This is a genomic window from Phytohabitans maris (genome assembly GCF_031085175.1).
GTDB classification, from domain to species: Bacteria; Actinomycetota; Actinomycetes; order Mycobacteriales; family Micromonosporaceae; genus Phytohabitans; species Phytohabitans maris.
Genome location: NZ_JAVHUY010000001.1, coordinates 287,659 through 344,199, shown reverse-complemented (window position 1 = coordinate 344,199; position 56,541 = coordinate 287,659). Strand labels below are relative to the sequence as shown.

55 protein-coding genes, 1 tRNA gene and 1 other RNA gene (2 of these 57 cut by a window edge) are annotated in these 56,541 nt (G+C 72.0%); 29 read left to right on the top strand and 28 right to left on the bottom strand.

The window, feature by feature from the left end; all coding sequences use genetic code 11:
• On the top strand, window positions 1-196 hold the end of the coding sequence (panB, locus tag RB614_RS01565) for a 3-methyl-2-oxobutanoate hydroxymethyltransferase (protein ID WP_308710475.1). Its footprint begins 635 nt before the window's first position; only the last 196 of its 831 coding nucleotides appear in the window; the start codon falls outside the window, past its left edge; it ends in the stop codon at window positions 194-196.
• A 99-nt stretch (window positions 197-295) separates the two neighbouring features.
• On the opposite strand, the gene RB614_RS01560 is transcribed toward panB, so the two are convergent.
• Entirely contained in the window at window positions 296-1,294 is a 999-nt protein-coding gene (locus RB614_RS01560) for an aldo/keto reductase (RefSeq protein ID WP_308710474.1), read from the bottom strand.
• 101 nt (window positions 1,295-1,395) lie between these two features.
• Between RB614_RS01560 and RB614_RS01555 the strand changes: the two genes are divergently transcribed.
• Window positions 1,396-2,274, top strand: coding sequence for a helix-turn-helix transcriptional regulator (locus RB614_RS01555; protein WP_308710473.1), 879 nt, complete (start codon window positions 1,396-1,398; stop codon window positions 2,272-2,274).
• On the opposite strand, the gene RB614_RS01550 is transcribed toward RB614_RS01555, so the two are convergent.
• The 4 genes from RB614_RS01550 to rnpB all read right to left on the bottom strand — a co-directional run bounded on the left by RB614_RS01550 (window position 2,256) and on the right by rnpB (window position 6,093).
• Entirely contained in the window at window positions 2,256-3,008 is a 753-nt protein-coding gene (locus RB614_RS01550) for a helical backbone metal receptor (protein ID WP_308710472.1), read from the bottom strand. The genes RB614_RS01555 and RB614_RS01550 overlap by 19 nt on opposite strands.
• Complete coding sequence (locus tag RB614_RS01545) at window positions 3,005-4,420, bottom strand: RNB domain-containing ribonuclease (RefSeq protein WP_308710471.1); 1,416 nt, start codon at window positions 4,418-4,420, stop codon at window positions 3,005-3,007. Before RB614_RS01545 ends, RB614_RS01550 begins: the two co-directional genes overlap by 4 nt.
• Window positions 4,421-4,457: 37 nt before the next feature.
• Window positions 4,458-5,267 (bottom strand): hypothetical protein, encoded by an 810-nt coding sequence (locus tag RB614_RS01540; RefSeq protein ID WP_308710470.1) that lies wholly within the window; start codon window positions 5,265-5,267, stop codon window positions 4,458-4,460.
• Between the two features lie 420 nt (window positions 5,268-5,687).
• An RNA gene (rnpB, locus tag RB614_RS01535) (RNase P RNA component class A) lies at window positions 5,688-6,093 on the bottom strand.
• A gap of 36 nt (window positions 6,094-6,129) precedes the next feature.
• Here rnpB and RB614_RS01530 point away from each other — a divergent pair.
• A complete protein-coding gene (locus RB614_RS01530) occupies window positions 6,130-6,888 on the top strand; it encodes a sulfite exporter TauE/SafE family protein (RefSeq protein ID WP_308710469.1) in 759 nt (252 codons plus the stop codon).
• A gap of 9 nt (window positions 6,889-6,897) precedes the next feature.
• Here RB614_RS01530 and RB614_RS01525 read toward each other — a convergent pair whose 3' ends face one another.
• The 5 genes from RB614_RS01525 to RB614_RS01505 form a co-directional block, all read right to left on the bottom strand.
• Complete coding sequence (locus RB614_RS01525; protein WP_308710468.1) at window positions 6,898-8,097, bottom strand: bifunctional RNase H/acid phosphatase; 1,200 nt, start codon at window positions 8,095-8,097, stop codon at window positions 6,898-6,900.
• Complete coding sequence (locus RB614_RS01520; protein WP_308710467.1) at window positions 8,094-8,834, bottom strand: zinc ribbon domain-containing protein; 741 nt, start codon at window positions 8,832-8,834, stop codon at window positions 8,094-8,096. Before RB614_RS01520 ends, RB614_RS01525 begins: the two co-directional genes overlap by 4 nt.
• Window positions 8,831-9,688, bottom strand: coding sequence for a Nif3-like dinuclear metal center hexameric protein (locus RB614_RS01515; protein WP_308710466.1), 858 nt, complete (start codon window positions 9,686-9,688; stop codon window positions 8,831-8,833). Before RB614_RS01515 ends, RB614_RS01520 begins: the two co-directional genes overlap by 4 nt.
• A gap of 228 nt (window positions 9,689-9,916) precedes the next feature.
• Window positions 9,917-10,504, bottom strand: a complete 588-nt coding sequence (locus tag RB614_RS01510) for a flavoprotein (protein WP_308710524.1) — start codon at window positions 10,502-10,504, stop codon at window positions 9,917-9,919.
• Window positions 10,485-11,714, bottom strand: coding sequence for a helix-turn-helix domain-containing protein (locus RB614_RS01505; RefSeq protein ID WP_308710465.1), 1,230 nt, complete (start codon window positions 11,712-11,714; stop codon window positions 10,485-10,487). Before RB614_RS01505 ends, RB614_RS01510 begins: the two co-directional genes overlap by 20 nt.
• A gap of 232 nt (window positions 11,715-11,946) precedes the next feature.
• On the opposite strand from RB614_RS01505, the gene RB614_RS01500 reads away from it, so the two are divergent.
• Complete coding sequence (locus tag RB614_RS01500; RefSeq protein ID WP_308710464.1) at window positions 11,947-12,624, top strand: bifunctional DNA primase/polymerase; 678 nt, start codon at window positions 11,947-11,949, stop codon at window positions 12,622-12,624.
• 101 nt (window positions 12,625-12,725) lie between these two features.
• Here RB614_RS01500 and RB614_RS01495 read toward each other — a convergent pair whose 3' ends face one another.
• Both RB614_RS01495 and RB614_RS01490 read right to left on the bottom strand, forming a co-directional pair.
• Window positions 12,726-13,931, bottom strand: a complete 1,206-nt coding sequence (locus RB614_RS01495; RefSeq protein ID WP_308710463.1) for a DUF1501 domain-containing protein — start codon at window positions 13,929-13,931, stop codon at window positions 12,726-12,728.
• A 3-nt stretch (window positions 13,932-13,934) separates the two neighbouring features.
• Window positions 13,935-15,920: a DUF1800 domain-containing protein gene (locus RB614_RS01490; RefSeq protein ID WP_308710462.1), complete on the bottom strand. Its 1,986-nt coding sequence runs from the start codon at window positions 15,918-15,920 to the stop codon at window positions 13,935-13,937.
• Window positions 15,921-16,255: 335 nt separating this feature from the next.
• On the opposite strand from RB614_RS01490, the gene RB614_RS01485 reads away from it, so the two are divergent.
• The gene (locus RB614_RS01485; protein ID WP_308710461.1) at window positions 16,256-16,507 is read left to right on the top strand and encodes a DUF3040 domain-containing protein; all 252 of its coding nucleotides are present in this window, start codon (window positions 16,256-16,258) and stop codon (window positions 16,505-16,507) included.
• A 7-nt stretch (window positions 16,508-16,514) separates the two neighbouring features.
• Here the strand turns inward: RB614_RS01485 and RB614_RS01480 are convergent, their stop codons facing one another.
• Together RB614_RS01480 and RB614_RS01475 are read right to left on the bottom strand one after the other, a co-directional pair.
• On the bottom strand, window positions 16,515-17,840 hold the full coding sequence (locus tag RB614_RS01480) for a glutamate-cysteine ligase family protein (RefSeq protein ID WP_308710460.1): 1,326 nt from the start codon (window positions 17,838-17,840) through the stop codon (window positions 16,515-16,517).
• Between the two features lie 84 nt (window positions 17,841-17,924).
• Window positions 17,925-18,593, bottom strand: coding sequence for an SDR family NAD(P)-dependent oxidoreductase (locus RB614_RS01475; RefSeq protein ID WP_308710458.1), 669 nt, complete (start codon window positions 18,591-18,593; stop codon window positions 17,925-17,927).
• A 29-nt stretch (window positions 18,594-18,622) separates the two neighbouring features.
• Between RB614_RS01475 and RB614_RS44205 the strand changes: the two genes are divergently transcribed.
• A complete protein-coding gene (locus RB614_RS44205) occupies window positions 18,623-18,823 on the top strand; it encodes a hypothetical protein (protein WP_428982898.1) in 201 nt (66 codons plus the stop codon).
• Here RB614_RS44205 and RB614_RS01470 read toward each other — a convergent pair.
• Complete coding sequence (locus RB614_RS01470; RefSeq protein WP_308710457.1) at window positions 18,783-19,667, bottom strand: AfsR/SARP family transcriptional regulator; 885 nt, start codon at window positions 19,665-19,667, stop codon at window positions 18,783-18,785. The two genes, RB614_RS44205 and RB614_RS01470, sit on opposite strands and share 41 nt — an antisense overlap.
• A gap of 121 nt (window positions 19,668-19,788) precedes the next feature.
• On the opposite strand from RB614_RS01470, the gene RB614_RS01465 reads away from it, so the two are divergent.
• The 7 genes from RB614_RS01465 to RB614_RS01435 all read left to right on the top strand — a co-directional run bounded on the left by RB614_RS01465 (window position 19,789) and on the right by RB614_RS01435 (window position 27,914).
• The gene (locus RB614_RS01465; RefSeq protein WP_308710456.1) at window positions 19,789-20,904 is read left to right on the top strand and encodes a hypothetical protein; all 1,116 of its coding nucleotides are present in this window, start codon (window positions 19,789-19,791) and stop codon (window positions 20,902-20,904) included.
• Window positions 20,905-21,028: 124 nt separating this feature from the next.
• Window positions 21,029-23,677, top strand: coding sequence for a tetratricopeptide repeat protein (locus RB614_RS01460; RefSeq protein WP_308710455.1), 2,649 nt, complete (start codon window positions 21,029-21,031; stop codon window positions 23,675-23,677).
• A gap of 198 nt (window positions 23,678-23,875) precedes the next feature.
• Complete coding sequence (locus RB614_RS01455; protein WP_308710454.1) at window positions 23,876-24,118, top strand: hypothetical protein; 243 nt, start codon at window positions 23,876-23,878, stop codon at window positions 24,116-24,118.
• A 230-nt stretch (window positions 24,119-24,348) separates the two neighbouring features.
• On the top strand, window positions 24,349-26,685 hold the full coding sequence (locus RB614_RS01450) for a thiamine pyrophosphate-dependent enzyme (RefSeq protein ID WP_428982897.1): 2,337 nt from the start codon (window positions 24,349-24,351) through the stop codon (window positions 26,683-26,685).
• A 106-nt stretch (window positions 26,686-26,791) separates the two neighbouring features.
• Window positions 26,792-27,226, top strand: coding sequence for a DUF3052 domain-containing protein (locus RB614_RS01445; protein ID WP_308710452.1), 435 nt, complete (start codon window positions 26,792-26,794; stop codon window positions 27,224-27,226).
• 78 nt (window positions 27,227-27,304) lie between these two features.
• On the top strand, window positions 27,305-27,769 hold the full coding sequence (locus RB614_RS01440; protein WP_308710451.1) for a peroxiredoxin: 465 nt from the start codon (window positions 27,305-27,307) through the stop codon (window positions 27,767-27,769).
• A 73-nt stretch (window positions 27,770-27,842) separates the two neighbouring features.
• Window positions 27,843-27,914, top strand: a tRNA-Val gene (locus tag RB614_RS01435).
• 314 nt (window positions 27,915-28,228) lie between these two features.
• Here the strand turns inward: RB614_RS01435 and RB614_RS01430 are convergent.
• From RB614_RS01430 to RB614_RS01395, 8 genes are all read right to left on the bottom strand, one after another.
• Complete coding sequence (locus tag RB614_RS01430) at window positions 28,229-28,546, bottom strand: helix-turn-helix domain-containing protein (RefSeq protein WP_308710450.1); 318 nt, start codon at window positions 28,544-28,546, stop codon at window positions 28,229-28,231.
• Window positions 28,546-28,707, bottom strand: coding sequence for a hypothetical protein (locus tag RB614_RS01425; RefSeq protein ID WP_308710449.1), 162 nt, complete (start codon window positions 28,705-28,707; stop codon window positions 28,546-28,548). The genes RB614_RS01430 and RB614_RS01425 overlap by 1 nt, the downstream gene beginning before the upstream one ends.
• Before the next feature lie 436 nt (window positions 28,708-29,143).
• Window positions 29,144-29,392 carry a hypothetical protein gene (locus RB614_RS01420; RefSeq protein ID WP_308710448.1) on the bottom strand — a complete coding sequence of 83 codons (249 nt, stop codon included), beginning with the start codon at window positions 29,390-29,392 and terminating at the stop codon, window positions 29,144-29,146.
• A gap of 49 nt (window positions 29,393-29,441) precedes the next feature.
• Window positions 29,442-29,846, bottom strand: a complete 405-nt coding sequence (locus tag RB614_RS01415; protein ID WP_308710447.1) for a four-helix bundle copper-binding protein — start codon at window positions 29,844-29,846, stop codon at window positions 29,442-29,444.
• Window positions 29,847-29,929: 83 nt separating this feature from the next.
• A complete protein-coding gene (locus RB614_RS01410; protein ID WP_308710445.1) occupies window positions 29,930-31,540 on the bottom strand; it encodes an SLC13 family permease in 1,611 nt (536 codons plus the stop codon).
• A gap of 87 nt (window positions 31,541-31,627) precedes the next feature.
• Window positions 31,628-32,866 (bottom strand): RNA polymerase sigma factor, encoded by a 1,239-nt coding sequence (locus RB614_RS01405; RefSeq protein ID WP_308710444.1) that lies wholly within the window; start codon window positions 32,864-32,866, stop codon window positions 31,628-31,630.
• A gap of 8 nt (window positions 32,867-32,874) precedes the next feature.
• Window positions 32,875-33,291 carry a YciI family protein gene (locus RB614_RS01400; protein WP_308710523.1) on the bottom strand — a complete coding sequence of 139 codons (417 nt, stop codon included), beginning with the start codon at window positions 33,289-33,291 and terminating at the stop codon, window positions 32,875-32,877.
• 116 nt (window positions 33,292-33,407) lie between these two features.
• Window positions 33,408-34,067: a DUF6766 family protein gene (locus RB614_RS01395; RefSeq protein WP_308710443.1), complete on the bottom strand. Its 660-nt coding sequence runs from the start codon at window positions 34,065-34,067 to the stop codon at window positions 33,408-33,410.
• A 114-nt stretch (window positions 34,068-34,181) separates the two neighbouring features.
• On the opposite strand from RB614_RS01395, the gene RB614_RS01390 reads away from it, so the two are divergent.
• Window positions 34,182-35,753 carry an alkaline phosphatase D family protein gene (locus tag RB614_RS01390; protein WP_308710442.1) on the top strand — a complete coding sequence of 524 codons (1,572 nt, stop codon included), beginning with the start codon at window positions 34,182-34,184 and terminating at the stop codon, window positions 35,751-35,753.
• A gap of 76 nt (window positions 35,754-35,829) precedes the next feature.
• On the opposite strand, the gene RB614_RS01385 is transcribed toward RB614_RS01390, so the two are convergent.
• The gene (locus RB614_RS01385) at window positions 35,830-37,569 is read right to left on the bottom strand and encodes a DUF4139 domain-containing protein (protein WP_308710441.1); all 1,740 of its coding nucleotides are present in this window, start codon (window positions 37,567-37,569) and stop codon (window positions 35,830-35,832) included.
• 21 nt (window positions 37,570-37,590) lie between these two features.
• Between RB614_RS01385 and RB614_RS01380 the strand changes: the two genes are divergently transcribed.
• The 8 genes from RB614_RS01380 to RB614_RS01345 all read left to right on the top strand — a co-directional run bounded on the left by RB614_RS01380 (window position 37,591) and on the right by RB614_RS01345 (window position 47,467).
• Window positions 37,591-37,995, top strand: a complete 405-nt coding sequence (locus RB614_RS01380) for a secondary thiamine-phosphate synthase enzyme YjbQ (RefSeq protein WP_308710440.1) — start codon at window positions 37,591-37,593, stop codon at window positions 37,993-37,995.
• 138 nt (window positions 37,996-38,133) lie between these two features.
• Window positions 38,134-40,878, top strand: a complete 2,745-nt coding sequence (gene aceE / locus RB614_RS01375; protein WP_308710439.1) for a pyruvate dehydrogenase (acetyl-transferring), homodimeric type — start codon at window positions 38,134-38,136, stop codon at window positions 40,876-40,878.
• A gap of 55 nt (window positions 40,879-40,933) precedes the next feature.
• Window positions 40,934-41,398 (top strand): hypothetical protein, encoded by a 465-nt coding sequence (locus RB614_RS01370; protein ID WP_308710438.1) that lies wholly within the window; start codon window positions 40,934-40,936, stop codon window positions 41,396-41,398.
• 3 nt (window positions 41,399-41,401) lie between these two features.
• Window positions 41,402-42,445 (top strand): winged helix DNA-binding domain-containing protein, encoded by a 1,044-nt coding sequence (locus tag RB614_RS01365; RefSeq protein ID WP_308710437.1) that lies wholly within the window; start codon window positions 41,402-41,404, stop codon window positions 42,443-42,445.
• 34 nt (window positions 42,446-42,479) lie between these two features.
• Complete coding sequence (locus RB614_RS01360) at window positions 42,480-43,757, top strand: GH1 family beta-glucosidase (protein WP_308710436.1); 1,278 nt, start codon at window positions 42,480-42,482, stop codon at window positions 43,755-43,757.
• The gene (locus tag RB614_RS01355) at window positions 43,754-45,013 is read left to right on the top strand and encodes an MFS transporter (protein ID WP_308710435.1); all 1,260 of its coding nucleotides are present in this window, start codon (window positions 43,754-43,756) and stop codon (window positions 45,011-45,013) included. The genes RB614_RS01360 and RB614_RS01355 overlap by 4 nt, the downstream gene beginning before the upstream one ends.
• Window positions 45,010-46,419 carry a glutamate--tRNA ligase gene (gltX, locus tag RB614_RS01350; protein WP_308710434.1) on the top strand — a complete coding sequence of 470 codons (1,410 nt, stop codon included), beginning with the start codon at window positions 45,010-45,012 and terminating at the stop codon, window positions 46,417-46,419. Before RB614_RS01355 ends, gltX begins: the two co-directional genes overlap by 4 nt.
• A gap of 409 nt (window positions 46,420-46,828) precedes the next feature.
• Window positions 46,829-47,467, top strand: coding sequence for a hypothetical protein (locus tag RB614_RS01345; protein ID WP_308710433.1), 639 nt, complete (start codon window positions 46,829-46,831; stop codon window positions 47,465-47,467).
• A 284-nt stretch (window positions 47,468-47,751) separates the two neighbouring features.
• On the opposite strand, the gene RB614_RS01340 is transcribed toward RB614_RS01345, so the two are convergent.
• From RB614_RS01340 to RB614_RS01330, 3 genes are all read right to left on the bottom strand, one after another.
• Window positions 47,752-48,399 (bottom strand): TetR/AcrR family transcriptional regulator, encoded by a 648-nt coding sequence (locus RB614_RS01340; protein WP_308710432.1) that lies wholly within the window; start codon window positions 48,397-48,399, stop codon window positions 47,752-47,754.
• Between the two features lie 22 nt (window positions 48,400-48,421).
• The gene (locus tag RB614_RS01335; RefSeq protein ID WP_308710431.1) at window positions 48,422-48,787 is read right to left on the bottom strand and encodes a hypothetical protein; all 366 of its coding nucleotides are present in this window, start codon (window positions 48,785-48,787) and stop codon (window positions 48,422-48,424) included.
• 62 nt (window positions 48,788-48,849) lie between these two features.
• Window positions 48,850-49,389 (bottom strand): hypothetical protein, encoded by a 540-nt coding sequence (locus tag RB614_RS01330; RefSeq protein ID WP_308710430.1) that lies wholly within the window; start codon window positions 49,387-49,389, stop codon window positions 48,850-48,852.
• A gap of 142 nt (window positions 49,390-49,531) precedes the next feature.
• On the opposite strand from RB614_RS01330, the gene RB614_RS01325 reads away from it, so the two are divergent.
• The 3 genes from RB614_RS01325 to RB614_RS01315 all read left to right on the top strand — a co-directional run bounded on the left by RB614_RS01325 (window position 49,532) and on the right by RB614_RS01315 (window position 52,122).
• A complete protein-coding gene (locus RB614_RS01325) occupies window positions 49,532-50,668 on the top strand; it encodes a sensor histidine kinase (RefSeq protein WP_308710429.1) in 1,137 nt (378 codons plus the stop codon).
• Complete coding sequence (locus RB614_RS01320; protein WP_308710428.1) at window positions 50,665-51,330, top strand: response regulator; 666 nt, start codon at window positions 50,665-50,667, stop codon at window positions 51,328-51,330. The genes RB614_RS01325 and RB614_RS01320 overlap by 4 nt, the downstream gene beginning before the upstream one ends.
• Window positions 51,331-51,504: 174 nt before the next feature.
• Window positions 51,505-52,122: an NYN domain-containing protein gene (locus RB614_RS01315; protein ID WP_308710427.1), complete on the top strand. Its 618-nt coding sequence runs from the start codon at window positions 51,505-51,507 to the stop codon at window positions 52,120-52,122.
• Here RB614_RS01315 and RB614_RS01310 read toward each other — a convergent pair.
• The gene (locus RB614_RS01310; protein ID WP_308710426.1) at window positions 52,107-52,733 is read right to left on the bottom strand and encodes a phosphatase PAP2 family protein; all 627 of its coding nucleotides are present in this window, start codon (window positions 52,731-52,733) and stop codon (window positions 52,107-52,109) included. The genes RB614_RS01315 and RB614_RS01310 overlap by 16 nt on opposite strands.
• A 43-nt stretch (window positions 52,734-52,776) precedes the next feature.
• Between RB614_RS01310 and RB614_RS01305 the strand changes: the two genes are divergently transcribed.
• The 4 genes from RB614_RS01305 to RB614_RS01290 all read left to right on the top strand — a co-directional run.
• Window positions 52,777-53,976, top strand: a complete 1,200-nt coding sequence (locus RB614_RS01305) for a PucR family transcriptional regulator (RefSeq protein ID WP_308710425.1) — start codon at window positions 52,777-52,779, stop codon at window positions 53,974-53,976.
• 113 nt (window positions 53,977-54,089) lie between these two features.
• On the top strand, window positions 54,090-55,259 hold the full coding sequence (locus tag RB614_RS01300) for an acyltransferase domain-containing protein (RefSeq protein WP_308710424.1): 1,170 nt from the start codon (window positions 54,090-54,092) through the stop codon (window positions 55,257-55,259).
• The gene (locus RB614_RS01295) at window positions 55,259-56,203 is read left to right on the top strand and encodes a beta-ketoacyl-ACP synthase III (protein WP_308710422.1); all 945 of its coding nucleotides are present in this window, start codon (window positions 55,259-55,261) and stop codon (window positions 56,201-56,203) included. The genes RB614_RS01300 and RB614_RS01295 overlap by 1 nt, the downstream gene beginning before the upstream one ends.
• Before the next feature lie 122 nt (window positions 56,204-56,325).
• Window positions 56,326-56,541 carry the 5' portion of an acyl carrier protein gene (locus RB614_RS01290; protein ID WP_173038887.1) on the top strand. 24 nt of this gene lie beyond the right edge of the window, so only the first 216 of its 240 coding nucleotides appear in the window; it begins with the start codon at window positions 56,326-56,328; the stop codon falls past the right edge of the window.

The window sequence follows — 56,541 nt, the reverse complement described above, 5'->3', positions numbered from 1 at the left end:
GGGCATCGGGGCCGGCCCGGACACCGACGCCCAGGTGCTGGTCTGGCAGGACATGGCCGGCCTGCGCACCGGCAAGGGGCCCCGCTTCGTCAAGCGCTACGCCGACCTGGCCGGCGCGCTGACCGACGCCACCAAGCGCTTTGCCGACGAGGTCCGCGGCGGCGAGTTCCCCGGGCCCGAGCACGCGTTCCACTAGGCCCTCCCCCACGTTTGTGATCGAAGCTCCCTTCAAGTCGCTAGAACGACTTGAAGGGAGCTTCGATCACAGCCGGACGCGGCCGTCGCGGTGCGCGGCTCAGTTCCCGACGCCGAGGCTGGACATGTACATGGGCGGGTACCGGTCGCCGCGCGCCGCCCCGGCCGGCACCGCCTTCTCGATCTCGGCGAGGTCGTCCGCGGTGAGCTCCACCGCGATCGCGGGCAGCGCCTCGGCCAGCCGTACCCGGGTACGGGAGCCGACCAGCGGCACGATGTCGTCGCCCTGCGCGGCCACCCAGGCGATGGCGAGCTGGGCGACGGTGCAGCCCTTCGCCTCGGCGACCCGGCGCAGCGCCTCGACCAGGGCGAGGTTGTGCTCCACGTTTCCGCTCGCGAACCGCGGGCTGAGGCCGCGCAGGTCGCTCGGGCCGGCGGCGTGGCCGGCGCTCCAGTGCCCGGAGATGAGGCCGCGGCCGAGGACGCCGTACGCGGTCAGGCCGATGCCGAGCTCCCGCAACGTCGGCAGGACGTCCGCCTCCACCGCACGGGACAGCAGCGAGTACTCGATCTGCAGGTCGGCGATCGGGTGTACGGCGTGCGCGCGGCGGATCGTCGTGGCATCGACCTCCGAGAGGCCGACGTGCCGCACGTACCCGGCGTCGATCATCTCCTTGATCGCGCCCACCGTCTCCTCGATCGGCACCGCCGGGTCGAGCCGCGCCGGGCGGTAGATGTCGATGTACTCGGTGCCGAGCCGGGTCAGCGAGTACGCCAGGAAGTTTCGCACCGCCTCGGGACGGCTGTCCTGCCCGCCGAACGCGTGACCCGGCCCGCGCAGCTGCCCGAACTTCACGCTCAGCAGGTAGCTGTCCCGGTCCCGGCCGCGCAGCGCCTCGCCGAGCAGCATCTCGTTGTGGCCCATGGCATAGAAGTCGCCGGTGTCGACCAGCGTGACGCCGGCATCCAGCGCGGCGTGCACCGTGGCGATGCTCTCCCCGCGGTCGGCCGGGCCGTACGCGCCGTCCGACATGCCCATCGCGCCCAGGCCCAGCGCGGAGACGGCCGGCCCGGTGCTTCCCAAGGTTCGTGTCTGCATGGCTCCACCGTGCGCCGGCGCCGGGCCGGGCGGCAGCGGAGCGTTCATCGTGGGAGAGCCGCTCCCTGGATCGCCGCGGGGGCCGGGCGGAGCATGGAGGCATGCAGCGTGACCAGCTCGCCGACTTCCTGCGCCGCCGCCGCGAGGCGATCCGCCCGGCGGAGGTGGGCATCGCCGCCGGCCCGCGCCGCCGCACCACCGGGCTGCGGCGGGAGGAGGTGGCCATGCTCGCCGGCATGTCGGTCGACTACGTCGTCCGCCTCGAGCAGGGGCGCAGCAGCCAGCCCTCGACCCAGCTGCTCGGCGCGCTGGCCCGCGCGCTGCGCCTCTCCGAGGACGAGCGCGACCACCTGTTCCACCTGGCCGGCCACCAGCCTCCGCCGGCCGACGGCGTGGCCCGCCTGGCCCGGGCGGGCCTGCTGCGCGTCCTCGACCTGCTCGGCGACACCCCGGCCATGGTGATCTCCGACCTGGGCGAGGTCCTCGCCCAAAACCGGACGGCCGTCCTGCTGGCCGGCGACCACACCCACTTCTCCGGCGACCGGCGCTACGTCGTGTACCGCTGGTTCACCGAGCCGGAAGCCCGCGCCGTCCACCCGCCGGAGGAGGTGAAGCACCACGCCCGCCGCATCGTTGCCGACCTGCGCGCGGCCGCCGGCCGCCGCTCCGAGGATCCCGCGGTCGCCGGACTTGTCGAGCGGTTGCGGGCGGCGAGCGCCGACTTCCGCCGGCTCTGGGCCGAGCACGAGGTGGCGGTCCGCCGGGCCGACCGCAAGACCTTCGTGCACCCGCGGGTGGGGCGGGTGCTGATGGACTGCGAGACGCTGGTCACGCCCGACCAGGGTCAGCAGCTGCTCGTGCTCACCCCGGCGGACGCCGAGGCCCGCGAGCGGCTGGAGCTGCTGCGCGTGCTCGGCGTCGAGGAGTTCCCCACGGACGCCACGAGCGCGAAGGAACGGGATCAGGCGGCGTCCAGCTGAGCCTCCAGCAGCGCGCGGGCTTCGGCCAGCGACGGGCCGTACCAGGTCAGGTGGCGGCCGGAGACGAGCGCGTACGGCACGCCAGGAAACGACTCCGGCCCGTCGCCGGCCGTGAAGGCGTACGGCTCGTCGGGGAGGACCACGAGGTCGGGTTCGCGGGCGAGGATCTCGGCGAGCGGCGGTCGGGGATAGCGGTCGGGCGCGTCGTCGTACAGGTTGTGGACGCCGAGCCGGCGCAGCAGGTCGCCGGCGAACGTGTCGCCGCCCAGCACCACCCAGGGCCGCCGCCAGACCGGCACCACCGCCCGCCGCGGCGGCCCCTCTGCCGGCCGTTCCCAGGCGGTGCGGGCCTGCCCCAGCCACGCCGGCTCGCCCGCGCCCAGGACGGCCATCAGCCGGGCCAGTGAGGTGAACGCCGCGTCGAGCGTGCGCGGGTAGGTCACCCAGACCGGCACGCCGGCGTCGCGGAGCGCCTCGACGTCCTCGCGGCGGTTCTCCTCCGCGTTCGCGACGACCAGGTCCGGCGCCAGGGCGAGGACGCGCTCCACCGACGGGTACTTGGAGCCGCCGACCCGCGGCACGTCCAGCCCGGCCGGGTGGGTGCAGTAGTCGGTGGCGCCGGCGAGCAGCCCGGGCGTGCTCACCGCGATCGCCTCGGTCAGTGACGGCACCAGCGAGACCACGCGGCTCGGCGGGCGCGGCAGGTGCACCGCCGCGCCCAGGTCGTCGTTCACTCGGCGCGGGTGAAGAGGATGCGGCGCTGCCCGGGGTCGGCCGTCACCAGGCGGGCCCGGATCCGCTCGCCGAGCGGGAGGTCACCTTCGCAGCGGGCGCGGACCGGTGGCTCGTCGAGCGCGATCATCCCGCCCGGTACGCGCTTGGGGCGGTCGTCGAGGTCGAGCACCGCGGCGTCGAACTCCTCGCCCACCCGGCCGGCGAGCAGCACCGCCTCGGTGAGGTCGACGGCGGCGCGCTCGGCGGTGGAGGCGATGCGGTCGGTGCCGGACATCACCTCGGGGAGCTTCGGCAGTGCCGTGCCGGCCCAGTCGGGCACGGGAGCGCCGGCGAAGAGCGCGAGGCACACCTCGGTGGCGTACCGGTCGGCCAGCCGCCGCAGCGGCGCCGTCACGTGCGCGTACGGCGCCGCCACCGCACCGTGGCCCGGGTCGTCCGGCACCTTGCCGTCGAACGCGGTGTAGCCGGCGCCGCGCATCAGCTCCGCCGCGTGGTCGAGGAACGCGGCGGCGTGCGGCCGCGCCGGGTCGACGGCGGCCACCACGCGCCCGACCGGCGTACCGTCCGGCCACTGCACGCCCAGCGCGGCGGCGGCTGCGCGGAGCTTGGCGATCGACTGCTCGCGCGGCGCCGGCATCGTACGCAGCAGGCCGACGCCGCCGTCGAGCATCACGCGCGCGGCGGCCATGCCGGTGAGGAGCGAGATCTGTGCGTTGAACTCCTCGACCGGGTACGGCGCGCGGAGCACCAGGCGCCATCCCGTGCCGTCCGGCTCGATGTCCTGCTCGGGCAGCGGGAGGCTGATCGCGCCGCGGGCGAGGCCCCGCTCGACGAGGAGCGCGCCGAGCGCGGGGAGCGCGGCGATCGGCTCGGGCAGCCGCCCGGCGTCGGCGTCGGACTGCACGCCGGCGTAGTCGAGCTTGGCCCGGCTGCGCACCCGGGCGCGTTCGAGGTGGACGGAGGTGGTCTCGCCCGAGGAGTCCAGGTCGATCGTCCAGACGACAGCGGCCCGCTCCTGGTCGGGCAGGAGGCTGACCGCGTCTTCGCTCAGCGCGACGGGGTGCAGTGGCACCTTGCCGTCAGGGAGGTAGACGGTCTGCCCGCGGCGCCAGGTCTCCGCCTCGAGCTCGCCGCCGGGGCGTACGTACGCCGCGACGTCGGCGATCGCGTAGTGCACCCGATATCCGCCGGCGCGGCGCCCGATCCACATGGCCTGGTCGAGGTCGCGCGAGGTGGGCGGGTCGATCGTGACGAACGGGATGTCTGTGCGGTCGGCGGCCGGAAGTGGGGTCCGGTGTGCCGCCTCGTCGGCTTCGCGCTGCGCCGCGAGCGGGAACTCCTCAGGGAGCTCCAACTCGCGGCGCAGCTTGCCGAAATCGATGCGGGGTGCGACGACGCGTCGAATAACCACGCGGTCATTCTTACTGCACGCGTCCCACCCCGCCCTACTAGCGGGTGGTGCGGGTGGTGGTCTTGCGGGCGGTGGCCTTACGCGCCGGCGCCTTCTTGGCCGCCGTCGTGGTGCGCTTGGCCGCAGTGCTCTTCGCCGCCGTCGTCTTCTTGGCGGCCGCCTTCTTGGCCGGTGTCGCCTTCGCCGTCGTCGTCTTCTTCGCGGCGGTCTTGCGCGCGGTGGTGGTCTTCGCGGCGGTGGTCTTCCGCGCGGTCGTCGACTTCGCGGCCGCCGTCTTCTTCGCGGTGGACTTCGCGGCGGTGGTCTTCTTCGCCGTCGTCTTCTTCGCCGCCGCCTTGCGCGCGGTGGTGCTCTTGGTCGCGGTGGCCCGCTTGGCGGGAGCCTTCTTCGCCGCAGTTCTCGTCGCCGGCGCGGTCTTCTTGGCAGCCGCTTTCTTGGCGGTGGTCGTCTTCTTGGCGGCGGTCGTCTTGCGCGCCGTCGTCGACTTCGTCGCCGACGCCTTCTTCGCCGCGGTGGTGGTCTTCTTGGCGGGAGCCTTCTTCGCGGTCGCCTTGCTCGTGACGGTCTTGCGAGCGGTGGTCGTGGCCGCCGGCACGGCTGCCTTGACCTCTTCGACCGGCGCCGCTGCGGGCTTCGCCGTGCTGTTCTTGGCAGCCGCGCGTTTCGCGGCCGTTGTGCTGGTGGCCTTCTTCGCTACGGCCATCTCTTTCTCCTCCTTGCGTTTGCGATCCTCGCCCGGCTCGACGGCCGGGCGCAGCGGATCGCGCCGATTACTTGTCCCCACCCGACCAGCGGGCGTCTTCCTCGTCCCACTTCTCATTGCGCTCCTGCACACGCTCGAGCGCACGCTCCGCTTCCTGTGCGGATCCGTACGGACCGAGCGTGAACTTGGCCGGGCACGAGTTGGAGTCGTCCTCGACGCGGTGATGGCGCACACACCAGTAGTACCGTGCGCCACTTCCGCCGTTAGTCATGAGATCACTGTGCACCGCAAACCGAACAAGCGCCACCTTTTCCGCAGAAAAATCGGCCGCGCCTCCACAATAGACCAGCCCGACTGACAACGGTGTGCGGCTCGCCGGACGGCACGATTCGCTTAGAAAGCCTTATTCGATAAGGGATTTATCCGCGTAAGCGCAAGGACCTCCACAGCGCGGCGCCCGTGACCGCGTTCCCAAAAAAATCTGGCGGCGAGACACCCGCGTGGCGTACGTCAGCCTCCACTGTGGCCCCTGACGGACCGCGGGCGCGAGTGGGAGAGGCGCGACGGACGAGTCGGCCTGTACGCCGGATTCTGTCCCGGCGGCATGTGCCGCCGGTGGCGGCCATCCATCTCGGCCTACCGTCGCCGGCAGGCTCCAGCGGCCTACCCGCAGGCATCGGGCGGGCCGCCCTCGAACGCCTGCGCGAGCCGCCGCCTCGCGGTGGCGGCTCTATCTTGGCCTTGCTCCGGGTGGGGTTTACCGAGCCGCTCCGGTCACCCGGAGCGCTGGTGGGCTCTTACCCCACCGTTTCACCCTTACCGCGCCGAAGCGCGGCGGTTTGCTTTCTGTGGCACTGTCCCGCGGGTCACCCCGGGTTGCCGTTAGCAACCACCCTGCCCTGTGGAGTCCGGACGTTCCTCGGCAACTGCGTGCTGGGCACGAAGCTGACGCGACCGCCCGGCCGACTCGTCCGTCGCGCGCTCAATCGTACTAGCCTCTGCGGCGATGGATCTCGCAGGAACGGCACTGCTCGCCGCCGCCGGTCTCGCCGCGGGCACGGTCAACGCGATCGCGGGCGGTGGCTCGCTCATCACGTTCCCCGCGCTCATCGCGGCGGGGCTCGCACCCGTGCCGGCCAACGTGACGAACTCCGTGGCGGTCAGTCCCGGGTACGTGGGCAGCGTGGTGGGCAGCCGTGCCGACCTGCCGCGCGAACGCGTACGCGCGCTGGTGCCGATCGCCGTGCTCGGCGGCTTCGCGGGATGCGTACTGCTGCTCGCCACACCGCAGCGCGCGTTCGAAGTCGTGGTGCCGTTCCTCGTGCTCGGCGCGACGGCCGTGCTCGCCTTCCAGGACCGCCTCCGGCGCCTCGTCGGTCACCCCCGTCACATGGCACCGCGCCGGCAGACCACCGCGCTGTACGCGTTGACGGCCGCCGGCGGCGTGTACGGCGGGTACTTCGGCGCCGCGCTCGGTGTGATGCTCGTCGCCGGGCTGGCGCTGCTCCTCGACGAGCGGCTGGCCCGGGTCAACGCGCTCAAGAACCTGCTTTCGGCGGTCATCGGCGCGGCGACCGTCGTCGCGTACGCGCTCTTCGGCCCGGTCGACTGGGTGGGCGTCGCGGTCATCGCACCGGCCACGCTGCTCGGCGGGTACGCCGGCGCGCGGCTCGCCCGGCGCCTGCCCGGGGTGGTGCTGAAGGCGGTCATCGTGACCGCCGGCACAGTGGTGGGGATGGTGCTGCTGTGGCGCGCGTTCAGCTGAGGTGGGCGTTCAGGTGAGGTGGGCGGTCTCGTTGACCATCCGCACCGCCACGCCGCCGTCCGCCCACATGTCCACGATGGACAGGCCGGCGGGGTCCAGGTAGAGCCGGTGCAGGAACGCGTCACCGGCGGCGAGCGCGTCACGCAGCAGGATTTTCAGCGGCGACACGTGCGAGACCACGACGAGTGTGCTCTCCGGGTACGTCTTGTGCAGTGTCGCCACCACACGGCGCACCCGGGTCGCAACAGCACGAAACGACTCACCGCCCGGCGGTGCCTCCTCAGTGGACCCCAGCCAGGCGTCCATCTCGTCCGGCCACTCCGCCCGTACCTCGGTGAAGGTCTTGCCCTCCCACTCGCCGAAGTCGCACTCGACGAGGTCCGGCTCCACCTCCACCTTCACGCCGCCGCCCAGCGTGGCGGCGATGACCTCCGCGGTGCGCGTACACCGCACGAGCGGGGAGGAGACGACCGCGGCGGCGGTGGGCGCGAGCGCCTTCACCCGCGCGGCGGCGGCCTTCGCCTGGGCCAGCCCGGCTTCGGAGAGCGGCACGTCGCCGCGGCCGGAGTAGCGGCGCTGCGCGGTGAGCGCGGTCGCGCCGTGGCGGACGAGCACCAGGCGGGTCGGGGTGGCGACCGGCGGCTCCCAGGACGGTTTGACGCCGGCGCTACCCGCGGCGGGCTCCGCGGGCCGGCCTTTTCCCGCCGCCTCACCGCCGCGCATCCCCGAGGCGCCGCGCGCTCCCGAGGCACCGCCGCGCGTCGCGGTGCCGCCTCGCGCGCCCAGGGTGATGCCGGCCGCCTCGTCCATCGCCTTGTTGGCGAGCGCGTCGGCGTGCTTGTTGCGCTCACGCGGCACCCAGGCGAACGTGACGAGGTCGAAGCGGCGCATGAGCGCGGCCGCCTGCGCGGCGAGCGGGCGCAGGCCCGGGTGCTTGATCTGCCAGCGGCCGGACATCTGCTCCACGACGAGCTTGGAGTCCATCCGCACCTCGACCTCGGCGGCGCCGAGCTCGGCGGCGGCACTCAGCCCGGCGAGGAGCCCGGAGTACTCGGCGACGTTGTTGGTCGCGACGCCGAGCGCCTCGGAACGCTCGGCGAGCACCTCGGCGGAGTTGGCGTCGCGCACCACCGCGCCGTACCCGGCGGGTCCGGGGTTGCCCCGCGCTCCCCCGTCGGCCTCGACGACCACGCGCAGCGGGCCGGTCACAGGCCGGACTCCGCGGTGCGGACCATGATGCGGCGGCACTCCTCGCAGCGCACCACCTCATCGGGCGGCGCGGCCTTGATCCGGGCCCGCTCGCTGCCGGACAGCTCCAGCCGGCAGCCGCCGCAGCGGCCACCCTTGAGCAGCGCGGCGCCGAGGCCACCGGAGGCCTCACGCACCTTGTCGTAGAGCGCGACCAGATCGGCCGGAAGGTCGGCGGCGAGCGGCTGCCGGGCGGAGGCGCGGAACTCCTCCTCCTTGGCGACCTCGGCGAGCGCCTGGTCGCGCCGCGCCTCGGCCGCCTCGCGCGCCTCCCGGGCGGCGGTCTGCTGGCCGAGCACCCCGTCGAGCGCGCCCTGCGCGGTCTCCCGCTGCTCCATCAGCTCCAGCTCGGAGTCCTCCAGCTCGCTCTGCCGCCGGGCGAGCGAGACCAGCTCGTGCTGCAGCGCCTCCAGCTCCCGCGCCGGGCCGCGCCCGGTGTCGAGCCGCGCCTGGTCCTTGTCTTTGCGGCCGCGCACCTGCTCCACGTCGCGCTCGATCCGCGCGATGTCGCGGTCGAGGTCGTCGACCGCGACCTGGGCCCGGACGCGCTCGTCCTCCAGCGCGGAGAGCTGGCGGGCGAGGGTCTCCAGCTCGGTCAGCTCCGGCAGCGTACGGCGCCGGTGGGCCAGTTGGGCCAGCGCGGTGTCGATCGCCTGGAGGTCGAGCAGGCGGCGCTGTGCTTCCGGGTCTGCCTTCACGAGCGGGGCTCCTTCAACGAGTCGTGCACGGTCCACGGATCGGTGTCGAGGTCGGAGACGACCACCTCGACACCGCAGGCGGCGCGCAGGTGGGGCGCGAGGTCGTCCAGCCACGGACGCTCGGTCGCCCAGTGCGCGGCGTCGAGCAGCGCCGGCCCGCCGCTCGCGATGTGCTCGCTGACCGGGTGGTGGCGCAGGTCGGCGGTGAGGTACGCGTCCACGCCCGCGGCGCTCGCGTCGGCGAGGAACGGGTCACCGGCGCCGCCGCACACCGCCACGGTCGAGATCACCCGATCGGGCCGGCCGGCCGCCCGTACCCCCCAAGCGGTCGGGGGAAGGGCGACGGCCGCGTGGTGGGTGAGCTCGGCGAGCGTCATGGGCGCCGGAAGGCGGCCGATCCGGCCGGTGCCGCGGCCGTCGCCGTCCGGGCCGTCGCCGGGCGTGGCCGGGCGGAGCGGGCGCGGGTCGAGCAGTCCCAGCCGGGCGGCGAGCGCGTCGGAGACGCCCGGGTTGGCGACGTCGGCGTTGGTGTGCGCGACGAAGAGGGCGATGTCGGCCTTGATGAGCTGGTGGACGATCCGTCCTTTGTACGTCGTCGGCGCCACCGACGACACCCCGCGCAGCAGCAGCGGGTGGTGCGCCACGATCAGGTCGGCGCCGACCTCGCGGGCCTGCGCCACCGTCTCCGGCACGCAGTCGACGACGCACAGCACCCGGCGCACGGGAGCCTCCGGCTCGCCGAGCACCAGCCCGACCCGGTCCCACGACTCCGCCCAGGACGGCGGGTATCGCGCGTCGAGGGTCGCGACCACGTCGGCGACGGTGGGTGTGGTGGTCGGGTCGGGTGCGCTCACGGCGGCGAGGCTACCAGCGCGGGCACGCGCTTCTCATGGTCCTCTCACACCCGGTGGCGCAGCGTGTCCTCATGATGGAAACCTCCAGACCGGGCGCTCGACCCGGTGTCCCGGGTGGTCCACCGCGGCGGTACCCGGATCGCATTGTCGCCGCGGGAGTTCGCGCTGCTGGCCGCGTTCCTCGGCCGGCCGGGTGAGGAACTCACCGCGTCGGACCTGGAACGATCCTCAGGGGGTGCCCAGAGGTCCGGCGTCGACGCGGGAGTGCAGCGCCTCCAGGGCCAGCTCCCACGGGAACGCGTCGCGGTGCTGCTCGCCCGTGCCCGGCGCGTGCAGGGGGACGAGGTCGTCGCCGAAGATGACGGTGATGTCCCAGCCGCGCAGCCGCTCCAGGCTCTCCCGAAAGGCGGGGTGCGAGCCCATGGCCCAGTTGGTGTACGGCATCGCGACGATCGGCAGGCCCTTGCCCTGCCCCTCGACGACCAGCCCGAGAGCGAGCGTGTCGGCGATGCCGCAGGCCCACTTGTTGACCGTGTTGACGGTGGCCGGCGCGACGATGATCGCGTCCGGGGCGGGGAGCACGTCCGGGTCGCCGGGGTTCTTGTAGAGCGAGCGGACCGGGTGGCCGGTCAGCAGGGCGAGCGCGGGCACGTCGACGAACTTGCGGCCGTCGGGCGTGACCACGACGCAGACGTCCCAGCCCTCGCGCTGGGCAAGGGTCACCAGCCGCCCCACGTCTCGGGCGACTGGTGACCCGCAGGCGATGACGTAGAGAACGCCGCGGCCTACCACCCGGTCATACTCCAACCCCCATATGCTCGGCGAGCTCCGCGACCGGGGTCGGCGGTGCCCCCTTGGTGCGGCGCAGCACGTCGGAGAGCACCTCGTGGGCGATCGGCCGGCAGCGGATCTCCGAGGGGGCGAGGCGGTCGCCCTCCAGGAGCATCTCGCTGGCCCGCTCGACGTCGCCGATCTGCGTGTACCCGCGGGCGATGTCGATGAAGTGGTGCGCCCGCCGCTCCGGCAGAAGAGCCGCGAACGCGTCACCGTCGATCTGCTCGTGGGTGTCGACCGCGACCCGCCCCTCGCCCAGCTCGACCGCGGCGGCGGCGCGGTGCAGCTGCACGTTGGTTGGGCCGAACGAGGTCCAGAAGTGGTTCTGGTCGCTGCCGAGCTGGCTGGCGGCCTCCTCGGCGGCGGCGAAGAGGTCGCGGACCGTCGCGCTGTCGCCGATCCGCGCGGCGGCCATCGCGCCGTTGAGCAGCAACATGCCGTACACCGAGAGCCGCTCGGGTGAAGGCTCGTTGCCGTCGCCGGGTGCGAGCCGGTTGGCGATGTTGACGTTTACCTCCAGCGCGGGACGGGCGCGCCCGAGGGCGAGCAGCGCGCTGCCGACCCGGTAGCTGGCGATGCCGGCGAGCAGCTGGTCGTTGGCCCGCTGCGAGACGGCGATCGAACGGTCGGCGGCGAGCCAGCAGAGCTCGTGCTCGCCCAGCTTGCGCAGCGTGGACGAGGCGATCTGGTAGATCTGGCCGAGCAGGTGGGCGGCCTCGGTGGACTGCTCACCGTCGGCGTACGCCGTGTCGGCGGCCTGGCCGTCGCGCAGCAGCTTGGGCAGCGCGCGGGCCAGTACCCCGTACTTGGCGTGCTGGTAGGTCAGCCAGGCGTGGCTGACCGCTTTGCGCATCTCAGGCAGCGGCAACGCCTGGGTGGGCGCGAAGAAGAAGGCGCTGATCTGGTCGTATCGCTCCAGGGCCGCGCGGATCTCCTCCACCTCGACCTGGTCGATGCAGTTGACGCTGTCGACCCGCCGCTCCGGCTCCTTACCGAGCAGAAGCTGCACGTCGACCTGGAGGACGTCGGCGATCTCGTAGACGACCGAGAACTTGTCGAGCCGGCGTACGCCCCGCTCGACCTTGTCCACCCAGCTCTTCGACTTGCCCAGCCGGTCGGCGAAGACCTGCTGCGACATCTTCCGGCGCCCGCGCCAGTACGCGACGCGGCGCCCGATGGGCAGCTCATCCACGTCGTACCTCCCCTTGCTTCGCCGGCGACCGGGCCGGTTGGGCGGTGCGGTCCCTTTCGTCACTCATTTGGGCCCGATCGCACACTCTGTGCGCTGATCCTGCCGGCCCCGCTCGTAGTTTTTGACGCAAGTTGCAAGCGGCTCTGTCAAGGCAACGACCGCGTGTCGTGCTTGGTGACGGTGCCTGGCGCCTGATATGACGCCGGCCGCTGACGTGGGAGGTTTTCTGACCATGCGGTGGAGTCCTCGACCGCCATTCATACGATCTGTGGTGCTCGACCGCTCCCGGCTGCGCCACGCCGCACTGCGCTACGCGGAGCACGGCTGGGACGTTACACCCGGCGCGTGCCTCGCGGGGGACAGGTTTGACTGCGCCCGCCCCGGCTGCCCGACCATCGGCTGCCACCCGGCCCTGGAGGGCTGGGGGGAGGCCGCCAGCTGCGACACCGCGAGGGTCACGGACTGGTGGCGACGGGTGCCACACGCGGTGCTGCTGCCCACCGGGCGGGCCTTTGACGTGCTGGAGGTGCCCGCCCACCTCGGTCTGCGGGTGCTCGGCGCGGCCCGGCTGCACGCGAGCGTGCTCGGGCCGGGGCGCGGCCAGGTGCGCGGGCCGGTGGCGGTGACGCCGACCGGGCGGTGGATGTTCTTCGTGCGTCCCGGTGACCCGCTCCGCCCCGAGCTTGACGACAGCCTCGACGTGGTGCGGCACGGTGCCGGCTCCTGGATCCCGGCCCCGCCGACCCGCCTGCCCGAGGGCTCGGTGCGGTGGTCGGTGTCGCCGGAGGAGACCCGGTGGCGGCTGCCCGACTCGTACGCCGTGCAGGGAATGCTCGTGGACGCCGTGGGCGCGGCGTCGCGCGGGGCACAGCTGCCCCGGCAGACGTCCACCTTGCGCCGCGCGGCATAGCAGCCAACGTAACGGCGCCCATCGAGTGGGTCGAGCCCCGGATGGGTGATGCATGGCGTATCTTGGCCGCTTTCACGGTGCCGATAGATCCGCCAGGTGGCTTACACCGTGAAGAGTTTCATGGGTGCGTAGCGGCGCTGTGGAAAAATCCTGGCGACCTGCGCGTCGGTGAGCCCGAACTGGCCCTGCGCCACTGAGCCGTACACGTCGAAGAGGTTGTTGAACTCGGGCACGTCGCCGCTGTCCAGCGCGTCCAGCCCGTCCCACCGGCCGATCAGCGAGCTGGTCAGCTTGCGACCGGACAGCAGCATCACCACGCCGCCGTGGCCGTGGTCGGTGCCGGTGCCGCTCTCCGCCACCCGGCGGCCGAACTCGCTCGACACCAGCACGGTGACGTCGGCGGCCGCCGGGCCCAGGTCGGCGAAGAACGCGGCCATCCCCCGGGCCAGGTCGCTGAGGCGCGCGTGCAGGTAGCCGCCGTCCTCGGTGCCCTGGTCCTCGTGGGTGTCCCAGCCACCCATCGCGATCGCCGCGACGCGCACGTTGGCGCCGCTCTTGACGAGCTGGGCGACCTGGCGGAACGCGAGGCCGATCCCGTCGTACTCGACGCCTTCCGCCGGCCGGTACCCCGCCCCGGGTACGGCGCGCGCGGCGGCGAGCGTGGCGCCGACCGCGTCCTGTACGGGGTGGTTGATGTCCTTGTAGAGCGCGCCGATCGCGGCGAGCGTGGAGTCCTTGAAGCGCGCCTCGCCGTTGAGCGCCAGTCCGTCCACAGTGCTCAGTGCCAGCGCGCCGTTGGCGCCGACCAGCGAGCGCGGAAACGTGGTGCCGACCCCGACGCCGCGGAAGGCCGTACCCGGGCCGAGCTCGTCGACCAGCCGGTCCAGCCAGCCCCGCCCGCCCGCCTCGCGCGGCAGCCCGCCGAGGTCGCACATGTCGACCGCCTGGAAGTGGCTGCGCGACAGGCGCGGGTCGGAGACGCCCGGTACGAAGCCGAGCTGGCCGTCCTTCAGGTACCGCTCCAGCGGCGTGAACGCGCTGGAGAGCCGGAAGGAGCGGTCGACCGCCAGCGCGGTGCGCTCGGTCATCAGCAGGTTGGGGCGGGCGTCCTCCAGCACCGGCTCGTCGGTCGGCGCGACCACGCTCAGCCCGTCGAGGCCGCCATGCAGGAAGACGTGTACGAGCGTGCCCTTGGCCGAGGCCGCGTACGCCGCCCGCTCGGGCAGCGCCTGGCTGGTGGCGACCGCGGTGAGCGTGGCGGCCGCACCGGTGAGGAACGCGCGCCGGCTGAGCTCGGGGTGTCTCATCCGTTACCTCAGCAGGTGTTGGGGGGAGGCGAGGATCACGCGGGCGACGGCGGTGGCGGCGCCGTTGAGGTTGGCGTCGACCGGCGCGTTGAGGGCGAGCCCGGACACGCCGGTGATCGTCTGCAGGTCGTCGCGGTCCAGCGGCTGGTGTACGAGCCGCTGGGCGAGAGCGGCGACGTAGGCGAGCGCGGTCTTCGGCGGGTTGGCGCCGACCAGTTGCTCCGGCCGTTGGTACGTGAACATGGGACGGCTGCCGGCGACGGCGTCCGCCGCCTCGTTCCAGAACCCGACCATCGTGCTCGCCGACGCCCACGCCACGAAGACGTCCGGGTAGCCGGTCGGGCCGGCGGCGCCGGCCGGGTAGTGGCCCAGCTCCCGCAGGCGCTCCAGCAGCTGCCGCGTCCCTTCCGCGAACGGCGTCCGGGCCGGACTGGCCGCCCGGTAACTGGCCGGGGTTTCCGGTGACACGCCGAGCGTGCGGTACGTCGCCACCACGTACTCCAGCGGGCGGCGCACCTTCTGCCCCACGGATGCCCAGAACTCCGACGCGCTGAGCAGCTCCAGCAGCAGCGGCTTCACCGCGCCCCGGTTGACCGTGTAGCTGCGCGCCAGCCGTTCGACCAGCGCCGGCGGCGGGGTGTCCGAGACGAACCGGGTGGCCAGCCGGGTGGCGATGCGGCGCGCCGTCGACGGGTGGTTGGCGAGGTACCGGAAGTACTCGTCGCCGGCCTGCTCGCCGCCCTCGCCGGTGACGTTGGGGTGGCTGAACCCCATCACCTTCACCGCGCCGACGTAGTGCTTGTCGGGCCGGTACACGTACCGGTCCTCCTTGACCGCGCGCCCCGTCTGCAACAGCGCCGCCTGCCGGACGTCGTGCTCGGTGTAGCCGCCGTCGACGCCGACCGAGTACTGCTCCAGGTTTTCCCGGGCCAGGTTGTCGGTGACTTCGTCCTTTGTGGACGACGACTGGTCGAGGAAGGTCAGCAGCGCCGGATGGCGGTTGGCGGCGACGAGCATGTCCGGGTAGTTGTCCAGCGCGTACCGCCGGATCACGTCCCGGTCGAACGACGGGCGCAGCACCGCCGACCCCTCGTGGAACGCGGGCACGTGCAGGAAGTCGTTCCAGAAGTCGACCATCACCTCGAAGAGCTGGCGGTCCGACCAGATCTGCCGGGCGATCGTGGCCTGCACCATCTCCTCGTCGGCCCGCACGCCCTTGGCTTCCAGGTCTTCCCGGGCCGCGTGCAGGTCCGCGATGCTCATGCCCAGCGTGGTCAACTCGTCGAGCTTCCCCTCGGCCGGCGTGAGCGGGATCCCCTCCGGATCGAACTGTTGCGTGATCCACTCGTCGATGCCGATCCGCGCGACGTCCGCCATCACCTTCTGCGTGGGACCGAAGGTGAGCCGGCTGGCCAGGTGCCGGATCGGGTCGTTGGTGAGCGCGGTGGAGACCGTCACCTTCGTCGCCTGGGCGGCGATCGCCGGGCTGGAGAAGCGGCGCCCGCCGGCTGGGATGTTGCCGCGCAGCACGTCGCCGGCCTTGGAGGCCATGTACGACTCGTTCGGCTCGGTGTACGTGCGCACCGTGCTCGGCCGCTGCCCGCCGGGGCGGCCCGGGTTGCCCGCGCTGTCAACATCGGCCGCCGGGTCGTAGTCGGGGCGGCGAAGCGCCCAGTCGACGACCTCCTGCCCGCTCGGCGTGGCCGCGAACGCGGTGCCGCCGGTGAGCGCGGCGAGCCCGCTGATGCCGAGGATCGCCTTGCGCCGCCCCACCCGCGCACCCCGCTCCTTGGGCGCCTTCTCGGGCACCACGGTCGGCTCGGGCACGGCGGGCTGGCGGGTCGCGTGCTCCGAGGCGCGGTGCCGTGGCGGCGGCGGCACGTACGGCCGATAGTGGTGCGAGTGCGGCTTTTGCTGCCCCACCGGCTCCTTTTGCTGCACCGCCGGCTCGGCGTGCTGCGCGTGGCGAGGCACACTCCGATCGACCATGCACCAATCCCAATTCTCACTGATCCGTTTGTCCCGACCGGCCCGTGCGGACCCGGGAGGACCGTTCACTCAGCGATACTTACTCAGTGATACGGGACGGTAGTTAACGTTGTGGGCGGGCTCAAGGCAAGGAGCCACCTTCGGGCACCTGCTTAAGCCCGCGCTGCGATGTCACGGCGCCCGGAGTTTGGGCGTGGAGCAGCGCAAACCGTTCTGCGGGACAACACGTCCGGCTCATCCGCCGCGGATGACCGGCTCAACCAGATTTAAGGACCCGCTAAGAGTGTCACTCGCGTGATGCTTGAAGCACCCCTTCGCTGGGTAACTGCGCGGTCATGCTCAGCAGCGACGAGCGGCGCCGGCTCGACGAGATGGCGCACCACCTTCGTACCACAGATCCAGACTTCGTCGCCCGCATGGGTGACCGTACGAGGCCTCGCCGAGGTCGCGTGCTGCTCGTGGTCAGCGCCCTGCTCTGGGCCACCGTGCCGGCCCTCGCGTTCATCGGTGGCTGGGTCGCCGCGATGGTCTCGGCCGCGGTGCTCGCCGTGGCCGGCCTCCTGGTGCTCAAGGCGAGGCGCTGGTAGCGATCACCTACTCCACGGGCACCCGGCCCGCGGCGACCAGCGCCGCCGGCCGCTCCCGCATGGGCCCGGTCCAGTCCGACACCGCCCGCTCGGCGAACGTGACCCCGCCGCGCACCACCTCGTCGAGCGGGTCGAGCAGGTGCTCGGCGCCCGGCTGCTCCCGGCCCTCGGCGACCCGCGCCCGCAACCCCTGCCGGGCCAGACCGAGCAGAGCCTCCGCCGTCGCCCCCACCGACCGGTCCCCCGCCATCGCGTCGAGCCCTTTGACCGCCACGTCTTCCGACGCCTGTGCCAGGTCGTCGGCGGTGAGACCGTCGAGCAGCGCCAGCGCCGCCCGCCGCGCCGGGGCGTGGTAGGCAAGCCCCACGCAGAACGCCGGCCCCGCCGCCAGCGCCTCCCACGGCAACCCGTCGAACGCCCGCATCTCCAGCGTGTGCCGCGCCCGCACCTGCGGCCACACCTGGGAGAGGTGGGCGCGCCAGTCGTCCAGCCCGGGCGCGGTGCCGTCGCCGAAGCCGTGCTCGACCAGCTCGCCGAACGGCCGCTCCGGCCCGGGCACGTAGCCGTCACCCACCCGCCGGTAGATCATCGGCAGCGCGCTCCCCCACTCGACCACGTCGGCGAACGACACGTCCGGCCGCACCGCGAAACCCAGTACGCCGCAACGGCTCGGATCGACGGAGCCCCACATCTGCATCCGCCGGGAGAGCACCCCGCTCGGCCGCCCCTCTTCGATCGCCGAGTTGACGAAGAGCGCCGCCGCGATCGGCGCCGCCTTCACCAGCAGGGTCAGCTTGTCGCGGAAGTCCTCCGCCGACAGATAGTCCAATGTGGTCTGTGTGGAGAGGGTCAACCCCATGACGTTCTCCGCGAACGCCGCCGCCGGCCCCAGCCCCCGGAAGTAGCGGCGCATGACGTCGATCCGCGGCTTTGGCGCCCACGGGATCCGCTCCCGCGGCGTGAACGGCACCAGCCCGCCCGGCAGCAACGCCAACCCGGAGCGCGCGGCCAGCCCGGCGATCACCCGAAGGTCGCGACGCGCGGTCGCGACCAGCGGGCCAAGCGACGGGTACGGTGCCGAGGAGTACTCGATCGCGCCACCCAGCTCCAGCGAGAGCTGCGCACCATCGGCCAGCTGCACGCCGACCAGCGCACCCCCTTCGACGATCGGCTCGGCGCCGAGCTCGCGCCGCGCCCGCTCCAGCAGGGCCCGCGAACCGCAGGGACCCTCGTAGGGCGCGCTCTGCCCGGTGCGCTCGTCGAGGAGGCCGCACTCGACCTCGATCCCGATCCGCTCCTCCGCCGCCGGCGTGAACAGGCCCCTAAGCTCCACCGTCGCCTCCCCACGCCCCAAGTGGCTAACCACCCGTAACTACACGACCACACAGAGGCGCGGTTGGGCAAGGCTTGCCGGTCGCTACATCGCCGCCCGCGCGGCCGGGATCTGGTACCGGACGGCGGTGAGCTGCTCGGATCGCGTCCACAGTGAACGTGCCGTTTCCGGGTCGAGCGCCGCGGGCGGCGTCTTCACCGGGCCCGGAGCGCCGCGCAGCTCGCGCCGTCCAGTTGGCGCGTAGAAGGCGCCGCCAGCGAGGGGCGCGCCGCCTGGTCGGCCGGGTGGCCGAGGAAGCGCTCCAGCCCGAGCCGGTCCAGCGCCCGTACGACCCGCGGGGTGTGCTGCTGGAGGTTGGTCATGCTGGTGCCCGGGTGCACGGCCACGCTCAGCAGGGCGGGCAGCAGGCGGCCCGGTGAGCGCGAAGTGGCCGAGGTGGTTGGTGCCGACCGTCAGCTCGAAACCGTCCACTGTGGTGAGTCGTTGCGGCACGGCCATCACGCCGGCGTTGTCGACCGGTACGTCGATCGGCTCGCCCGAGTCGACCAGCCGGCCGGCGAACGCGGCGATCGAGTCGAGGCTGGCCAGGTCGAGGCGGGCGGCCCGGGCCTCGCCGGCGGGACGGGCGGCCCGGATCCCCGCCGCGGCCCGCTCCGCCCGCTCCTCGTCGCGTCCGGCCACGACGACCCGCATCCCGGCGGCGGCCAACCCTTTCGCGGTCTCGAACCCGATGCCGCTGTTGGCACCGGTCACGACGGCGGTCTTTCCCTCCCTAAGTAAAGCTGGACGCGCTCGCGGCGGCCCAGCGCGCCGGCATCGTCGACGCGGTCCTGCCCGCGGGGCTGGTGCTGACCCTCGCGGCCGCATGGACCGAGGGCGCCCCGGAGGGCGCCGCCGACCCGACCGGCCGCACGGCCCTGAAGGCCCGCCGCGCGGCGATCGTCACCGCCGTCCGGCGCCTGGCGCACCCCGTGGCGGGATAACCGAGAAGTACTGGTCGCCGGAGGCCTGGTAGACGTTGGTGGCGTTCCGGACGTTCATCACGACGGTGCCCGCCGCCGGTTCAGGCGGTGCCGCCACCGCGGCCTCCGGCTCCCCCGCCAGCCTTCGCGCCAGCGCGACCAGGTCGGCGCTCGGCCGGCTCCCGTTCACCTCCCGCATCTGTTCCGCCGCCCGGGCGAGAAACGACGGAATCAGCGCCCGCTGGCCGCTGCCGGCCAACCCACGCAACGCGAGGGCGATGGCCCGCTCGGTCGGCTCCTCCCGCACGAGATCGGCGGCCCGGGTCGCCACATCGCCGTACGCGCTGGCGCGCAGCAGCAGCTCCAGCAGTTCGTAAGTGACCCTCAGGCGGTCCAGCCGCAGCCCGTGCCGGCAGGTCTTCGCCCATTGACCGGCGACATTGGCCAGTGCCTCGCCCCGCCACAGCCGGAGCGCGCGCTCGAACGTCTCGACCGCCCGCGCGTCGTCCCGCTGCCGAGCGAGCACGCGGGCGGTGCCGGCGAGATCGGTGAACCGCCGATGGTCGACCAGAACCGGGTCGATATCGAGCCGGTAGCCGTCCGACCGCCGATTGACGAGCCATTCCCGGCCGCCACCCGCCTGCTCGATCATCCGGCGTACCGCGCGAACGTAGGTGGCGACCGTCTCTTCGGCCTTCGGCGGCGGGTGCTCACCCCAGATATGCGCGACGAATGTGCCCAGCGGCACCACGCGGCCCGGGTTGAAAGCCAGTGTGGCGAGGACGCAACGCTCCGCCGTGCGGCCCAGTGTGTACGTGACTCCAGCCGCCTCGATCTCGACATCGCCGAGCAGTCGGACGTCCATCGTCGAAGTGTGGCACGACAATTTTTCCGCCGTGCTCACCAGCGCATTCGATGATCGCGTCCGGATTCGTGTCCGGCCGCCCGCCCGGTTTTCGTCCGCCCGGCGACCACACCGTCGGGGCATGCCATTTACCCGCGCCACCCAACGCACCGTCCTGGCGGTCGTCCACCTGGCGACCGCCGGGCACGTACTCGACGCCGTCGACCTCCTCGTGCCAGACCACCGGATCCAGGTGGTCTGCACGACCGCACCGGGCCGCCGGGCGACCGACGTGACCGCCGCCGGCGCGGCGTACCTGCCCTGGGAGGAGGCGATGCGGGCGGACGTCGACCTGGTCATCGCCGCCGAGCCGGCCGCCCTGCGACGCCTCCGGGGTACCTGGCTGGCGATCGTCCCCGGGATCGTGGACGACCTCGACGCAGCCTGGTCCGCCCGGTACGACGCCCGGCCGCCTGACGCGCTGGCGGTGTCACACCAGGACCTCCTGCCGTCGCCGGCCGAGCCGTGCCCTCAGGTGCCGCCGGTCACCGCCGTAACCGGCGACCTCTGCCTGGACCGCCTGGTCCGGAGCCGGCTCCACCGCGCGGCGTACCGGCGGGCTCTGGGCGTCGCGGACGGCCGCACGCTGGTCGCGGTCACGTCCGCCCCCGGCCCCGACTCCCTGCTGGCTCGCGCGCCGGCCGCGCTGCTCGACGTCCTGGGCGCACTGCCGGAGGAGGAGTTCGCGGTGGCGATCGGGCTGCACCCCGGCGCCTGGTACGCGCATCTCAGCCGCCCGGTCCTCGCCTGGCTGGAGCGGCGGCGCCGGGCCGGCCTGCGGATCGTCGATCCACCGACCTGGCGCGGGCTCGTCGGCGCCGCCGACGTCCTGATCGGCGACCACGGCGCGGCGACCGTCTACGCGGCCGCCGCCGGCGTACCGGTGCTCCGGGCGGTCCGGTTGCCGCCGGGAAGCGCGGCTGGCTCGCCCGCCACGGCGTTGGCCCGCGCCGCGCCGGCGCTGCGCCCGGACCGGCCGCTCGCCGCGTACCTGCGGGAGGCCGTCGAGACCTTCGACCCGGTGCGATACGCGGCGGTCGCCGCCGCGGTCACGTCGCGGCCGGGGCAGGCCACCCGGTCGCTGCGCGAGCAGATCTACCGCATGCTGTGGCTACCCGAACCAGCCCTCGACTGCGCGCCGACGCCGGTCGAGCCAGCCGTGGCGGTCTCCGCTGAGTCGTTCGCCAAAATCGGCTGACGCCAATCACCAGACGTGAGTGAACGGACTGATTGCCCCAATGCCGCCGGATCCCTCGCCGGACTTGAACAAATCTCGCGCCCACCTCGTACCGTAGTTAATACAACACGGTAAGTAGGGATCGGTGGTTGGCGTGGGGTGGACACCAACGGCTGACGACAAGCCGACCGGCACCGCGCCTCAGGGCGAGAGGCAATTGCACGCGCGAGACGGCGAATCGATCTTTCAGTCGGCGGGCAATCAGATCTTCTACCACCACCAACCGCCTCCCGCCGTCGCCACCCCGAGCAACATCCTGCCCCGGGACACCGCGGCGTTCACCGGTCGCGATCGCGAACTGAAGGCGTTGCTCGACACCGTCACCCAACGGGCGGAGACCCAAACGATCGTGCCGCTCTACGCGATCGACGGAATGCCGGGCGTCGGCAAGACCGCATTCGCCATACACGCCGGACATATGCTGCAAGACCATTTCCCGGACGGCCAGTTCCATATCGATCTTCACGCGCATTCCCCCGGCCAACGTCCAGCCGACCCGGCCGACGCCCTATTTCAACTGATCTCGGCGGACGGGGTGCCCACCGCGGAGATCCCGCGCGAGCTCGACGACCGGGCGGTCCTCTGGCGCAGGCGAATGGCGCACCGGCGGGCGCTTGTCATCCTGGACAACGCGGAGAGCCGAAAACAGGTGCAGCCCCTCCTACCGGGCACGGCCCACTGCCTCGTCCTGATCACGAGCCGGTCGCGACTGACCGGTCTGGTCGCGACCCAGGCGGCCGTCAACCTGACCCTGGAAACGCTGCCGCCCGAAGACGCGACCGCGCTGTTCGCCGCGGTGGCCGGCCGTCAGCTGGAGCCCGTGGAGGCGGGTGCCGTCGACGACCTCATGCGGGTCTGCGGCTACCTGCCCCTCGCGATCTGCCTGCTCGCCACCCGCCTGCGGCTGGAGCCCCGGTGGCCCGTCGACCATCTCGTGGACGAACTGACCGAGGCCAAGCATGCCCTCTCCCGCATGCGGGCCGAGGACGTGACGGTGGAAGCCGCGTTCGGCCTGTCGTACCGCCGGCTGTCGACCGCCCACCGGCGCTTCTTCCGGCGCCTCGGCCTCCACCCCGGCCCGGACGTCGACCGGTACGCCGCGGCGGCCCTCGACGGCAGCAGCCCCCGGCAGGCCGGGAGGTTTCTGGAGACGCTGTACCACCAGCACCTGCTCGACCAGCCCAGACTCGGCCGCTACCGGATGCACGACCTGATCCGCGAGTACTCGATCATGCGCGCCGAAGGCGACTCTCCCCGCGAGCGGGAAAACGCTGTGGTGCGCCTCCTCGACTACTACCGGCGTGCGGCCGAATCCGCCGGGCGCCATCTGTCCCGCCCCAGCGTCCGGCCCTTCTCCAGCCCGGGAGACGGAGAGGAGGGCCTACCGCCGATCCGCACCCGACGCCAGGCCATGAGCTGGATGAAGGCGGAGCAGGCGAACCTCTTCGCCTGCGCCGGTACCCAGCCCGCGCGCCGGCGCGGAGCGAGCGCGCTGCCGGCCCTCGCCGCCGCGATGGCGCCGTACCTGCGCCTGGCCGGTCCGTGGGACCTGGCGATCGCATTGCACGAGAGGGCGGCGGGCACCGCTGAGGCCGGCGGCGACAAGCGGTCCATGGCGGACGCGCTACGCGAGCTCGGCCTCCTGCGGCGGCACGCCGGCCAGTACCCGGCCGCCGCGAGCGCCCTCCAGCGCGCGTTCGAGCTCTACGACGAGATCGGCGACGAACTTGGTGTCGCCGACGCCCAGACCGAGCTGGGCGGAGTTCGGTGGCGACTGGGAAGCCACGCGGAGGCGGCGGCAGAGCTCCGCGCCGCCCTGGCGACCTATCGGAAGCTGGGAGTACGACACGGCCAGGCCCGGGCGCTGCACGAGATGGGCACCGCCCTGTGGGCCGTGGGCGCGTACGAGGAGGCTCTCGATGCGTCGGAACAGGCGCTGTGTGCCTTCGAGGAGCTGAGCGACCACCAAGGTGCCGCTGAAGCCCTTCACCAGGTCGGCGGCCTCCAGCAACTGACGGTGGGCTACCCGCCCGCCATCGACGCGCAGCGACGCGCGCTCGCCCTCTACCGGGAGTTGGGCGATCGGCTCGGGGAGGCCAAGGCGCTCGCGTTCCTTGGTGCTGCTCACAGCCATACGGGCGACTACGACGCGAGCCGCAAGGCACTCGATCTCGCCCTCGCCATCCAGCGTGATCTTGGCGACGGCGAGGGCGAGGCTCACACGCTGAACTACCTGGCCGCCACGCATATCCGCTCGGGCCGGCACAAGGTGGCACGGCGGTTGCTGACGGACGCGCTCGCGCTCTACCGCAAGATCGGTTATCGCAGCGGTCAGGCCGACGTGCTCAACCAGCTTGGAGTTCTTGAACGACTGGCTTCGGACCATGGAGCGGCGGCCGAGACACACGAACAGGCGCTGGCCCTCTTCCAGCAGGCGTCCGACGAACTTGGACAGTCAGAGGCGCACTCCAACATCGGCGATCTCCTTCTCACCCTCGGCCGGCCGGAGGAGGCTCTCGGCCGCTACGGGCAGGCACTCGATCTCGCGACCCGGGCCAAGAATCCGAACGCCGAGGCGAACGCATTGAATGGTGCCGGCCGGTGTCACCTCCACCTGAACAATTCAGAAAAGGGCATCGAGCTACTCCGGCAGGCCCAGAACCTGTATCGACGAATTGGCGTTGCACACGCCGCTGACGCAATCACCGAACTCCTCAACGAATGCCCTCGATAACGATCCGGAAGGCATTCGACAAACCAACTCCCGCACGACGGACACCGTCCGTAGGCGAGCGCTCGCGGAGCGCGTCTCTGCCCTGAAGGCGTTGTGCGAGCGCGGTTTCGGGACTACCGTTCGATCTCGACAGTCCATGGTAGACCCACACCAACGAGTTGGTTTTGGCGGGCAACGAGGCTCGCCCCGATAGAGGAGATGGTCATCCGGCACCGGAGGCACCCGAGCCAAACCCTCGAACTCATCGCCCTCTCCGCTGCGGCACCCAGCATGTTCGCCATCGGCGTTCTCCCGATCGCGCTCGTCGCCGCACTGGTCGTCGCGGATCCCATGCAATTGCATTTGGCAACAAATGCGGCCGCTCACCTTCATCCGTGGGAGTACGCGATGAAAGTGTGGGAGTACTCGATGAAGCTGCTTTCTCACCTGCACCCATGGTGAGCCTGGCTAACTGACCACACCCCGCGGCCGGTCCACACACTGGGCCGGCCGCGTTCGTGCGCTCGGTCGCGCGGGGCGGGTGATGATCGACGGACGGTCCGGGTGGCCGGGGTTGGCCTGAGTCGGTAATGCTGTGCACCGTGACCACCCCTCAAGATCTGGACGAACGTTTCCGGGAGGCGGTAGGCGGCCTGGCCGAGTCCGCGGGCCAGCAGGAGCCGGGCGCGCCCGTGCGTGAGGGCACCCTCCTGCGCGGGAGCGCCGCACTCGACCTGTTCGACGCCCAGCTCACCAGCCGCCATCTCGACCTGGCGGGGCGGTGGTTGCGCAGCTTCGGCGAGGGGTTCTACACGATCGGCTCCTCGGGCCACGAGGGAAACGCCGCCGTCGCCGCCGCCGTGCGCGCCACCGATCCTGCCCTGTTGCACTACCGCTCCGGGGCCTTCTACTGCGCCCGTGTCGCGCAGGCCAGAGGCGCCACGGCGGAGCAGCAAGCCAGCGGCACCACAAGCGAGCGACACGCCAGAGCAGGGCAGGCCAGCGCTGAGGACACGGCGGAGCAGGCCAGAGCGGCGGAGCAAGCCGCGGGGCTGGACGGCGACGACGCGGTCAGCGCCGCCGCCCGTGACGTGCTGCGCGGCATGGTGGCCTCGAGTCAGGAGCCGATCGCCGGCGGGCGGCACAAGGTCTTCGGCAACGCCGACCTGCACGTCATCCCCACCACCTCCACTGTGGCCTCCCACCTGCCGCGTGCGGTGGGCATCGCGTTCGCGATCGAACGGTTGCGGCGGCTGAGCCCCGCGGCCCGGACGCCGCGCTCGGCCCGCCCGCAGCTTGACGCGCGGTCGCCGTGGCCGGCGGACGCGATCGCGGTCTGCTCTTTCGGCGACGCCTCGGTCAACCACGCGAGCGCGGCGGCCGCCTTCAACACCGCCGGCTGGTGCGATCATGCCGGCCTGCGCCTGCCCGTGCTCTTCGTCTGCGAGGACAACGGCCTGGGCATCAGCGTCCGCTCGCCGTCCGGCTGGGTGGCGGCCGCGCTGCGCGCGCGGCCGGGCATCAGGTACTTCGCCGCAGACGGGTGCGACGTCGCGGCCACCTTCGACGCCGCGACGGAGGCAGCAGCCTGGGTACGCCGGCACCGGCGGCCCGCCATCCTCCACCTCACCACCGTGCGGCTCATGGGGCACGCGGGCGCGGATGCCGAGACCGCGTACCGGGCGGCCGGCGACATCGCCGACGACGTGGCCCGCGACCCGCTCGTGGCCACCGCCCGGCTGCTGGTGGCCGCCGGCCTGGCCCGGCCGGACGAGATCGTCTCCCGGTACGACGAGGTTGGCTGGCAGGTCCGCAAGGTCGCCGAGGAGGTGCTCGCCGAGCCGAAGCTGGAGGGTCCGGCCGATGTCGCCGCCCCGCTGGCGCCGCGCCGGCCGGTGCGGGTGGCCAAGGCGGTCACCGAGGCCGCCACCCGGGCGGACGGCCCGTCCGGGGCCGCGCGGGACGCCGGGTTCTCCGGGCGGCTGCCGGAGGAGGCCGGCCCGCTCACGCTCGCCCAGACGGTCAACGCGGCCCTCGCCGACGGGATGGTCGCCAACCCGGGCATGGCCATCTTCGGCGAGGACGTGGCGGTCAAGGGCGGCGTGTACGGGGTCACGAAGGGCCTGCGCGACCGCTTCGGCGCCTCCCGGGTCTTCGACACGCTGCTGGACGAGACCTCGATTCTCGGCCTGGGGCTGGGCGCGGGGCTGAGCGGCATGCTGCCGGTGCCGGAGATCCAGTACCTCGCGTACCTGCACAACGCCGAGGACCAGCTCCGCGGCGAGGCCGCCACCATGCAGTTCTTCTCCCGCGGCGCCTACCGCAACCCGATGGTGGTGCGGGTCGCCGGCCTCGCCTACCAGGAGGGGTTCGGCGGGCATTTCCACAACGACAACTCGGTGGCGGTCCTCCGCGACATTCCGGGCATCGTGGTCGCGGTGCCGGCCCGCCCGGACGACGCCGCCCCGATGCTCCGCACCTGCCTGGCCAGCGCGGTCGTGGACGGCAGCGTCTGCGTGTTCCTGGAGCCGATCGCCCTCTACCACACCCGCGACCTGTACGCGGAGGGTGACGGTGAGTGGCTCGCCCCGTACCTGCCGCCGGACGCCTGGTCGGCGGCGCACGTGCCGATCGGGCGCGCCCGCGTGTACGGCGTGGGCTCGGCCGAGGACCTCACGATCATCACGTTCGGCAACGGGGTACGCATGTCGCTGCGCGCCGCGGCCCGCCTGGCAAGCGACGGCGTAGGCTCCCGGGTCGTCGATCTTCGCTGGTTGGCACCGCTCCCGGTGGCCGACATCATCCGCGAGTCCGCCGCTACCGGGCGGGTACTCATCGTGGACGAGACACGCCGTTCGGGCGGGGTCGGAGAGGGTGTGCTCGCCGCGCTCGTCGACGGAGGGTACGTGGGTGCGGCGCGGCGAATCGCGTCAGTTGACTCGTTCATCCCGCTAGGTCCGGCTGCCCGTCACGTGCTCGTGACCGAAGATGCCATCACACAGGGTGCCCGAGGGCTCTTGGCGCGGTAAATTCCCTTCCACTCGGTGCGCCACTTGCGCGCGGCGACGCACTTGTGTGGACTACGCGCTATCGGCGGTTGACGCCGGGAGTGTTGAGATGAGGAGGCACGCGACAGTGAGCGCGACCGCTGGTCATGCCGCCGACGGCGTACGCAGCCTGGCGGACCGGTTCGGCATCGAGCCGGGGATGGTGGTCATGGAGATGGGGTACGACGACGACGTCGACGAGGATCTCCGCGACGCCCTTATTGACCGCTGCGGGGAGCTGGTCGACGAAGATACGGACGAGGTCGTGGACGCGGTGCTGGTCTGGTATCGCGACGGCGACGGTGACTTGTTCGACCTGCTCGTCCAGACCCTCACACCGCTGGCCGACAGCGGCGTGGTGTGGCTGCTGACGCCCAAGGCTGGCCGGCCGGGGCACGTCGAGCCGAGCGAGATCAGCGAGGTGGCACCGACCGCCGGGCTGCAGCAGACCTCGACGGTCAACGCGGGTAAGGACTGGAGTGCCGCACGGCTCGTGACGCCACGCGCGGCTCGCAAGAAGTAACCCATCCGCGCGCGACCGGCGGGGTCACACCAGCGACCGCCGGCCCGTCGCCGTGCGCACACGAGAAGGGGTCCCACGATGCCGATCGCGGTGGGCGTGGAGGCGCCCGACTTCCTCCTGCGCGACCAAAACAACCAGGAGGTACGGCTCTCCGACTTTCGCGGCAGGAAGAGCGTGCTACTGGTGTTCTACCCGCTGGCGTTCACCGGCACCTGTCAGGGTGAGCTCTGCGAGGTGGCGGAAAACCTCGACGTGTACGCGAACGCGGAGGTCCAGGTCCTGACCGTCAGCGTCGACTCGGTCTACAGCCACAAGGTGTGGGCCGACCGCGAGGGGTACGATTTCCCCCTTTTGGCGGATTTTTGGCCGCACGGCGCCGTCGCCCAGGCGTACGACGTGTTCAATGCCGACCGCGGCTACGCCAACCGGGGCACCTTCGTGATCGACAAGGCGGGCGTCATCCGGTTCGCCGAGATGAACATGCCCGGCGAGGCCCGCGACCAGGCCGGCTGGCGAAAAGCGCTCGCCGAGGCGCAGGCCTGACCCGTCAACTTGCGCCGAGCCAGCGGCCCCGGCAAGGTAAGCTTGCCGCCGCCTGGCACCACACCCGGCGTCGGGGCGCGTAGCTCAGCGGAAGAGCACTCGGCTTACAACCGAGGGGTCGCAGGTTCGAACCCTGCCGCGCCCACCCGAAATGCCTACCCAGACGCCGACCGCGAAGGCGGTAAGGTGCTGGTCATACGGCTTTTGGGAGCGGTTCGCTCCAAGCTTCAAGTGGGCGGTAGCGGGCACTTCGGGAGCCGTCGTTGGGCTCCGGCCGCAACCTAGCTAACCGTCAGCCGCCGCCGCGCGAGCATCAGCCCCGCCTCTGGGGTGACGCGGCGATTGGCCGGTCTGGCCGTTCAGGGCTGTCGATGACGATGTCGTCGGCAGCCCTCGAGGGCTATCGGTGGTCTCGCTTGAGGTGATTGACCTAGACCAGCCCTGATGTTGTCGGGCTCGTCATGCCGGCACAAGCTCCACGCCGCCGCGCACCACATCGAGATGGAACGACAGCCCCGTTGCGGCTGTCAGCTTCGCCAACGTCTGGAGTCGTGGCTCGGTCTCGCCGTTCTCCAAACGGGCGATCGCCGGCTGCTGAAGGCCGGTCAGCCGTGCCAGCTCGCGCTGTGACAGGCCGCGCTCGGTGCGGTAGCGAACAACGATAATCGCGACCTGGCGGGCGAACGCGGTGGAGTCCCAGATCTCGCGGAACTCAGCGTCCTTCTCCCGCCGTTCCTCGATGAGCTGATCAACGGTCTTCAGGTCGGATAGCTTCATCACTCGTCGGCGGCCTTCACCTGGCTGGAGTGCGGGTAGCCCAGTGTCGGCCCGATGGCTTCGAGCTTCTTCATCGCGTTGATGATCGCCGCGACCTCGTCGGGTGGCAGGTTGACCAGGTCATCATCGACCCGCGGGTGTCGAACGACGGACCAGTCCACCGTTAGATGATAACGCGTGCGTTATCGGACGCCAAGGCGAGGTGTCGCAGACAGATTTGATCAACCGAGCGATGCGGCCCGCGAGCTGTTACCAGTGGATACATAAATAACGGGCGGCGGGTGTGCGGCGTCCGCGTGCACGGACACCACCGCAACGCCGGTGTCCGCAGCCTGCGCGCCCCGGGGCGCGCCGTGCCCGGCGGCTACCGCGACACCGACCCGCAGTCACGCCGCGGAGATTCGCACATCAAGATCCCACTGTTGCCCGGGCATCGACCTTTCGCACGCAGCAGTGGCGCCGTGCGTCCGGCGCCCCAGCGCTGGCTCGACCGCCAGCGCCAAGGCCGCGCCCGCTTCGGAACGTAGTTATTCCGCGCTACTCGTCCCGGACGGTCGTTCATGACCCCACCGATGCCGCTCGCCGTCTACCCGCCGCTCAGTGCGGGCCGCTGCGGCCGGTGAAGTCGGGGCGTAGGGCGCGGCCGGCGGTGCTGTGCGGGTCGGGGTCACCCTCGGCGCCGTCGACCTCCCGCTGGACCTCCTCCTCGGCTTGCACCATCCCCGCGTCGTTGCCGGACTCGTCGTCTACCTGCCCGTCGCCCGGCGACATCGCCATCGCGCGGCTCAGCTCGGACAGCGGCAGCTTCTCCTCGTCCCGCCAGACGCCGTCGGTCTCGTCGCTCATACCGGGAGGGCTACCCGTCCGCGCCGCCGGCAAACGGCCGTGCCGGCGTTCACCGCAGTGCCACCACCAGGTCCAGGCAGACCCGCTCGCAGGAACGGCACGCCTCGGCGCAGACCCGGCAGTGCTGCTGCCGTTCGGCGTGCTTCGCGCACTCGTCGGCGCAGGTGCGGCAGGCGGTCGCGCAGGCTTCCAGCATCGAGCGACTGAGCGCGCCGTCCTCGCCGGCGTGCCGGGAGAGCATGCGGGCCGTGGCGAGGCAGATGTCGGCGCAGATGAGGTTGAGAGCGATGCAGCGTGTCAGGTCCGCGACCGCGTCTTCGCTGAGGCACGCGTCGGCGCATGCGGTACAGGTCTCCGCGCAGGCGTTCAGCGAGTCGATCACCGCGGCGAGGCGGGTGCGGTCGACGTCCGCCCGCCGCGGGTGAGTCTCCAGCATGTAGAGGGTGGTGGTCATGGCTGCGCGATTCCCCGTGACGGACGTCTCATGCCGCCGCGTTACCTCTTCTCCGCGAGATCCGTCAAGGCCGTGGGACGGCGTCACCCGCCGGCGCCGGTCACGGCCACCATCAGGGGTACGCCCACGAGGATCAGGAGGGCGCCGACGATGTCGAAGCTGAGCCCGGAACGGATCATCGTGGTGATCGGCACGACGCCGGAGCCGTACGCGATCGCGTTCTGCGGCGTGGACACCGGGAGCATGAAGCCGAACGACGCGGCGAACGTGGCGGCGAGCGCCGGCACGAACGGGTTGACGCCCGCCGCGACCGCGACCGGGATGACGATCGGCACGACGACGGCGGCGGAGGCGGTGTTGCTGGTGGTCTCCGAGACGAGGATCGCGAGCAGCACCGCGAACGCCGTGATGGCCACCAGCCCACCGAGCCCGAGGGCATCCGATGTGGATGTACCGATCCGCTCGGCCAGCCCGGTGTCGCGCAGCAGCGCGCCGAAGATGATGCCGGTGCCGAAGAGCAGGATCGTGCCCCAGTCGATCCGGGCGGCGTCGCTCCAGTTCAATGTGTACTCCCGCCGGCGCCAGTCGGTCGGCAGCAGGAAGAGCAGCGAGGCACCGAGCACGGCGACGATGCCCTCGTCGAGGCGGTCGCTCACCCGTTCGTACAGGGTGGACTCCGTGCCGGCGACCACCGCGACGACGCCGGGGAGGATCCACAGCGTCACGGTGACGCAGAAGGCGATCAGCGTGTTGATCTCCGCGCGGCTCAGCGTGCCGAGCTTGGCGCGCTCCTCCCGCACGTACTCCTCCACGCCCTCGATCCGCCGGATCTCCGGCTTGTTGAGCAGCAGCAGGACGACCGCGAGGACGACGAACATCAGGGCGCAGACGGGCAGCGCGGTCGCCATCCACTCCGCGAAGGAGATCCGCTCGCCGGTGGCCTCCTCGATGAGCCCGCGACCGATCAGGTTTGGCGGGCTGCCGACGGGGGTGAGGAGGCCACCGACGCTCGCCCCGTACGCGAGCATCAGCACCAGCGCCGCACCCACCCGCAGCCGCAGCGGGTCGAAGTCCGGCCGTACCAGGCCGCGGTCCTGCAGCATCTTGGCGATGACGGTGAGCAGGCCGAGCGCGGTGGGGAGCAGCATCGCGACGGTCGCGGTGTTCGACACGAACGCCGACAGTAGGCAGGTGATCACGCCGAACGCGACGATCAGCCGGGCGGTCGAGCCGCCCACGCCGGGCAGCGACAGGATCCGGAAGGCGAACCGCCGGGCGAGCCCGACCTTGAGCATGGCCTGGGCGATGATGAACGCGCCGATGAACGTGAAGATCGTCGACGAGCCGAAGGCGGCGAGCGCGTCGTCCGCGCTGGCGACGCCGAGCAGCACCACGCAGCCGACGCCGATCAGGCCGCCGACCGGGATGGGTACCGGCTCGGTGATCCACAGCACGATCACCCCGAGCAGGATGCCGGCGAGCGTCTGCTGCTTGGCGGGCATGTCGAGGGGAAGCGCGAGGAACGCGATCGCCACGAGCGGCGCCAGCCAGAGGCCGATCGTGCGCCGGGCCCGCTCGAAGCGTTCCTCACTCGACGAGAGCCGCTGCTCGCCGAGGCTCCGGTAGGTGGAGTGCCCCAGCAGGGCCTTGGCGACGTCGGTCCGTTTCTGCTCCCTGATCTCGTCCGTGGACATCTGACCGCTCCTTCCGGCACGGCACGCTTTTGCCCACGTTAAAGCGCCGTTGGGGTACCGGCCCGGGGACGGTCTGGTTTGGACTGATTAGTCCGTGAGGCGGGCGGCGCGGGCGTTGAGGTAGCGCTGCTGGGGCAGGCTCGTGGTGCGCCCGGCCGCCAGCTCGTACGCGGAGCGGGCCGCGGCTCGTTCGCCGGCCATCTCCAGCAGGTGCGCGCGGACCGCGTGCAACCGGTGGTCGCGGGCGATCCGGTCGTCGGCCGCCAGGTCGCCGAGCAGGTCGAGGCCGGCCCGCGCGCCGCGGACCATCGCCACCGCGACCGCGTGGTTGAGCGCCACGACCGGGTTGTCCGACATCCCCATCAGGACGCCGTACAGGGCGAGGATCTGCGGCCAGTCCGTGGCCTCCGCGCTCGGGGCCTCGTCGTGGACCGCGGCGATCGCCGCCTGGATCTGGTACGGACCCGGTGAGCCTTTCGGCAGCGTGGCGCTGATCAGGGCCACTCCCTCGACGATGTACGCCGCGTTCCACCGGGTGCGGTCCTGCTCGGCCATCGGGATCAGCTCGCCGTCCGGGCCGGTGCGCGCCGGGCGTCGCGCGTCGGTGAGCAGCATCAACGCGAGGAGGCCGGCCACCTCGGTGTCGTCCGGCAGCAGCCGGTGCACCATGCGGGTCAGCCGGATCGCCTCGGTGGCGAGCTCCCCACGGTGAAGTGCCGGGCCGGACGTGCTCGCGTACCCCTCGTTGAAAATCAAATAGAGGGTGTGGAGGACGGCGGCCGAGCGGGCGGCGCGGTCCTCGGGTTTCGGCATCCCGAAGGGGATGCCGCTGTGCTGGATGCTCTGCTTGGCGCGGGTGATCCGCCGGGTCATCGTGCCTTCCGGCACCAGGAACGCCCGCGCGATCTCGGCGGTCGTCAGGCCGCCGACCGCGCGCAGCGTAAGCGCGATCTGGCCGGCCGGGGTGAGCGCCGGGTGGCAGCACATGAAGAGCAGGATCAGCGTGTCGTCGGAGTCGGACGCGGGCCGGTCCGCCGCGGGCGCCAGCCACTGCTCGGGCAGCACCCACTGGGCGACCTCGTCTTCGCGCCGCCGGCGGGCCTGCTCGCTGCGGAGCAGGTCGGTCAGGCGCCGCGCGGCGACGGTGACCAGCCAGCCGCGCGGGCTGTCCGGCACCCCCTCCTTGGGCCACCGCAACGCGGCCGCTAGCAGCGCCTCCTGCACGGCGTCCTCGGCGGTGTCGAAGTGCCCGTACCGCCGCACGACCGCGCCGAGGACCTGCGGCGCCAGCGTGCGCAGCAGGCCCTCGACCTCGGCGTCCGGCACGGCGCCGCTCAGAGCTCCAGCTCGTCGCGGCCGTCTACGACCGGGCGGATGTCGACGTACCAGTCGTTGCTGAGCTGGGCGTGCTCCGGGTGCGGCGTGTGCGCGAGCTTGGCCGCGATCTCGGTGGCCCGGTCGAAGCTCTCGCACTCGACGATCGTGTAGCCGGCCAGGACCTCCTGCGTCTCCGCGTACGGCCCGTCGGTCACCACCGGCACGCCGTCCCGCAGCCGCACCCGGCGCGCGTGCACGGGCGCGGTGAGGCCCCGGGCGTCGACCAGCTCACCCGACGCGACCAGGTCGTTGTTCCACTTGGCCATGAACTCGTGCATCGTGGCGATCTCGTCGGGCGTCCAGGCCGGGCTGTCATCGACCGGCTTGCCGGTGATCATGTCGTAGTCCCGCTGCGACCCCATGATCATGATCATGTACTTCACGACGCGCTCCTCTCGATTCCGGCGCCCCGGTGGCGCCCTCACCGGAGACGTCGGAGCCACCGCCCGGTACCGGACACCGCCACCCGCAGGCTACGAGACCGGCGCGGCTACTCGCCGGTGTGCGCGTGTGGCTTGACCACCGGCTTCGACTGCGGCGACCCGTGCTGGCGCAGGACGATGCTCAGCACGATCAGGCTGCCGACGGCGAGGAACTCGCTCTGCCAGTTCTGCATCGACTGAAACCAGAAGTCGCTGGTCGCGAGGAACTTCGCCGCGCTGATCGGGGGCGCGCCGCTCTGCACCGCCTGCTGCTCGTTGTACTCCGCGGTGCCGCCGAGCAGGTGGATGACGAACGAGATCACGAAAAGCCCGAGCAGGGCGATCGACAGGCTGTTGCGGTACAGCAGCAGCGCCAGCCCGCCGCTCTTCACCGGCCCGGGCGCGTCGGGTCCGGCCTTCTCCCGGTAGTCCTCGGCGCGGTCCACCTGGTTCAGCGGCTTGGACTCCGGCGAGCCGCGCTGCACGAGGTACGCGGTAAGCAGCACGTACGAGCCCATCTGCAGGAACTCGGACTCCCAGTTCTCAAACACGGCTTCGACGAAGTGGCCGGTGCCGAGGTACGTCCAGTAGCTGTCGGCGGGGTGGCCGTACTGGGCCAGCTCCTCGTTGCGTACCTGCCAGCCGAAGATGCTCTGTAACAGGATGAACAGGAGGAAAGCGCCAAACATCACCAGAGCCAAGGCGTTGAACCAGATCCATCGGCGCATGAACGACTTCTACCCAGATCCGGGTGAGTCGAATACACGCCCTGTTCGCGGCCGGTTCAACATCAACAGCAAGGCTGCGGGAGTCGGCATCCATCGATCCCTGGGGAGGAAACGATGCCCGTATCCCGGCGTACCTTGATCATCGGGGGTGTCGCGGCCGGTGCGGCCGCCGCGACGCTGCCCGGCGCCGCCGCTTCGGCTTCTGGCGCGCCGCTCCGGACGGACCCGTTCACGCTCGGGGTGGCCTCCGGCGACCCGGACCACGACGGCGTCGTGCTCTGGACCCGCCTCGCCCCGCGGCCGCTGGCCGAGGATGGCCTCGGCGGCATGCCCGACCACCCGGTCGCGGTGCACTGGGAACTCGCCGCCGACGAGCGCTTCCGGCATGTGGTGCGGCGCGGCGTCGCACTGGCCCGCCCGCAGACCGCGCACAGTGTCCACGTCGAGCTGGACGGGCTGCCGCCCGGCCGCGAGTTCTTCTACCGCTTCAAGGCCGACCGCTACCTCTCACCGGTCGGCCGCACCCGCACCGCGCCGGCGCCGTGGGCGCTGGGCGGCGCGCTGGCGATGGCGTTCGTCTCCTGCTCGCAGTTCGAGCACGGCTACTTCACCGCGTACCGCCGGCTCGCCGAGGAGGAGCCGGACCTGGTGCTGCACCTGGGCGACTACCAGTACGAGTACACAAAGGACACGTACACGATCCCGGGCGGCAACCCGCGCGACCACGAGGGCCCGGAGACCGAGACGCTGGCCAACTACCGGCAGCGCCACGCGCAGTACAAGGCGGACGCCGACCTGCAGGCCGCGCACGCGGCGGCACCGTGGCTGGTGGTGTGGGACGACCACGAGATCGACAACAACTGGGCCGACGAGGTGCCGGAGAACGAGCAGCCGGACTTCCTCGCCCGGCGCGCGGCGGCGTTCCAGGCGTACTGGGAGAACATGCCGCTGCGCCGCACATCGATCCCGCGCGGCATCGACATGCAGCTGTACCGGCGGATCCACTGGGGCCGGCTGGCGACGTTCCACATGCTCGACACCCGCCAGTACCGCAGCGACCAGGGCTGCGGCGACGGTTACAAGGACTGCCCGGCCGCGTACGACCCGGCCCGCTCGATCACCGGTGCGGAGCAGGAGGCGTGGCTGCTGGACGGGTTCCGCCGCTCGTCGGCCCGCTGGGACGTCCTCGGCCAGCAGGTCTTCTTCGCCCAGCGGGACAACAACGCCGGCCCCACGACGGTGACCAGCCAGGACGCCTGGGACGGGTACGTGGCCTCGCGCGACCGCATCACCCGCGGGTGGCTTGCCGCCGGCGTGCGCAACCCGGTGGTGCTCACCGGCGACGTGCACGCGCACTGGGCCGGCGACCTCAAGCTCGACTACGCCGACCCGACCTCGCGCACGGTCGGCGCCGAGCTGGTCTGCAGCTCGATCACCTCGACCGGTGACGGGGTCGACTCCGACCCGGCCACCCACCCGTTCCTGGCGATCAACCCGCACCTGCGCTTCTACAACAACCAGCGCGGGTACGTCTCCACCAAGATCAGGGCGGACCGCCTGGACGCGGACTTCAAGGTCGTGCCGTACGTGACCACGCCCGGCGCGCCGGTGTACACGCGCGCGTCGTACACGATCGAGGACCGGGTGCCGGGCCTGCACCAGACGTACCTGCGGCCGCTCGGCTGATCACTCCGCTCGGCCGATCGTGATCAAAGCTCCCTTCAAGTCGTTCTAACGACTTGAAGGGAGCTTTGATCACGGGCTACTCCCGCCAGCCGGACATCTCCACGCCCCTCGCGAGTTCCACGCGCAGGCCCATGTTGACCTCCTTGGTCTCGCCCGGGGCCAGCTCCAGCTTCCAGCTCAGCACGCCCAGGTCGGTGCGGTCGACCGGGTTGGGATCGACCTTGAACGCCCGCACCGTGATCCCCTCGTCCCGGGAGACCGGGATCTGGTCCAGCACGGTGACCTTGGCCGGGCGGGGCGTGTGGTTGGCGACCGTGGTCCGGTACTCCACCTCGCGGCGCCGGGTCGAGCCGAGCGCCGCCTTAGTCGCCGTACGCCGGGTCAGCTTGCGCTCCACCCGGATCCGGTCGTCGAGGCCGAGGGCGAGCTCCACCTCCTCGCCCGGCGCCCAGGTCTCCAGCCGCGTGGTGCCGACGAAGTCGGCGTCGTGGAAGACCGAGGCCGGTCCGGGCAGCAGCGTGTGCGCCGACGTGTTGACCGCGGTGGCCCGCAGGTGGGCGTCGGGCGACTGGGCCGGCGCGGTCACGTAGTCGAGCTCGGCGCCGAGGTCGAGCACGGCGACGGTGGCCCGGTGGGCGGTGCCGTCGGCGGGCACGGCCACGGGGTGCTCCGGCCGGTACGTCGCGGCGGCGACGCCCTGCTCGACCACGCCCGTGCTCTCGGCCAGCATCGCCACCTCGGCGTCGCCCGCGAACGCGTCGCCACCGAACCCGGCCGGCATGGCCGCGGGCGGCGGGACCGGCGGGCCGCCGGCGCGCAGCATCTCCCTGCTCCGGGACGCCGCCACGGCCCGCGCGACCGGGAGCGGGCGGATGCGGTCGAGGTACCACGGGTCGAGGTCGGGAACGGTCGTGGTAGTCGCCGGGCGGGCGGTCGAGAGCACGAGCTCGCACTCCGGCCAGTCTTCGCCGGTGTGCTGGGTGACCAGCCCGAACCAGGTGACGGCCAGCCGGTCGTCGGCGAGGCGCACGTCGTACGTGGACTCCCAGCCGGCGCCCTCCACCACGTACGACAGCTCCAGCTCGACCCCCTCGGCGGCGGTCACCTGGAGGCTGACCGCGGCGGCCAGCTGGTCCGGCCCGCGCTTGCCGGAGACCTCCTTGAGCCGGCGGTCGAGCGCGTCCTTGCGGTCGCGGGCTTCCTCCGCGCGGCGGGCGAGGTCGCGCTGGCGGGCCTTGCCGGCGGCGAGCTGGTCGGCGATCGAGTCGGCGAACGTGGCCACGGCCGCCGGGTCGGCCTCGCCGGCCGCCACCGCCCGCGCGTACGTCGAGCCGGCCCGCTGGGCGAGCGTGGCGAGGAACTCGGCCCGCTGCGCCTCGACCGCCTCGTCGTCGGCGAGCTCGGCCAGCTCGGCGGTGACCGCCCGGCGGGCCTCCTCGACCCGCGCGACGGTCTCGTCGGTGGGGCGGGGATGGTGGCGGACGACCACGTCGACGCCGAGCACGGTGGCCGGGCCGTGGCCGCCGACCCGCACCGAGTCGCGGTGCAGCCCGAGCGGCAGGGGTCCGATGTGGACCGTGCTCAGGCCGGCAGGCGGCCGCAGCTTGCCGCGGCGGGTCACCCGGGCCCGGTCCGGATAGACCGTGACCGCCACGATGGGGGCGTCGAGCACGACCGGGCCGGCGCTGGCCGGTCGCTCACCGCCGCCGTGGACGGCGTCCGGGCCGCCCGGCTCCCGCACCGCGCCCGCACTGGTCGGTCCCTCACCGCCGCCGTGGGCGGCGTCCGCACCGCCCCGCTCCCTCACGGATTCCACGGGTCAAACCATACTGGCGGGATGCACACAAAGGTGATCACGGTGCGGACCGGCGGGCGGGCCACCGTACACGACATCACGAGCGAGGCGGCCGCGTTCGTCGACGGCCAGGGCGACGGGCTGCTGCACGTCTTCGTGCCGCACGCGACCGCCGGCGTGGCGATCATCGAGACCGGCGCCGGCTCGGACGACGACCTGCTGACCGCGCTCGACGCCGTGCTGCCGGCCGACGACCGCTGGCGGCACCGGCACGGCGCCCGGGGGCACGGGCGGGACCACGTGGTGCCCGCCTTCGTCGCGCCGTACGCGTCGCTCCCGGTGGTCGACGGGCGGGTCGCGCTCGGCACCTGGCAGTCGATCTGCCTGGTCGACACGAACGGCGACAACCCCACCCGAGAGGTCCGCTTTTCCTTCCTCCCCGGCTGACGGTCCAGGTTGACGCTTTGTTACCAACTGGTACATGTGTCGAGCGTCGCGTACGGGTCGACCAGGCGTGACGGAGGCCGGAGCACAAGGCAGGATGGAGGCTACAGAGACCCATCACACAAAGCAGAGGGAGCGCTGGTGGCTACCGAACGCAAGCGCCCGGTGATCAGCGATGGCCTGCCGAGCCAGCTTCTCGACATCGATCCCGAGGAGACCCGCGAGTGGATCGAGTCGCTCGACGCGGTCATCGACGAGCGTGGCGCCAAACGCGCCCGCTACGTCATGCTGAGCCTGCTCGAACGGGCCCGCGAGCGCCAGGTCGGGGTCCCGCCCCTGACCACGACCGACTACATCAACACCATCCCGCCCGAGCAGGAGCCCTGGTTCCCCGGCGACGAGTTCGTCGAGCGGCGCATCCGGGCGTACATCCGGTGGAACGCGGCGATGCTCGTGCACCGCGCCCAGCGCCCCGAGATCGGCGTCGGCGGGCACATATCGACGTACGCGAGTGCCGCCTCCCTCTACGAGGTCGGCATGAACCACTTCTTCCGCGGCAAGAGCCACCCGGGTGGCGGCGACCACATCTTCTTCCAGGGCCACGCCTCCCCCGGCATGTACGCGCGGGCATTCCTGGAGGGGCGGCTGACCGAGGACCGGCTCGACGGGTTCCGCCAGGAGCTCTCGCACGCCGGACCGGGCCGCGGGCTGCCCAGCTACCCGCACCCCCGGCTGATGCCGGACTTCTGGGAGTTTCCGACCGTCTCGATGGGTCTCGGCCCGCTCAACGCGATCTACCAGGCCCGATTCAACCGGTACCTGCACCACCGGGGCATCAAGGACACGTCCGACCAGCACGTATGGGCGTTCCTCGGCGACGGTGAGATGGACGAGGTCGAGTCGCTCGGCGCGATCGGGCTGGCCGCCCGCGAGGAGCTCGACAACCTCACCTTCGTGATCAACTGCAACCTGCAGCGCCTCGACGGCCCGGTACGCGGCAACGGCAAGATCATCCAGGAGCTGGAGGCGTTCTTCCGCGGCGCCGGGTGGAACGTGATCAAGGTGATCTGGGGCCGCGAGTGGGACCCGCTGCTCGCCGCCGACACCGATGGCGCGCTGGTCAACCTCATGAACACCACGCCCGACGGCGACTACCAGACCTACAAGGCCGAGTCCGGCGCCTTCGTCCGCGAGCACTTCTTCGGGCGCGACCCGCGCACCCGCAAGATGGTCGAGCACATGAGCGACGAGGAGATCTGGAACCTCAAGCGCGGCGGCCACGACTACCGCAAGCTCTACGCGGCGTACAAGGCGGCGGTCGAGCACACCGGCCAGCCGACCGTGATCCTCGCCAAGACGATCAAGGGCTGGACGCTCGGCTCGCACTTCGAGGGGCGCAACGCGACCCACCAGATGAAGAAGCTGACGCTCGACGACCTCAAGTCGTTCCGCGACCGGCTCTACCTCGACATCCCCGACTCCGCGCTGGAGTCCAACCCCTACCTGCCCCCGTACTTCCACCCCGGTGAGAAGTCGGACGAGATGCAGTACCTGCGCGAGCGGCGCGAGCACCTCGGCGGCTACCTGCCGACCCGGCGCACCACCACGATCCCGCTGCAGATCCCGGGCACCGAGCGCTTCGCCGACGTCAAGCGCGGCTCGGGCAAGCAGAAGGTGGCCACCACCATGGCCTTCGTCCGGCTGCTCAAAGACCTGATGAAGGACAAGGACTTCGGCCGGCGGTGGGTGCCGATCATCCCGGACGAGGCGCGCACGTTCGGCATGGACTCGCTCTTCCCGACGCAGAAGATCTACTCGCCGCACGGGCAGAAGTACACGTCCGTCGACCGGGAGCTCTTCCTGTCGTACAAGGAGGCGACGGCCGGGCAGATCCTGCACGAGGGCATCAACGAGGCCGGCTCGGTCGCCTCGTTCACCGCCGCCGGCACCGCGTACGCGACGCACGGCGAGCCGATGATCCCGCTGTACATCTTCTACTCGATGTTCGGCTTCCAGCGCACCGGCGACGGGTTCTGGGCGGCCGCCGACCAGATGGCGCGCGGCTTCGTGCTCGGCGCCACGGCCGGCCGCACCACGCTCAACGGCGAGGGCCTGCAGCACGAAGACGGCCACTCGCACCTGATCGCGGCGACCAACCCGGCCGTGGTGGCGTACGACCCGGCGTTCGCGTTCGAGATCGCGCACATCGTCGAGGACGGCCTGCACCGCATGTACGGCGAGCAGTCCGAGCCGGTCTTCTACTACCTGACCGTCTACAACGAGCCGATCCTGCAGCCGGCCGAGCCGGACGACCTCGACGTCGAGGGCGTCAAGCGGGGGATCTACCGGTACTCGCCGGCGCCCAAGGTCGACGGCCCGAAGGCGCAGATCCTCGCCTCCGGCACCGGCATGCAGTGGGCGCTCAAGGCCCAGCAGCTGCTCGCCCAGGACTGGGGCGTGGCGGCCGACGTGTGGTCGGTGACCTCCTGGACCGAGCTGCGCCGCGACGCCGTGCAGGCCGAGGAGTACAACCTGCTGCACCCGGGCAGCCCGGCGCGCACGCCGTACGTCAAGGCCAAGCTGGCCGAGGCGCCCGGCCCGGTGGTGGCGGTCAGCGACTGGATGCGGGCGGTGCCGGACCTGATCGCCCGCTGGGTGCCGAGCGACTACACCTCGCTCGGTACGGACGGCTTCGGCCTCTCCGACACCCGGCACGCGCTGCGCCGGCACTTCCACGTCGACGCCGAGTCGGTCGCCGTGGCGGCGCTGCGCCAGCTCGCGGTCCGCGGCGAGATCCCGGCCGCGGTGCCGGCCGAGGCGGCCAAGAAGTACGCGATCGACGACGTCAACGCCGCTCCGGTCGGCGAGACCGGCGGCGACAGCTGATCCCCGCTGGCGAGGGCGCCCCACGCGGGCGCCCTCGTCGTGGCAGGGTGTCGGCGTGGACTGGGTGATCTTCGACCGGCGGGATCCGTCGGTCGTGGTCGAGCTCATCCGCGGGGTCGCCACCGCCGGTGACCCCGGGGAGTACGGCGACGGCGTCGAGGTCGTCGTCGAGGCGCCGGCGCCCTCGTTCCTGCGCGACGTCTTCGGCGCCGAGCCGGCCAGCGCCCACATCGCGGTCACCAAGCCGGGTGGCGAGGTCGGCTACCCGTTCCATGTGCGGTTGGTCAGCGACCAGGGCGGCGACGCCGCGCGGCGCGCGCCCCGCCGCGGCGGCTGGGCGATCAGCAACTCGGCCGGTCTCGCATTCCTCATGCAGAAGGGCGTGGCGGGCGCCCCGTACGACTGGGCCGATCTTGTCAAGGGCGCGATCGCCGCGCTCACCGCGCTGCGGACCGACGCCGGCGACTCCGGCTGGCGGGCGGCGGTGGATCGGACAGTATTTCGGGCCCATTGGGGATGAATCGTGACGTGGGACCAGATTCTTCGCTGGCGGATCGAGCGGCAGTTCCTCGGCGCCGAGCGGGCTCCCGACGCGGTCGCGGCGGCCCGGCGGCTGAGCGGAGTCCACGCCCAGCTCGCCGCGTCGGCGGTGACCGCGCTCGACCTGCGGGTGGCCGGCGGCACCAGCGCGGAGAGCGTCGACGAGGAGCTTTGGCGAAGGCGGCGGCTGGTGAAGACCTGGGCCGCCCGGGGCACGCTGCACCTGTTGCCCGCCGCCGACCTGCCGACCTGGGTCGCCGCGATGTCCACGCGCGGCCGCGAGACGACCGGCTCCTGGCTGCGCTACCACGGGGTGACCGCCGAGCAGATGGCCGACATCATCGCGGCCGTACCCGACGTGCTCGGCGCCGAGCCGCTCACCCGTGAGGAGCTCGCCGGCGCGATCATCGAGGCGACCGGGCACGAGGATCTGCGCGAGCCGCTCACGCAGGGCTTCGGGGCGGTGCTCAAGCCGCTCGCGTTCCGCGGGCTGCTCTGCTCGGGGCCGCCGCGCGGGCGAAACGTCACGTTCGTCGCGCCGCGCCGCTGGCTTGAGGGGTGGGTCGAGGTGGCGACCGAGCCGGCCATCGACACGCTCGCTCTGGCCTACCTGGGCACGTACGGGCCGTCGACGGCGGACGAGTTCAGCCGGTGGTTCGACCTGAAGCCGGCGCTGGCGAAGCGGTCGTTCGCCCGGCTCGCCGGCCAGCTGGTCGAGGTGGAGGGCGGCGCGCTGCCGGCCGAGCTGGCCGGCGAGGTGGCGCGCGAACGGCCCACCACCGTGCACCTGCTGCCCGCGTTCGACCCGTACACGGTGGGCAGCCTGCGCCAGCTCGACCGGGTGGTGAGCGGTCCGCACAAGGCCAAGGTGTCCCGCCCGCAAGGGTGGATCTCGCCCGTGCTGGTGGTCGACGGGCGGATCGACGGCGTTTGGGACAGCGGGACCGTGACCCCGTTCGTACCGTTGGGCAGGTCGGTCCGTTCCGCCTTGGCCAAGGGGTTCCCGGAGGTCAGCGTCGCGGACTAGAGTGCGAGGATCTTTCGCATTTAGGGGGCGGCGGATGGCCTTCACCTGGGGTGTGTCGACGGCGGCGTACCAGATCGAGGGTGCCGCCAGCGAGGGTGGGCGCGGGCTGTCCATTTGGGACACGTTCAGCCACGAGCCCGGGCGGATCGCCGACGGCGGCACCGGCGACGTCGCCTGCGACCACTTCCACCGGTACCCCGAGGACGTCGACCTGATGGCCGGGCTCGGCATCGACGCGTACCGCTTCTCGGTGGCCTGGCCGCGGATCCAGCCGGACGGCACCGGCCCGGCCAATCCGGCCGGGGTCGACTTCTACGACCGCCTCGTCGACGCCTTGCTGGCCAAGGGGATCGACCCCGTGGTCACGCTCTTCCACTGGGACCTCCCGCAGGCGCTGGAAGACAAAGGTGGCTGGCTGAGCCGCGACACGGCATTCCGCTTCGCCGACTACGCCGGGCTGGTCGCCGGGGCGCTCGGCGACCGGGTACGGCTCTGGATCACGCTCAACGAGCCGTTCATCCACATGACACTCGGGTACGCGACCGGTGAGCACGCGCCCGGCCAGACCCTCCTCTTCGGCGCGCTGCCGGTGGCCCACCACCAGCTGCTCGGGCACGGTCTCGCGGTGGCGGCGCTGCGCGCCCAGGGCGCCGGCGCGGTGGCCATCACCAACAACTACTCCCCCGTCTGGCCCGCAGGCGAGGGGGACGCGGAGGCGGCAGCGGCCTACCACGCCTTGCACAACCGCCTCTTCACCGACCCGCTCTTCGGGCGGGGCTATCCGGAGCTGGGCCTGGACCCGGCGGTCGTGCACGACGGCGACCTCGACACGATCGCCGCTCCGCTCGACGCGCTCGGCGTCAACTACTACAACCCGACCGGGATCCGGGCACCGTCCACTCCGGACAGCCCGCTGCCGTTCGAGTTCGCGCCCGTCGAGGGCTACCCGACGACGGCGTTCGGCTGGCCGGTGGTCCCGGACGGGCTGCGCCAGCTCCTCGTGTGGCTCAAGGAGGAGTACGGCGAGGCGCTCCCGCCGATCCACATCACCGAGAGCGGCTGCGCGTACGACGGGATCGACGACCCGGAGCGGGTGTCCTATCTGGACGGCCACATCGGAGCGATGCGCGCCGCCATGGCGTCCGGTGTGGACGTACGCGGCTACTTCGTCTGGTCCCTTCTGGACAACTTCGAGTGGGCCGAGGGGTACACGAAGCGCTTCGGCCTGGTGCACGTCGACTACGACACGCAGGTGCGCACGCCGAAGACGTCGTACGCCTGGTACCGGGACCTCGTCAGAGCCTCCCGATGACCGCCGGGGTCGCGCCGCTGCCCGCCGCGCTCGCCGAGCCGACCGTACCGGTGCGGCGCGGCTGGATCGCGCTCATCTTCAGCGCCAACCTCGGCGTGTGGATGGCGTTCTTCACGCCGATCCAGGTGCTCCTGCCCAACCAGGTGGAGCTGATCGACCCGGCCAACAAGGAGGCCATGTTTGGCTGGGTGACCGCGCTCGGCGCGCTCGCGGCGGTGATCGCCAACCCGCTCGCCGGCGCGCTCTCGGACCGTACGTCGCCGCGGATCGGCACCCGGGAGTACGGCCGGCGGCACGTCTGGACACTCTCCAGTGCGCTCCTCGGCGCCGCGTCGCTGGCGCTCCTCGGCCAGCAGCGCTCGATCGCCGGCGTCGCGGTCTGCTGGGTGGCCGCCCAGGTCTGCTTCAACGCCGCGCTCGCGACGCTCACCGCGGCCATCCCCGACCGGGTACCGGTGGCGCAGCGCGGCGGCGTCTCCGGCTGGGTGGGCATCCCGCAGTCGCTCGGCCTGGTCCTGGGCGCGGTGCTGGTGACCGCGATCTTCACCGAGAACAAGGCGGGGTACTACGCGGTGGCGGTGGCCGTGCTGATCCTGGCGCTGCCGTTCGCCCTGCTCACCCCGGACGACCCGCTCCCCCGCGCGCACCGGCCGCGCGTGCCGCTGCTCTCCGGCATCTGGATCGACCCGCGCCGGCACCCGGACTTCGCGTGGGCCTGGGGCACCCGCTTCCTGGTACAGGTCGGCAACGCGCTCGGCACGCTCTACCTGCTCTACTTCCTGCAGGACGGGGTGAACTACCCCGATCCCGAGGGCGGCCTGCTCGTGCTGATCCTGATCTACACGGCGGGCATGATGGCCACCGCGGTCGTGGCCGGCCGGCTCTCCGACCGTTCCGGCCGGCGCAAGGTCTTCGTGATCTGGTCCGGCGTGATCATGGCGGTGGCCGCGGTCCTGCTCGCGGTCTGGCCGCTGTGGGCGATGGCCATCGTGGCGGCGGTGCTGCTCGGCGCCGGCTACGGCGTCTACCTGGCCGTCGACGCGGCGCTGATCACGCAGGTGCTCCCCCGGGCCACCGACCGGGGCAAGGACCTGGGCGTCATCAACATCGCCAACTCGGCGCCGCAGGTGCTCGGCCCGGCCATGTCCGCGCCGATCGTGGTGCACCTGGGCGGCTACCCCACCCTGTACGCGCTCACCGCCGTCGTCACCCTCCTCGGCAGCGTCTTCGTGGTGCGGATACGCTCGGTGCCGTGACCGTACGCGTGCGCTTCGCCCCGTCTCCCACCGGTATGTTCCACGTCGGCGGTGCCCGTTCGGCGCTGCAAAACTGGATCTACGCGAAGCAGCACAGCGGCGCCTTCGTCCTGCGGATCGAAGACACCGACGCCGCCCGCAACCGGCCGGAGTGGACCGAGGGCATCCTCAACGCGCTCGACTGGATCGGCATCGCACGCGGCACCTACGAGGGTCCGTACTTCCAGTCCGCCAACGCGGGTGAGCACCGCGCCGCCGCCGAAAAGCTGTACGCGGCCGGCCGGGCGTACTACTGCGACTGCACCCGCGAGGACGTGCAGGCCCGCACCGGCTCGCAGTACCAGGGATATGACGGCTTCTGCCGCGACCGCGGCCTGACCGCCGGCCCCGGCCGGGCGCTGCGCTTCCGCACCCCGGACGAGGGTCTGACCGTCGTGGTCGACCTCATCCGCGGCGAGCCCACCTGGGAAAACAAGCTGCTGGAAGACTTCGTGATCGCCCGCGGTGACGGTTCGCCGGTGTTCCTGCTGGCCAACGTCGTCGACGACATGACCCAGGGCATCACGCACGTGATCCGCGCCGAGGAGCACCTGCCCAACACGCCGAAGCAGCAGCTGCTCTGGGACGCGCTGGGCGTGAAGCCGCCGATCTGGGCGCACGTGCCGGTGGTCGTCAACGAAAAGCGGCAGAAGCTCTCCAAGCGGCGCGACAAGGTGGCGCTGGAGGCGTACCGCGACGAGGGCTACCTCGCCGACACCATGCGCAACTACCTGATGCTGCTCGGCTGGGCCCCCAGCGGCAACCGGGAGATCGTGCCGTGGTCGGTGATCGAGGAGGAGTTTCGCCTCGAGGAGGTCAACCCGTCGCCCGCGTTCTTCGACGAGAAGAAGCTGCGCGCCTTCAACGGCGAGTACATCCGGGCGCTTGACGCCGCCGCCTTTTCGGCCGCCTGCCAGCCCTGGCTCACCGGCACCGAGACGATCCCGCCGCCGCCGTGGCGCCCGGAAGACTTCGACCCGGCCGCCTTCGCCGCGGTGGCGCCGCTGGCCCAGACTCGGATCGCGGTACTGAGCGAGATCGTGCCGAACGTCGACTTCCTGTTCGTACCCTCCCCCGAGATCGACGAGGCATCCTGGTCGAAGGCGATGAAGGACGGCGCCGCCGACCTCCTGGACGCGGCCGCCGCCGCCTTCGGCGCCCTGCCGTCGTGGGACGCCGAGTCGCTGAAGGGGGCGCTGGAGGCGGTGGGCGCCGCCCGCGACCTGAAGCTCGGCAAGGCCCAGGCCCCGGTGCGGGTGGCGGTCACCGGCCGCAGCGTGGGGCTGCCACTCTTCGAGTCGCTGGTGGTGCTGGGCAAGGAGCGCACACTGGCCCGGATCGAGGCCGCCCGCGCCCGCCTGATCTGACCCCGGGACAAGAAAGTCCCGGCCCACAAGAGCGGGATCTGACCCCGGGACAAGAAAGTCCCGGCCCACAAGAGCGGGATCGGGCGCTCGACGCGGACAAGGACGGCGGACCTCCACGACCGCCGTCGACGGGTACTCGCGGCTGAGCCGGCTCCCGGCGGCGGGGCGCCGGAAGGGTGCGATCGTGTCGAGCCCCGGACACCACGATCGGCGGCGGCCGGTTACGATTCGGCGGCCGAACGATTGGGCATGTTGTCATCGGCGGCGACGATCGCAGATAGTTCGAAAAACCTGGGCTGCGCATGCAACCGGGCGTGGCATGGCGGAGTCTTTGGTTTAAAGCGGATCGTCGGCCGCGCCACGGGGCGGGACCATCCATCGGGGCGGGAGGTCGGTCATGGTCGCAGGGGTGAGCCGCCGATGGTTCATGAGCGGCGCCGTGTTGGTCGCCGTCGCCGCTCCGCTGCTCGCCCCGTCGCCCGCCCTCGCCGCGCCGGCCAAGCCTGACACGATCACGATCGACGGCGCCGAGCTGGCAAAAGCCATCACGGTCCACGCCAAGAGCAGCCCGGAGCTCTTCGAGGCGGTGCTGAGCCAGGTCAACTGGTTGGCCAGCACCAAGGGCCAGACCAGCTCGCCCAAGGCGGAAAACCTCGGCCCCAAGTTCACGGTCGTCGTGCACGTCGGCGAGCAGGCCAAGCAGACCTACGACCTCTACCCGCTCGCCGCCGGCGGCCCCCGCGCCTACCGGCCGGCCAAGCAGCCCGACAAGCGCAAGACCACCAACGCGTGGTTCTACGGGCGGCTCAACATGTCCGAGACCCTGCGCGCGGCCGGCGTGCCGCTGCCGGAAAAGCCGGAGACGCTGCACGGCGGCATCGGCGGCGGCGAGCGCGTCTTCGACGAAAACACGCTCAACCCCGGCCGCGACCTCGACAAGCTGCTGGCCGACCTGCGCGAGGTGCTGCTGCTCAACGGCGCGGTGGTCGTCGTCATCACGCTGGGACTCGCCGGCATCTCACTGCTGGTGCGCCGCCGCACCCGCTGACGCGGCGGCCAAACCCCAGAGACAAAGAGGCATCGAGCTACCGCGATGTCCGTCGCGGTCCGGACCGTTGCTCCCGCGGCCTCACCCTCCGCGCCTGGTCGCGGCCACCCCGCCGGCAGGGGCGCTCCAGACCATCGGGATCGCGCCGGAGCCAGGGGCCCGCCCGACGCGGACCCCGCGCGGCGCCGCTGGATGCGCGCGCGGGAAGCTCTCGAGCTGCCCCGTTTGTGCGTGCAGCCCGACCGCTCCGCGCACACGCCGCACCCGGCGGACCCGGCGCTGCGCTACACGTTTCCCCGGGGACCCCGCGCATGCGATCGGTCTTTCGCGGCCGACTCGACGAGGTGGATCAGGTCGCGCAGGTCGGCCTCGAACTCGGCGTCCCAGTCGACCTCGCCGCCCAGCCACCGGGACAGGCGGTCGTGCGCGGGCAGCGCGTGCGGCGCGGGGGCGGCCTCGGCACCGCTCCGGCCGGCCGCGAAGCGACCGTTGACCTCGGACGTCGCGTAGCCGAGCACGAACGTGGAGAGCATCCGCTCCAGGCGGGGCACCTCCGGCTCGGGCACGCCGGCGTCGAGCAGCGCGGCGTAGATCAGGTCGACCACGCGTAAGGCGTCCGGCGCGGCGGAGGGGCGGGCCATCAGCAGGGGGTACGCCCCGGGGTGGGCGCTAGCCAGGGCCCGGGCGGCTCGGGCGACGGCCCGCAGCCGCTCGCGCCAGCCGGCGGTGGCGGTGTCCTGGGCCGGGAGCAGGTCGGCCAGCAGCCGGCCCACCAGGCCGTCGAGCAGGTCGTCCTTCGTGCCGACGTACGGGTACAGCGCCATCGAGGTCAGCCCCATCCGCCGGGCGACAGCGCGCATCGAGATCGCCCCGAGGCCGTGCTCGTCGGCCAGGGCTAGCGCTTCGTCCAGAATCTGCTGTTTTGCCCGCACTCTTACAGCCTAGTGAAGCCCCTCAGCACCACCGGTCCGGTGGACGTTCGCGGCGGGTCGCGCGGGCCCGCGGCCGGACCGCGCCATGCCGATGGGCGCCCGCCCACCCGGGATGGCTGGACCGGCACACCGCCGGGCCGCGCCGCTCGGGTACGAGCGTCCGCCCCTCGTCCGGCGACAGCTCGCCAACCGGAGCGTCTGACGCCTCCATCGGGGCGCCAGACGCAACGCCTGCCGCACCGGGAGCGACCTGCGGCACCGCCTCCTCGACAGGCTGCGGACCGGCCCCGCAGACCCACCGAAGGTGCCTGCTGGGCACGCCGTGCTCGCCCAGCAGGTAGTGCTGCTCGCTCTCGGCGCTGCCGTGCTCGGCCTCCCCGTGCGCCATATTTCGTTCTCCTCACCGGCGGGACAACCGCCCTGTACCAGGCACCCCCGGTGCCTACTACATCACTCCTTGGCCCGTGCGGGAAATAACGTGGCCCACAATGGAAAAGCGATCAACCAGATGACGAGTGCCCCGGTGAGCCGACCAATCCACGCAAACAACTCTTCGGTCCGACTCGAGTCGCCGACCAGGAGGATGCCACCCGCCAGCAGGCCACACGCGACCGACCAGCCGGCCAGGCCCTTGAACCACTCCCGCCACTCGTACCGGGCGCGCTCCCATCCGCCTTTCGGCGGCTTCCACGGCGGCGGTCCGCCGGCGAAGCGGTGGGCGAACCGTTGGTCCGCCCACCGCACCATAGAGTGTCCGAACGCGATGGAGAATCCGATGTACGCGGCGGCGAGGCCGTGGGTGAAGTTCGCCTCCGCGCCACGCCGCAGGTCGATCATCGTCGCGACCAGCAGCACCACGTCGACGAGGGGCACACAAAGCAGGAGTACGCCACCGAGGCGGCGCATCCGCAGCAGGTACCGCGCGACGAGGCCGGCGCCCAGGATCACCCAGAACCCGATCTCGCACGCGGCGATGACCGCGAGAACCATGCCTTCAGCCTCGCCGCGCGGCCGGCTCCGGGCCTCGGCGGCGGTGAGGGGATCCGGATACATCCTTCGACGGATCCCGCGCCCCCGCCGGCTCGTCGTCCGGTCGGAGGCCCGGCACCGATACGTGTGATGTGATCGAAACGTGTCCAGGGCACTGCGGCGGGACCTGACCCTGGCGGGCCTCTCGCTCGCCGGTGGCCTCGCCATGCTCGCGCTCGGCGTCGCGCACACGATCCAGCCGTGGCCGTCGCGGCTGCCGATCGCGTTCTTCGTACCGCCGCTCGTGCTCGCCTGCGTCGCGCTCGCCCTGCGCCGCGTCGCCACCCGCGCCGGCCTCGCCCTCGGCACGGTCGCGCTCGTCCCCGACCTCGCGATGGGCGCCTCGCTCGGCACCCTGCTGGTCTACACGCAGATCCTCTACGACACCTGCCTGTACGGCTCGGCCCGGATGTGGCGGATCCTGCTGCGGGTCGGCATCGGGGTGAGCGCGGCCTGCGCGATCGCCGGGCCGATCCTCGCCGGTTCGTGGCGCGGCCTGCAGCTGGCCATCCCCGCGGTACTGATCCTGGTCCTGCCGGTGGTGACCGCGATCAGCGTGCGGCAGTACCGGGACCAGGCCGCCGCCGAGCGGGCCCGCGCCGAGCAGACCGCCCGCCTCGTCGAGCTCGACCGCCGGCAGGCCGTCACCGCCGAGCGCACCCGGATGGCCCGCGAACTGCACGACGTGATCGCCAACCACCTCAGCGCGGCGGCCATCCACGCGACCGCCGCCCTGTCCGTGCGCGAGCGCGACCCGGACGCCGTCGAGCAGGCGCTGAAGGTGATCCGGGAGAACAGCGTGCAGGGGCTGGCCGAGATGCGCCAGATGATCGAGCTGCTCCGCGAAGACGCCGGCGACGACGAGCCCACCCGGGTACGGCTGGCCGAGCTCGACCAGCTCGTCGCGCAGGCGCGCGGCGCCGGGCTCACGGTACGGCTGGAGACCAGCGGCGAGCCGCGCCCGCTGCCGGTCGGGGTGGATCTCGCGGCGTACCGGATCGTGCAGGAGTCGCTGACCAACGCGCTCAAGCACGGGACCGGCCGGGCGGACGTGGCGGTCGCGTACGGCGCCGGGATCGTCTCGCTCACCGTCGAAAACCCGATCAACGGCGCGGCGGCCGTACCCGGTGCGGGTGCCGGACTGATCGGCATGCGCGAACGGGCGGCGCTGCTGCACGGCCGCTTCGACGCGGGCGGCGACGGCACCCGCTGGCGGGTGCACGCGGAGCTGCCGACATGAGCGTGCGCGTCGTCATCGCCGACGACCAGGACGCGGTCCGCGCCGGCCTGGCCATGATCCTGAACGGCGCGCCGGACGTCGAGGTGGTCGGCCAGGCCGCCGACGGCGCCGAGGCGCTCGCCCTCTGCCGCCGCCTCCACCCGGACGTGGCCGTGCTCGACGTGCGCATGCCCCGCCTGGACGGCATCTCCGCCACCCGCGAGATCGTCGCCGAGGGGCTGGCGGACGTGCTGGTGCTGACCACGTTCGACCTCGACGAGTACGTCTTCGGTGCCCTCCGCGCCGGCGCCGCCGGCTTCCTGCTCAAGGACACCGACGCGGACGGCCTGGTCGCCGCCGTGCGCACGGTCGCCCGCGGCGACGGCATCATCGCCCCGGCCGTGACCCGGCGGCTGATCGCCGCGTTCGCCGCCACCGCGCCCGGCGCCCCGGCCGCCCTGCGCGCGGCCGTGGAGGGCCTGACACCGCGCGAACGGGATGTGCTCGCCTGCCTGGGACAGGGCCTGTCCAACCTGGAGATCGCCGGCCGCCTGGAGATGGCCGAGTCGACCACCAAGACACACGTCAGCCGCATTCTCACCAAACTGGGGCTTCGCAGCCGAGTCCAGGCCGCCATTCTCGCCCAGGACCTAAACCTATCGATCAAGGGATTTGATGGATGATCGGCCCATGTCCCCCAATGGACTGAACTGAAATCTTCCCGGCATGCAGACATTCCCCGGGGAGACCCGAGTTGACAGCCGCCCGTGTGCACGCTATAAAGGACTCAATGTTCCCCGCCATCTTGGCCTCGGCCTGGATTGGCGGGGATTGTTCTTTGCCGACGGAGCGGTCCCGTGACGGATCGCCTGATGCTCTTCGTGGATTACCAAAACGTCTACCGAGGCGCGCGAGACTGCTTCCATCCTGAAACAGGCGTCCCCAACGTCGCCGGACAGATCACGCCTGTTCTGATCGGCGAGCACATCGTCGAGAGAGACGCGTTCGCCCGAGAGCTCTCCGGCGTTCGGATCTACCGTGGCCTGCCTGACGCCACCCGTGACAGCCGGGGAAACGCCGCTTGCACCCGGCAGATCGAGGACTGGTCCGCTGATCCGCGAGTCGCTGTGATCACCCGACCGCTCCGCTACCCACGAGGATGGCCAGACCGAGCCCAACCTGGCGAAAAACCGCAGGAGAAAGGCGTAGACGTCGCGTTGGCGGTCGACTTCGTGCGGCTGGCATTAGAGGACCAATATGACGTCGGCGTGCTGATGTCGACAGACACGGACCTCAAGCCCGCCCTTGAGACCGTGGCAAAGTTCACCGACAAACGGGTAGAGGTCGCCGCTTGGAGTGGCCATCGCCGGCACAGCAAACGGCTCTCCATTGATGATGTGCGGCTCTGGTGTCATTGGCTCGACCAGAAGAATTACGACGAGGTTTGCGACACGACCGACTATTCGCGGCCATGACGGGCGGTGGCGGCTCTCGCGGCCAGCGGGACCACCGTCAGGGCGAGCAGCCACCCGCCCAGCACGTCCGTCGGCCAGTGGGCCAGCAGCAGCACCCGCGTCGCGCCGATGAAAAGGGCGACCGCCGCCGCTCCCGCCACCACCAGCGTCCGACCCCGTCGGGCCAGGCGTGGCCACAGGAGCAGCACGGCGACCAGCGCGGCCGCGGCGGCGTGCGAGGTGTGGCCGCTGGGAAAGCCGTTGCTGTCCACGAAGACGAAGCCGTCTGGCGGGCGCGGCCGGTGCAGTGCCCAGTGCATGAGGCCCCACAGCGCCGGCACGAGCACGGTGACCCAGGCGCACAGGTACGCCTCGCGGCGGTGGCGGCGCAGCAGGAAAGCAGCCATCGCGACCACGCCGGCGGCCACGTAGGAGAGCGTCGCGGCGACGTCGGTGGCGACGCGGAGCACGTCGACCAGGTCCGGGTGGTCCACGCCGTACTCCCGCAGGTCTTCGCTCAGCGCCGTGTCCAGCCGCTCGACCGGGGACCAGTCGCCGACCACGACGGCCATCAGCGCGAGAAACGCGGCCAGCGCCACGAGCGGCACGACCAGCGGAGGGCGGGCGATCATCCCGGCCATAGTGGCATGGACCCGGGCATGACAGGCTGGTGTCGTGCCACCGGGCAGCGATGACGGCGCAGCGCTGAGCGAGACCGTACGGCGGATCGAGCGATCGGCCGGCGCCCTGGCGACCGCGAGCGTGTCCCGGATGGACGAGACGCTCCCCTGGTTCCGCGAGCTTCCGGCCGACCAGCGGGCCTGGGTCATGCTGGTCGCCCAGGCGGGCGTGCGCTCCCTGGTCGAGTGGCTGCGCCGGGACGGGCGCCGGCCCGGGCAGGATCTGGCCGACGAGATCTTCGACGCGGCGCCCACCGCACTGGCCCGCTCGATCTCGTTGCAGCAGACGGTGGCCCTGGTCAAGGTGACCATCGACGTGGCCGAGGAGCAGGTGCCGCACCTCGCCGTACCCGGTGAAGAGGCCGCCCTCCGCGAAGCCGTGCTGCGCTTCTCGCGCGAGGTGGCGTTTTCGGCCGCGCGGGTCTACGCCCGGGCGGCGGAGTCGCGCGGCGCCTGGGACGCGCGGCTGCAGGCCCTGCTGGTCGACGCGCTGCTGCGCGGCGACTCCTCGGACGTGCTGGCCAGCCGGGCGGCGGCGCTGGGCTGGGCGGACGCCCCGCCGGTGGCGGTCGCGGTCGGGCGCTCGCCGGGGGGTGAGGCGGCCGCGGTGCTGCACACGGTGTACCGGGCGGCGCGGCGGATCGGTGTGGAGATCATCGGCGGCGTGCACGGCGACCGGCTGGTGCTCGTGCTCGGCGGGGCGAGCGATCCGCTGGACGCCACCGCCAAGTTGCTGGCCGGCTTCGGCGCCGGCCCGGTCGTGGTCGGACCGGTCGTGGCCACGCTCGACGAGGCGACCGAGTCGGCCCGGGCCGCGCTGGCCGGCTTCCGCGCGGCGCCCGGGTGGCCGGACGCCCCGCGCCCCGTCGCCGCGCGCGACCTGCTCCCCGAGCGCGCCCTGGCCGGCGACGTCGAGGCCCGGCGGCGGCTGCGGCAGGACGTGTACGGCGGCCTGGTGCGGGCCAGCGGCGAGCTGCTGGAGACCCTCGACGCCTTCTTCGCGGCGGGCGGGGTTTTGGAGGGCGCGGCCCGGGCACTCTTCGTCCACCCGAACACCGTGCGTTACCGGCTCCGCCGGGTCGCCGACGTCACCGGCCTGTCGCCGTTGACCCCGCGGGACGCGTTCGCGCTGCGTGTGGCGCTCACGATCGGGCGGCTCGACCCGCAAGCGCCTGTGACACCGGCCATAACCTGAACGAACCTTTGGGTGTAACCTGCGATCTTTGTAGGGTCTCCACAAAGTCTGTAGTGCGGTTTGGTGCATGCCAGCACCCACCTGACCCGCCAGTATCAAGGAAAGTCTTAGTCGTGCTCGCCGTACTCTCGCCCGGACAGGGCTCCCAGAAGCCCGGATTCCTGACCCCATGGCTGGAGCTGCCCGGCGCCGAGGCGCGCCTGCGGTGGTGGTCCGCGCTCGCGGGCGTCGATCTCGTGCACCTGGGCACCGACGCCGACGCCGACGCGATCAGGGACACCGCGCGCACCCAGCCGCTCCTGGTCGCCGCCGCCCTCCTCACGGCCGAGCAGCTCCCGATGTACGACGTGGCCGTGGTCGCCGGCCACAGCGTCGGCGAGCTGGGCGCGGCCGCGCTGGGCGGGGTGCTCTCGCCGGAGGCGGCGATCACGCTGGCCGGCGTGCGCGGGCGCGAGATGGCCGCCGCCTGCGCGCTGGAGCCGACCAGCATGGCCGCCCTGCTCGGCGGGGAGGCCGAGGAGGTCGTCGCCGCGATCGAGGCGTACGGGCTGTACCCGGCCAACCGCAACGGCGCCGGTCAGATCGTCGCCGCCGGCGCGGTCGACAAGCTGGAAAAGCTGGCCGCCGACCGCCCGGGCGGGGCCCGGGTCCGGACGCTGCAGGTGGCCGGGGCGTTCCACACGCCCTACATGGCGCCGGCCGAGAAGGCGCTCGCCACCGTGGCCGCCGGCATCACGCCCGCCGACCCGAGCAAGATCGTACTGTCCAACCTGGACGGTGCCGCCGTCAACCACGGCCGCGAGCTGCTGCAGCGGCTGGTCCGCCAGGTCACCGCACCGGTGCGGTGGGACCTGTGCATGCGTACTCTCGCCGACCTCGGCGTCACCGCGGTGATCGAGCTCGCCCCGGCCGGCACGCTCGCCGGGCTGGTCAAGCGGGAGCTCGCCGCCACCGGCGTACCCGAGATCGTCACCCTCAACACCCCCGACGACCTGCCCAAGGCGCGCGACCTGATCGCCCGCCACGGCGCCGCGCCCGACCACGAGCCGACCCCCCAGTTTCGGGTCGTGGTCGCGGCGAACGCCGGCACCTTCGAGCCCGCCGCCGGCCTCGCCGAGGGCGACGACATCTCCGCCGGCCAGGTGATCGGCCACGTCGCCACCCGCCAGGGTCCGGTCGAGGTCGCCGCCCACGACGGTGGCGTACTGACGGAGTGGCTCGCGCACCACGACGACCCGGTCGCCCCGGGCCAGCCCCTCGCCCGCATCGGAGGACATCTCTAATGGCCGGTTCGCGCATCCTTTCGATGGGTCACTACCAGCCTTCCCGCCTCGTCACCAACGACGACCTCGCCGCCATCGTCGACACCAACGACGAGTGGATCCGGGACCGGGTGGGCATCGTGACCCGCCGGATCGCGGAGGGCGAGACGGTCGCCGACATGGCCGCGTCCGCCGCGGGTAAGGCGCTGGCCGCGTCCGGGCTCACCGCCGCCGACATCGACATGGTCGTGGTGGCCACCTGCTCCTCGATCGACCGCTGCCCCAACGTAGCCAGCCGGGTCGCCAGCAAGCTCGGCATCGCCGCCCCCGCGGCCATGGACGTCAACACCGCCTGCTCCGGCTTCTCGTACGCGCTCAGCACCGCCGACCACGCGATCCGGGCCGGTGCCGCGCACAACGCGATCGTGATCGGCGCGGAGAAGCTCTCCGACATCACCGACTGGAGCGACCGTTCCACCTGCGTGCTCTTCGGCGACGCGGCCGGCGCGGCCGTGGTGACGGCGGCGCCCGACGGCGAGGAGCCGGGCATCGGGCCGGTCGTGTGGGGCTCGGCGCCGGAAAAGGGCGACGTGCTCAAGATCGAGGGCTGGCAGCCGTACATCCAGCAGGAGGGCCAGACGGTCTTTCGCTGGGCCACCACGATGCTCGCGCCGCTCGCGCGCCAGGCCTGCGAGCGGGCCGGCGTCGCGCTGGAAGACCTGGCGGCCTTCGTGCCGCACCAGGCCAACGCCCGGATCATCGACGGTATCGTCAAGCGCCTCGGCATCCCCAACGCCGTGATCGCGAAGGACATCGTCGAGTCCGGCAACACCTCGGCGGCCAGTGTGCCGCTGGCCCTCTCCAAGCTGGTCGAGCGGCGCGAGGTGCCTTCGGGCGCCCCGGTGCTGCTCTTCGGCTTCGGCGGCGGCCTCACCTACGCCGGGCAGGTCATCCGCTGCCCGTGAGCGCGCCGCCGCCCGCGGACCCCGCCAAGCGGCGCGAGCGAAGCGGCGGCGGCAAGGCGCCACAGTTCCAGACGATCCGATTGCATCCAGACGATCCCATTGCACGAGAGGAAACAATCCCCATGACCCGTGACGAGATCATCGCCGGCCTCGCCGAGATCCTCGAAGAGGTGGCCGGGGTGAACCCGGACGACGTGGCCGAGGAGAAGTCGTTCACCGACGAGCTCGACGTGGACTCGCTCTCGATGGTCGAGGTCGTGGTCGCGGCCGAGGAGAAGTTCGGGGTCAAGATCCCCGACAACGAGGTACAGAACCTGAAGACCGTGGGTGACGCGGTC

What these genes read in the sequence shown, in the direction of transcription:
- RB614_RS01455 (WP_308710454.1), top strand. Translation starts at nt 23,876, where the DNA reads ATGGTCATCCGGCACCGGAGGCACCCGAGCCAAACCCTCGAACTCATC.
- RB614_RS01530 (WP_308710469.1), top strand. Translation starts at nt 6,130, where the DNA reads ATGGATCTCGCAGGAACGGCACTGCTCGCCGCCGCCGGTCTCGCCGCG.
- RB614_RS01430 (WP_308710450.1), bottom strand. Translation starts at nt 28,546, where the DNA reads ATGAAGCTATCCGACCTGAAGACCGTTGATCAGCTCATCGAGGAACGG.
- RB614_RS01555 (WP_308710473.1), top strand. Translation starts at nt 1,396, where the DNA reads ATGCAGCGTGACCAGCTCGCCGACTTCCTGCGCCGCCGCCGCGAGGCG.
- RB614_RS01495 (WP_308710463.1), bottom strand. Translation starts at nt 13,931, where the DNA reads ATGAGACACCCCGAGCTCAGCCGGCGCGCGTTCCTCACCGGTGCGGCC.
- RB614_RS01310 (WP_308710426.1), bottom strand. Translation starts at nt 52,733, where the DNA reads ATGATCGCCCGCCCTCCGCTGGTCGTGCCGCTCGTGGCGCTGGCCGCG.
- RB614_RS01400 (WP_308710523.1), bottom strand. Translation starts at nt 33,291, where the DNA reads ATGATCATGATCATGGGGTCGCAGCGGGACTACGACATGATCACCGGC.
- RB614_RS01560 (WP_308710474.1), bottom strand. Translation starts at nt 1,294, where the DNA reads ATGCAGACACGAACCTTGGGAAGCACCGGGCCGGCCGTCTCCGCGCTG.
- RB614_RS01380 (WP_308710440.1), top strand. Translation starts at nt 37,591, where the DNA reads ATGCACACAAAGGTGATCACGGTGCGGACCGGCGGGCGGGCCACCGTA.
- RB614_RS01490 (WP_308710462.1), bottom strand. Translation starts at nt 15,920, where the DNA reads ATGGTCGATCGGAGTGTGCCTCGCCACGCGCAGCACGCCGAGCCGGCG.
- RB614_RS01320 (WP_308710428.1), top strand. Translation starts at nt 50,665, where the DNA reads ATGAGCGTGCGCGTCGTCATCGCCGACGACCAGGACGCGGTCCGCGCC.
- RB614_RS01355 (WP_308710435.1), top strand. Translation starts at nt 43,754, where the DNA reads ATGACCGCCGGGGTCGCGCCGCTGCCCGCCGCGCTCGCCGAGCCGACC.
- RB614_RS01395 (WP_308710443.1), bottom strand. Translation starts at nt 34,067, where the DNA reads ATGCGCCGATGGATCTGGTTCAACGCCTTGGCTCTGGTGATGTTTGGC.
- RB614_RS01500 (WP_308710464.1), top strand. Translation starts at nt 11,947, where the DNA reads ATGCGGTGGAGTCCTCGACCGCCATTCATACGATCTGTGGTGCTCGAC.
- RB614_RS01465 (WP_308710456.1), top strand. Translation starts at nt 19,789, where the DNA reads ATGCCATTTACCCGCGCCACCCAACGCACCGTCCTGGCGGTCGTCCAC.
- RB614_RS01485 (WP_308710461.1), top strand. Translation starts at nt 16,256, where the DNA reads ATGCTCAGCAGCGACGAGCGGCGCCGGCTCGACGAGATGGCGCACCAC.
- RB614_RS01415 (WP_308710447.1), bottom strand. Translation starts at nt 29,846, where the DNA reads ATGACCACCACCCTCTACATGCTGGAGACTCACCCGCGGCGGGCGGAC.
- RB614_RS01330 (WP_308710430.1), bottom strand. Translation starts at nt 49,389, where the DNA reads ATGGTTCTCGCGGTCATCGCCGCGTGCGAGATCGGGTTCTGGGTGATC.
- RB614_RS01335 (WP_308710431.1), bottom strand. Translation starts at nt 48,787, where the DNA reads ATGGCGCACGGGGAGGCCGAGCACGGCAGCGCCGAGAGCGAGCAGCAC.
- RB614_RS01420 (WP_308710448.1), bottom strand. Translation starts at nt 29,392, where the DNA reads ATGAGCGACGAGACCGACGGCGTCTGGCGGGACGAGGAGAAGCTGCCG.
- RB614_RS01295 (WP_308710422.1), top strand. Translation starts at nt 55,259, where the DNA reads ATGGCCGGTTCGCGCATCCTTTCGATGGGTCACTACCAGCCTTCCCGC.
- RB614_RS01440 (WP_308710451.1), top strand. Translation starts at nt 27,305, where the DNA reads ATGCCGATCGCGGTGGGCGTGGAGGCGCCCGACTTCCTCCTGCGCGAC.
- RB614_RS01410 (WP_308710445.1), bottom strand. Translation starts at nt 31,540, where the DNA reads ATGTCCACGGACGAGATCAGGGAGCAGAAACGGACCGACGTCGCCAAG.
- RB614_RS01390 (WP_308710442.1), top strand. Translation starts at nt 34,182, where the DNA reads ATGCCCGTATCCCGGCGTACCTTGATCATCGGGGGTGTCGCGGCCGGT.
- RB614_RS01360 (WP_308710436.1), top strand. Translation starts at nt 42,480, where the DNA reads ATGGCCTTCACCTGGGGTGTGTCGACGGCGGCGTACCAGATCGAGGGT.
- RB614_RS01470 (WP_308710457.1), bottom strand. Translation starts at nt 19,667, where the DNA reads ATGGACGTCCGACTGCTCGGCGATGTCGAGATCGAGGCGGCTGGAGTC.